General features: G+C 58.6%; 54 protein-coding genes and 1 pseudogene (2 of these 55 cut by a window edge). 32 read left to right on the top strand and 23 right to left on the bottom strand.

What is annotated here, in order from left to right; all coding sequences use genetic code 11:
- A protein-coding gene (gene mnmG / locus CQ009_RS02135; RefSeq protein ID WP_053125290.1) for a tRNA uridine-5-carboxymethylaminomethyl(34) synthesis enzyme MnmG crosses the window boundary here: on the bottom strand, positions 1 to 1333 show its 5' portion. Its footprint begins 566 nt before the window's first position; the window shows 1333 of its 1899 coding nt (coding positions 1–1333); the start codon lies at positions 1331 to 1333; the stop codon falls past the left edge of the window.
- Positions 1334 to 1903: 570 nt separating this feature from the next.
- On the opposite strand from mnmG, the gene CQ009_RS02140 reads away from it, so the two are divergent.
- From CQ009_RS02140 to CQ009_RS02150, 3 genes are all read left to right on the top strand, one after another.
- Positions 1904 to 2410 carry a sigma-70 family RNA polymerase sigma factor gene (locus CQ009_RS02140; RefSeq protein WP_105704744.1) on the top strand — a complete coding sequence of 169 codons (507 nt, stop codon included), beginning with the start codon at positions 1904 to 1906 and terminating at the stop codon, positions 2408 to 2410.
- The gene (locus CQ009_RS02145; protein ID WP_064389676.1) at positions 2410 to 3357 is read left to right on the top strand and encodes a FecR domain-containing protein; all 948 of its coding nucleotides are present in this window, start codon (positions 2410 to 2412) and stop codon (positions 3355 to 3357) included. The genes CQ009_RS02140 and CQ009_RS02145 overlap by 1 nt, the downstream gene beginning before the upstream one ends.
- A 119-nt stretch (positions 3358 to 3476) precedes the next feature.
- On the top strand, positions 3477 to 5912 hold the full coding sequence (locus CQ009_RS02150) for a TonB-dependent siderophore receptor (RefSeq protein ID WP_105704745.1): 2436 nt from the start codon (positions 3477 to 3479) through the stop codon (positions 5910 to 5912).
- A 43-nt stretch (positions 5913 to 5955) separates the two neighbouring features.
- Here the strand turns inward: CQ009_RS02150 and mnmE are convergent, their stop codons facing one another.
- The 5 genes from mnmE to rpmH all read right to left on the bottom strand — a co-directional run bounded on the left by mnmE (position 5956) and on the right by rpmH (position 9878).
- Positions 5956 to 7326 carry a tRNA uridine-5-carboxymethylaminomethyl(34) synthesis GTPase MnmE gene (mnmE, locus tag CQ009_RS02155; RefSeq protein ID WP_064389678.1) on the bottom strand — a complete coding sequence of 457 codons (1371 nt, stop codon included), beginning with the start codon at positions 7324 to 7326 and terminating at the stop codon, positions 5956 to 5958.
- A 79-nt stretch (positions 7327 to 7405) separates the two neighbouring features.
- Positions 7406 to 9085: a membrane protein insertase YidC gene (yidC, locus tag CQ009_RS02160; protein ID WP_064389679.1), complete on the bottom strand. Its 1680-nt coding sequence runs from the start codon at positions 9083 to 9085 to the stop codon at positions 7406 to 7408.
- A gap of 2 nt (positions 9086 to 9087) precedes the next feature.
- The gene (gene yidD / locus CQ009_RS02165; RefSeq protein ID WP_010465488.1) at positions 9088 to 9333 is read right to left on the bottom strand and encodes a membrane protein insertion efficiency factor YidD; all 246 of its coding nucleotides are present in this window, start codon (positions 9331 to 9333) and stop codon (positions 9088 to 9090) included.
- A complete protein-coding gene (gene rnpA, locus CQ009_RS02170) occupies positions 9326 to 9727 on the bottom strand; it encodes a ribonuclease P protein component (RefSeq protein WP_064389783.1) in 402 nt (133 codons plus the stop codon). The genes yidD and rnpA overlap by 8 nt, the downstream gene beginning before the upstream one ends.
- Before the next feature lie 16 nt (positions 9728 to 9743).
- Positions 9744 to 9878, bottom strand: a complete 135-nt coding sequence (rpmH, locus tag CQ009_RS02175) for a 50S ribosomal protein L34 (protein ID WP_003213577.1) — start codon at positions 9876 to 9878, stop codon at positions 9744 to 9746.
- A gap of 567 nt (positions 9879 to 10445) precedes the next feature.
- On the opposite strand from rpmH, the gene dnaA reads away from it, so the two are divergent.
- Genes dnaA through gyrB form a run of 4 tightly spaced genes read left to right on the top strand, consistent with a single transcriptional unit; the run spans position 10446 to position 16659 of the window.
- A complete protein-coding gene (gene dnaA, locus CQ009_RS02180) occupies positions 10446 to 11975 on the top strand; it encodes a chromosomal replication initiator protein DnaA (protein ID WP_105704746.1) in 1530 nt (509 codons plus the stop codon).
- Between the two features lie 39 nt (positions 11976 to 12014).
- Positions 12015 to 13118, top strand: coding sequence for a DNA polymerase III subunit beta (dnaN, locus tag CQ009_RS02185; protein ID WP_007911887.1), 1104 nt, complete (start codon positions 12015 to 12017; stop codon positions 13116 to 13118).
- A 14-nt stretch (positions 13119 to 13132) separates the two neighbouring features.
- Positions 13133 to 14236: a DNA replication/repair protein RecF gene (gene recF, locus CQ009_RS02190; RefSeq protein WP_102355512.1), complete on the top strand. Its 1104-nt coding sequence runs from the start codon at positions 13133 to 13135 to the stop codon at positions 14234 to 14236.
- 5 nt (positions 14237 to 14241) lie between these two features.
- A complete protein-coding gene (gyrB, locus tag CQ009_RS02195; protein WP_007911885.1) occupies positions 14242 to 16659 on the top strand; it encodes a DNA topoisomerase (ATP-hydrolyzing) subunit B in 2418 nt (805 codons plus the stop codon).
- A 131-nt stretch (positions 16660 to 16790) separates the two neighbouring features.
- Here the strand turns inward: gyrB and CQ009_RS02200 are convergent, their stop codons facing one another.
- Positions 16791 to 17510, bottom strand: a complete 720-nt coding sequence (locus CQ009_RS02200; protein ID WP_105704747.1) for a response regulator transcription factor — start codon at positions 17508 to 17510, stop codon at positions 16791 to 16793.
- Positions 17511 to 17679: 169 nt separating this feature from the next.
- On the opposite strand from CQ009_RS02200, the gene CQ009_RS02205 reads away from it, so the two are divergent.
- Complete coding sequence (locus tag CQ009_RS02205; RefSeq protein ID WP_105704748.1) at positions 17680 to 19212, top strand: HAMP domain-containing sensor histidine kinase; 1533 nt, start codon at positions 17680 to 17682, stop codon at positions 19210 to 19212.
- Between the two features lie 166 nt (positions 19213 to 19378).
- Here CQ009_RS02205 and CQ009_RS02210 read toward each other — a convergent pair whose 3' ends face one another.
- The 4 genes from CQ009_RS02210 to glyQ all read right to left on the bottom strand — a co-directional run bounded on the left by CQ009_RS02210 (position 19379) and on the right by glyQ (position 23790).
- Entirely contained in the window at positions 19379 to 20158 is a 780-nt protein-coding gene (locus CQ009_RS02210; RefSeq protein WP_105704749.1) for a 1-acyl-sn-glycerol-3-phosphate acyltransferase, read from the bottom strand.
- Positions 20159 to 20241: 83 nt separating this feature from the next.
- Positions 20242 to 20781 (bottom strand): D-glycero-beta-D-manno-heptose 1,7-bisphosphate 7-phosphatase, encoded by a 540-nt coding sequence (gmhB, locus tag CQ009_RS02215; RefSeq protein ID WP_163004678.1) that lies wholly within the window; start codon positions 20779 to 20781, stop codon positions 20242 to 20244.
- 4 nt (positions 20782 to 20785) lie between these two features.
- On the bottom strand, positions 20786 to 22840 hold the full coding sequence (gene glyS / locus CQ009_RS02220) for a glycine--tRNA ligase subunit beta (protein WP_105704751.1): 2055 nt from the start codon (positions 22838 to 22840) through the stop codon (positions 20786 to 20788).
- A complete protein-coding gene (gene glyQ / locus CQ009_RS02225) occupies positions 22837 to 23790 on the bottom strand; it encodes a glycine--tRNA ligase subunit alpha (RefSeq protein ID WP_034152298.1) in 954 nt (317 codons plus the stop codon). The genes glyS and glyQ overlap by 4 nt, the downstream gene beginning before the upstream one ends.
- 81 nt (positions 23791 to 23871) lie before the next feature.
- Here glyQ and CQ009_RS02230 point away from each other — a divergent pair, with 81 nt between their 5' ends.
- From CQ009_RS02230 to CQ009_RS02240, 3 genes are all read left to right on the top strand, one after another.
- On the top strand, positions 23872 to 24429 hold the full coding sequence (locus tag CQ009_RS02230; protein ID WP_064389686.1) for a DNA-3-methyladenine glycosylase I: 558 nt from the start codon (positions 23872 to 23874) through the stop codon (positions 24427 to 24429).
- Positions 24430 to 24469: 40 nt separating this feature from the next.
- Positions 24470 to 25357 carry a lysophospholipid acyltransferase gene (locus tag CQ009_RS02235; protein WP_064389687.1) on the top strand — a complete coding sequence of 296 codons (888 nt, stop codon included), beginning with the start codon at positions 24470 to 24472 and terminating at the stop codon, positions 25355 to 25357.
- A 73-nt stretch (positions 25358 to 25430) separates the two neighbouring features.
- Positions 25431 to 25670 carry a PilZ domain-containing protein gene (locus tag CQ009_RS02240; RefSeq protein ID WP_105704752.1) on the top strand — a complete coding sequence of 80 codons (240 nt, stop codon included), beginning with the start codon at positions 25431 to 25433 and terminating at the stop codon, positions 25668 to 25670.
- A 1-nt stretch (position 25671) separates the two neighbouring features.
- Here CQ009_RS02240 and CQ009_RS02245 read toward each other — a convergent pair whose 3' ends face one another.
- The 5 genes from CQ009_RS02245 to def form a co-directional block, all read right to left on the bottom strand.
- Entirely contained in the window at positions 25672 to 25986 is a 315-nt protein-coding gene (locus tag CQ009_RS02245) for a tetratricopeptide repeat protein (RefSeq protein WP_105704753.1), read from the bottom strand.
- A 149-nt stretch (positions 25987 to 26135) separates the two neighbouring features.
- Complete coding sequence (gene trkA / locus CQ009_RS02250) at positions 26136 to 27512, bottom strand: Trk system potassium transporter TrkA (RefSeq protein ID WP_105704754.1); 1377 nt, start codon at positions 27510 to 27512, stop codon at positions 26136 to 26138.
- A 22-nt stretch (positions 27513 to 27534) separates the two neighbouring features.
- The gene (gene rsmB / locus CQ009_RS02255; RefSeq protein WP_105704755.1) at positions 27535 to 28845 is read right to left on the bottom strand and encodes a 16S rRNA (cytosine(967)-C(5))-methyltransferase RsmB; all 1311 of its coding nucleotides are present in this window, start codon (positions 28843 to 28845) and stop codon (positions 27535 to 27537) included.
- Positions 28842 to 29801: a methionyl-tRNA formyltransferase gene (fmt, locus tag CQ009_RS02260; RefSeq protein WP_105704756.1), complete on the bottom strand. Its 960-nt coding sequence runs from the start codon at positions 29799 to 29801 to the stop codon at positions 28842 to 28844. Before fmt ends, rsmB begins: the two co-directional genes overlap by 4 nt.
- 58 nt (positions 29802 to 29859) lie before the next feature.
- Positions 29860 to 30366, bottom strand: a complete 507-nt coding sequence (def, locus tag CQ009_RS02265; RefSeq protein ID WP_038359594.1) for a peptide deformylase — start codon at positions 30364 to 30366, stop codon at positions 29860 to 29862.
- A 160-nt stretch (positions 30367 to 30526) separates the two neighbouring features.
- On the opposite strand from def, the gene CQ009_RS02270 reads away from it, so the two are divergent.
- The 8 genes from CQ009_RS02270 (at position 30527) to CQ009_RS02305 (ending at position 38714) form a co-directional block, all read left to right on the top strand.
- A complete protein-coding gene (locus CQ009_RS02270; RefSeq protein WP_064389692.1) occupies positions 30527 to 31552 on the top strand; it encodes a LysM peptidoglycan-binding domain-containing protein in 1026 nt (341 codons plus the stop codon).
- Positions 31553 to 31632: 80 nt separating this feature from the next.
- Positions 31633 to 32733 carry a DNA-processing protein DprA gene (gene dprA / locus CQ009_RS02275; RefSeq protein WP_064389693.1) on the top strand — a complete coding sequence of 367 codons (1101 nt, stop codon included), beginning with the start codon at positions 31633 to 31635 and terminating at the stop codon, positions 32731 to 32733.
- Positions 32734 to 32788: 55 nt separating this feature from the next.
- Complete coding sequence (locus tag CQ009_RS02280; RefSeq protein WP_064389694.1) at positions 32789 to 33346, top strand: L-threonylcarbamoyladenylate synthase; 558 nt, start codon at positions 32789 to 32791, stop codon at positions 33344 to 33346.
- Between the two features lie 273 nt (positions 33347 to 33619).
- A complete protein-coding gene (locus CQ009_RS02285; RefSeq protein WP_105704757.1) occupies positions 33620 to 34288 on the top strand; it encodes a hypothetical protein in 669 nt (222 codons plus the stop codon).
- Positions 34266 to 35000 (top strand): iron-containing redox enzyme family protein, encoded by a 735-nt coding sequence (locus CQ009_RS02290; RefSeq protein ID WP_105704758.1) that lies wholly within the window; start codon positions 34266 to 34268, stop codon positions 34998 to 35000. Before CQ009_RS02285 ends, CQ009_RS02290 begins: the two co-directional genes overlap by 23 nt.
- Positions 35001 to 35042: 42 nt before the next feature.
- On the top strand, positions 35043 to 36137 hold the full coding sequence (locus CQ009_RS02295) for a DUF3419 family protein (RefSeq protein ID WP_177430971.1): 1095 nt from the start codon (positions 35043 to 35045) through the stop codon (positions 36135 to 36137).
- Entirely contained in the window at positions 36134 to 37402 is a 1269-nt protein-coding gene (locus CQ009_RS02300) for an aminotransferase class I/II-fold pyridoxal phosphate-dependent enzyme (protein WP_105704760.1), read from the top strand. The genes CQ009_RS02295 and CQ009_RS02300 overlap by 4 nt, the downstream gene beginning before the upstream one ends.
- Complete coding sequence (locus CQ009_RS02305) at positions 37392 to 38714, top strand: phenylacetate--CoA ligase family protein (RefSeq protein WP_256585363.1); 1323 nt, start codon at positions 37392 to 37394, stop codon at positions 38712 to 38714. The genes CQ009_RS02300 and CQ009_RS02305 overlap by 11 nt, the downstream gene beginning before the upstream one ends.
- A gap of 35 nt (positions 38715 to 38749) precedes the next feature.
- On the opposite strand, the gene CQ009_RS02310 is transcribed toward CQ009_RS02305, so the two are convergent.
- Positions 38750 to 39727: an NADPH:quinone reductase gene (locus CQ009_RS02310; protein WP_105704761.1), complete on the bottom strand. Its 978-nt coding sequence runs from the start codon at positions 39725 to 39727 to the stop codon at positions 38750 to 38752.
- Positions 39728 to 39876: 149 nt separating this feature from the next.
- Between CQ009_RS02310 and hemF the strand changes: the two genes are divergently transcribed.
- Complete coding sequence (gene hemF / locus CQ009_RS02315; RefSeq protein WP_064389700.1) at positions 39877 to 40791, top strand: oxygen-dependent coproporphyrinogen oxidase; 915 nt, start codon at positions 39877 to 39879, stop codon at positions 40789 to 40791.
- A gap of 9 nt (positions 40792 to 40800) precedes the next feature.
- Entirely contained in the window at positions 40801 to 41622 is an 822-nt protein-coding gene (aroE, locus tag CQ009_RS02320; RefSeq protein WP_105704762.1) for a shikimate dehydrogenase, read from the top strand.
- A 115-nt stretch (positions 41623 to 41737) separates the two neighbouring features.
- On the opposite strand, the gene CQ009_RS02330 is transcribed toward aroE, so the two are convergent.
- The 3 genes from CQ009_RS02330 to betC form a co-directional block, all read right to left on the bottom strand.
- Entirely contained in the window at positions 41738 to 43306 is a 1569-nt protein-coding gene (locus tag CQ009_RS02330; protein ID WP_105704763.1) for a SulP family inorganic anion transporter, read from the bottom strand.
- Between the two features lie 269 nt (positions 43307 to 43575).
- Positions 43576 to 44496: a choline ABC transporter substrate-binding protein gene (gene choX / locus CQ009_RS02335; protein ID WP_105704764.1), complete on the bottom strand. Its 921-nt coding sequence runs from the start codon at positions 44494 to 44496 to the stop codon at positions 43576 to 43578.
- A 16-nt stretch (positions 44497 to 44512) separates the two neighbouring features.
- The gene (betC, locus tag CQ009_RS02340) at positions 44513 to 46027 is read right to left on the bottom strand and encodes a choline-sulfatase (RefSeq protein ID WP_105704765.1); all 1515 of its coding nucleotides are present in this window, start codon (positions 46025 to 46027) and stop codon (positions 44513 to 44515) included.
- Positions 46028 to 46141: 114 nt separating this feature from the next.
- Between betC and CQ009_RS02345 the strand changes: the two genes are divergently transcribed.
- Positions 46142 to 47092 carry a LysR family transcriptional regulator gene (locus CQ009_RS02345; RefSeq protein WP_105704766.1) on the top strand — a complete coding sequence of 317 codons (951 nt, stop codon included), beginning with the start codon at positions 46142 to 46144 and terminating at the stop codon, positions 47090 to 47092.
- 72 nt (positions 47093 to 47164) lie between these two features.
- On the opposite strand, the gene CQ009_RS02350 is transcribed toward CQ009_RS02345, so the two are convergent.
- Positions 47165 to 47830, bottom strand: coding sequence for an NAD(P)-dependent oxidoreductase (locus tag CQ009_RS02350; protein ID WP_064389706.1), 666 nt, complete (start codon positions 47828 to 47830; stop codon positions 47165 to 47167).
- An 83-nt stretch (positions 47831 to 47913) separates the two neighbouring features.
- Here CQ009_RS02350 and CQ009_RS02355 point away from each other — a divergent pair, with 83 nt between their 5' ends.
- Positions 47914 to 48240, top strand: a complete 327-nt coding sequence (locus CQ009_RS02355; RefSeq protein WP_064389707.1) for a DOPA 4,5-dioxygenase family protein — start codon at positions 47914 to 47916, stop codon at positions 48238 to 48240.
- Here the strand turns inward: CQ009_RS02355 and CQ009_RS02360 are convergent, their stop codons facing one another.
- Entirely contained in the window at positions 48241 to 48642 is a 402-nt protein-coding gene (locus tag CQ009_RS02360) for a GFA family protein (protein WP_064389708.1), read from the bottom strand.
- 322 nt (positions 48643 to 48964) lie between these two features.
- Here CQ009_RS02360 and CQ009_RS02365 point away from each other — a divergent pair, with 322 nt between their 5' ends.
- Together CQ009_RS02365 and CQ009_RS02370 are read left to right on the top strand one after the other, a co-directional pair.
- A complete protein-coding gene (locus CQ009_RS02365) occupies positions 48965 to 50272 on the top strand; it encodes a CitMHS family transporter (RefSeq protein WP_064389709.1) in 1308 nt (435 codons plus the stop codon).
- 85 nt (positions 50273 to 50357) lie between these two features.
- On the top strand, positions 50358 to 51125 hold the full coding sequence (locus tag CQ009_RS02370) for a TerC family protein (RefSeq protein WP_034152222.1): 768 nt from the start codon (positions 50358 to 50360) through the stop codon (positions 51123 to 51125).
- Between the two features lie 133 nt (positions 51126 to 51258).
- Here the strand turns inward: CQ009_RS02370 and CQ009_RS02380 are convergent, their stop codons facing one another.
- The gene (locus tag CQ009_RS02380; RefSeq protein WP_064389710.1) at positions 51259 to 51624 is read right to left on the bottom strand and encodes a DUF6124 family protein; all 366 of its coding nucleotides are present in this window, start codon (positions 51622 to 51624) and stop codon (positions 51259 to 51261) included.
- 599 nt (positions 51625 to 52223) lie between these two features.
- On the opposite strand from CQ009_RS02380, the pseudogene CQ009_RS02385 reads away from it, so the two are divergent.
- The 7 genes and pseudogenes from CQ009_RS02385 to CQ009_RS02415 form a co-directional block, all read left to right on the top strand.
- Positions 52224 to 52418, top strand: a pseudogene (locus CQ009_RS02385) (PAAR domain-containing protein); the annotation flags it as partial.
- 5 nt (positions 52419 to 52423) lie between these two features.
- The gene (locus CQ009_RS02390; protein WP_256585364.1) at positions 52424 to 53056 is read left to right on the top strand and encodes a hypothetical protein; all 633 of its coding nucleotides are present in this window, start codon (positions 52424 to 52426) and stop codon (positions 53054 to 53056) included.
- Positions 53053 to 53694 carry a hypothetical protein gene (locus CQ009_RS02395; RefSeq protein ID WP_256585365.1) on the top strand — a complete coding sequence of 214 codons (642 nt, stop codon included), beginning with the start codon at positions 53053 to 53055 and terminating at the stop codon, positions 53692 to 53694. Before CQ009_RS02390 ends, CQ009_RS02395 begins: the two co-directional genes overlap by 4 nt.
- A complete protein-coding gene (locus tag CQ009_RS02400; RefSeq protein ID WP_256585368.1) occupies positions 53672 to 54373 on the top strand; it encodes a hypothetical protein in 702 nt (233 codons plus the stop codon). The genes CQ009_RS02395 and CQ009_RS02400 overlap by 23 nt, the downstream gene beginning before the upstream one ends.
- Complete coding sequence (locus tag CQ009_RS02405; protein ID WP_256585366.1) at positions 54370 to 55011, top strand: hypothetical protein; 642 nt, start codon at positions 54370 to 54372, stop codon at positions 55009 to 55011. The genes CQ009_RS02400 and CQ009_RS02405 overlap by 4 nt, the downstream gene beginning before the upstream one ends.
- A 302-nt stretch (positions 55012 to 55313) precedes the next feature.
- Positions 55314 to 56972, top strand: coding sequence for a Na/Pi cotransporter family protein (locus CQ009_RS02410; protein WP_064389713.1), 1659 nt, complete (start codon positions 55314 to 55316; stop codon positions 56970 to 56972).
- Between the two features lie 169 nt (positions 56973 to 57141).
- A protein-coding gene (locus tag CQ009_RS02415; protein ID WP_105704768.1) for a pitrilysin family protein crosses the window boundary here: on the top strand, positions 57142 to 57311 show its start. Its footprint extends 1222 nt past the window's final position; 170 of the gene's 1392 nt are visible here — the first part of the coding sequence; its start codon is at positions 57142 to 57144; its stop codon lies beyond the right edge, outside the window.

The following is a 57311-nucleotide window of genomic DNA, read 5'->3' on the forward strand; positions in this document are numbered from 1 at the left end:
TGTCCTCGCGCAGGATCAGGCGGTATTCGGCACGGGACGTGAACATGCGGTACGGCTCTTGGGTACCGAGGGTGATCAGGTCGTCGACCAATACACCGATGTACGCTTCATCGCGACGCGGGCACCAGGCTTCTTTGCCCTTGGCACGCAGTGCCGCGTTCGCACCAGCGAGCAAACCTTGGGCGCCGGCTTCTTCGTAACCGGTGGTGCCGTTGATTTGTCCGGCAAAGAACAGACCGCCGATGACTTTGGTCTCGAGGCTGTACTTCAAATCTCGCGGATCGAAGTAGTCGTACTCGATCGCATAACCCGGACGCACGATGTGCGCGTTTTCCATGCCACGGATCGATTGCACGATCTGCAATTGCACGTCGAACGGCAAGCTTGTGGATATCCCGTTCGGATACAGCTCATGGGTGGTCAAACCTTCCGGCTCGATGAACACCTGATGGCTTTCCTTGTCGGCAAAGCGATGGATCTTGTCTTCGATCGACGGGCAATAACGCGGGCCGATGCCTTCGATTTCACCGGCAGCGGAATACATCGGCGAACGATCGAGGTTCGCGGCAATGATTTCGTGGGTGCGGGCGTTGGTGTGAGTAATCCAGCAACTGACCTGGCGTGGATGCTGTTCTTTGTTGCCCATGAACGACATCACCGGGATCGGCGTATCGCCTGGTTGCTCGGTCATCACCGAGAAATCCACAGACTTGCCGTCGATACGTGGTGGTGTACCGGTTTTCAGGCGACCGACACGCAGTGGCATTTCACGCAGACGGTGAGCCAGGGCGATTGACGGCGGATCACCGGCACGGCCGCCGGAAAAATTCTGCAAACCGATGTGGATAAGTCCACCGAGGAACGTACCGGTGGTCAACACCACGGAATCGGCGAAGAACCGCAGACCCATTTGCGTGACAACACCACGGACTTGTTCCTGCTCGACGATCAGGTCGTCAGCAGCCTGTTGAAATATCCACAGGTTGGGCTGGTTTTCCAGAATTTCGCGGACAGCAGCTTTGTACAGAATCCGGTCAGCTTGCGCACGGGTCGCCCGTACCGCTGGGCCTTTGCGGCTATTCAACACGCGAAACTGGATGCCGCCCTTATCGGTAGCCATGGCCATCGCGCCGCCGAGGGCGTCGATTTCCTTGACCAGATGGCTTTTGCCAATGCCACCGATGGCCGGGTTGCAACTCATGGCACCGAGGGTTTCCACGTTATGCGTCAGCAACAGGGTTTTTGCCCCCATACGTGCTGAGGCCAGTGCTGCCTCGGTACCGGCATGACCGCCGCCGATGACGATCACTTCAAAACGGGAAGGGAAATCCACCACGCACCTCGTGCCTGCTTAAGTAGGTAATTCAGGAATAGTTTGAGATCAGGTTTTCGGACCTGGTCGACAAGTATAGGGACTTCGCCCTTCCTAAAGAACCCTTTGCACAAAATTTAACCAGCTGTGGAGAACTCGAGGTTAAAAGAATAAAAAAGAGAGAAATTTATAAAACCTTTGTTTTTATGTTTATTTCTACTGAACCACCTTTCTGTGGATAGATCTCTACAGCCCTTTATATTCAATATGTACAGAGATTCAAAACCCTGTGTTCATGTGCCAATGAGGTCCTTGGATAACTGGTTTAAGCCTGTGGATGAAAGGGGTGGTTATCCACAGAGGGGTTTATATCCAGTTTTCAGGCCCTGTTATCAACTGCCCTTAGTGGCAGTTATTCACAGGGCTTAATCCACAGAAAATCGATAAAACGGCGTTTTCCATACGCAAAAAAATCGCCAACGAGGGTTCGCCGACGACAAAGAAGCCGATGGAGGGAAGTGCGAGGGCTATTGTGAGAGAACGTAACAGAGGCTAATAATAGGCATTATCATTAACTCACCTATTTTCCCCATGTCCCTAACCGCCCACACTGCTGCGATCGAGCAAATCTACGAGCAACACCATTCGTGGCTATACGGTTGGCTCAAGGGAAAATTGCATGACGCCTGCGATGCCGCCGACGTCGCGCATGACACGTTTGTGCGGATTCTGGCGGCGCGCAATGCTGCACAAATACGCGAGCCACGGGATTATCTAGCGACCATTGCACGCGGTCTGGTCATTGATCGTTATAGAAGACACGCCATCGAAGTCGCCTATTTGCAGACTCTGGCGGCTCGACCGGAAGCCACCGCCATCAGCGAGGAAGACAAGGCGCTGATCATCGAAACCCTGGTTGCTGTGGATAAAGCCTTGGCCGGGCTCGGTGCCAGGACCCAACACATCTTCATGCTGTCGCAGATAGATGGCCTGACTTATCAACAGATTGCCCTGCAGTTAAAGGTTTCGCTGACGACAGTGAAGAAGCACATGATCCGCGCCCTGACGGAATGTGCCCTGATCATGGCGCAACGTTGATGGCCATCGCCCCCAATCGCCAGATATTCGAAGCAGCCGCCAGTTGGTACGTGCAGTTTCAGGCAGATCCGCCGACGCTCGCCGAACAGAAGGCCTGGCAGCTGTGGATAGATAGCGACCCGGCGCATCTGGCGGCGTGGAACCAGATGGAACAATTGCAGCGCCACCTCGGCACGCTGCCACAGGATCTGAAACGTCGCGCGCTGAATAACGGCCAGCAACGCCGCCAGGTGCTGAAGTTATTGCTGCTTGCGGCGGGCACGGGGTTCGTGGGCTGGAATGTTCAGCAACACACTTCCTTGGGGAACGTCTGGGCCGACTATAAAACCGGCGTTGGCCAGCGTCGCAATATCACATTGGCGGATGGCAGCCAGATTCAACTCAACACCGACACTGCCATTGATGTGTCTTTCGACCCGGCGCAGCGGCTGATTCGCCTGCGCTCCGGCGAGATCCTCATTCAAACCGGCAAGCTTGGCGATCAACGGCCCTTTTTCGTCGAAACCCGGGATGGCCGGATTCAAGCGCTGGGCACGCGTTTCTCCGTTCACCTGTTATCTGGCTCAACTCGTGTTGGAGTGCTGGGAGATCGGGTCAGTGTTCAGCCCGGTGATACTTCAACGACCGCAAAAATCCTGCAGGCAGGCGAAGGCGCGGATTTTGATCGTCAGCACATAGGGCTCATTCACCCCTTCAAATCCTCCGAAGTGGCGTGGATCAACGGCCAACTGATCGTTCTCGATGCACGCTTGGGCGATGTTATCGAAGAATTGGGCCGTTATCGCAGCGGCGTTTTGCATTGCGACGCGCGTGCCCGGGAGTTGCGGGTATCCGGGACATTCCGCCTCAATTCAACCGACGCAGTCCTGGCGAATCTTCAGGCGTCACTACCGATCAACGTGCGCTATTTCACTCGTTACTGGGTCTCGATCAGCCACAACGTTTGAACGGAATTTCACCTGGGGAAAATAAATCGACAACAGGGTTATCTTTTTTTGCCCTGACCCGGCCCTACAGGTAATCGCGATAAACGCGGCTCTTTGCCACCTTCAGGGCTTATCCACACATGCGTCTTCCCACGTTTCGTCAGCGTTTTTCCTACCACTGCATTGCCTATAGCTTACTGATGACCAGTGCTGCTTCCTGCCTGGTACTGAGCCAAAGCGCCTTCGCTGCGACAACAGCCCAGCGTTACGCCATTGCTGCCGGTCCGCTGGACAATGCGCTGAGCCAGTTCGCCTCCGCCGCCAACGTGATTCTGTCGTTCTCGCCGCAACAGACCAGCCGCTTGCGCAGCGCCGGGCTCAACGGCAATTTCACTGTCGATCAGGGATTCGCTCTACTGCTGCAGGGCTCGGGTTTGCAAGCCGTACCGCAGGCACCGGACAGCTATATTCTGCAGGCGCTACCGAATGGCGACTCACTGGAACTGGCCCCGACCAACATCAACGGGCAGTTGGCCAACCCGATGAACCTCGATTACGCCGCCGATATCGGCTACAAGGCGCAGAACAGTCGGATCGGTACGAAAACCAGTACGCCGTTGTCGGAAACGCCGCGCTCAGTGTCAGTCGTCACCGCCCAACGCATGAAGGATCAGAAATCTCAGACGCTCACCGAAGTGCTCGGCTACGTGCCGGGAATCTTCGCGCCACCCTTTGCCGCCGGCGACAGCCTGGCCGGGGATCTGTTCTACATTCGCGGTTTCAACGCCACCGATTACGGCTACGGTCTATTGCGCGATGGACTACGCGTACAGGGCAACCGCTATGACACCAGCACCGAGCCTTACGGACTGGAGCGCGTCGAGATCTTCCGTGGCCCGTCTTCTCTGCTGTATGGGGAAAACGCTCCGGGTGGTCTGGTCAATCTGGTGAGCAAACGTCCGACTGCCGCCCCCCAAGGCGAAGTGCAATTGGGTTATGGCTCGAACAACCGCCGGCAGATCGGCGTCGATGTCTCCGGTCCACTCAATGACAGCGGCAACGTTCTCGGGCGGGTGGTGATGCTTGGGCGCAAGTCGGACACCCAGACCGATCATGTCCCGGACGACCGGATCTACATCGCGCCATCCCTGACCCTGAATTTCGATGATTTCAACACGCTGACTCTGCTGGCCAACTACCAGAAGGATCACACCAACATGGAACTTGGCCTACCCGCCGCCGGGACGTTGCTGACAAACCCCAACGGCAAATTATCCAAAGGCACCATGCTCGGCGATCCGGACTGGAACACTTTCGAACGGGAAACCTGGAGCACCGGTTACGAATTCAGCCACTCGTTCAACGACGATTGGCAGTTCCGTCAGAACTCGCGCTACATGCAGTCGCGCATTACCCGTCACGAAACCTGGCCTGGCAACCTCAACAACGCCGGGTTTGGCACACGCCTGAACATGACTGCGTACGATCGCTTCAACAAGTCGATGGTGTATTCGCTGGATAACCAACTGGAAGGCAAATTCCAGGTCGGTGGTCTGGAAAACACCGTGTTGTTCGGCGCCAGCTACGACCGCACGTCGTTCAACCAGGACTGGAATGCCGGCATCGTCGGGCCGATCGATGTGTATAACCCGGTTTACCTGCGTGATCCGACCACGCCGATTGCGGTGCAAAACACCTTGCTCGAGCAACAGATGAAAGGCGTTTATGCACAGATCCAGAGCAAGTATGACCACTGGCTGTTCCTGCTGGGTGGCCGTCAGGACTGGGTCGACAGCGATTTCCGCGACAAGGTCGCCCAGTCGAGCAATATCAGTTCCGAGGACAAGAAGTTCACCTATCAGGGTGGGGTGATGTATCAGTTCGACAATGGCATGACGCCGTATGTCAGCTATTCCACTTCGTTCGTCCCGGTGCAGCAGATTTCCAACGCCGGCGCGCCGCTCGACCCGATCACCAGCAGCCAATACGAAGTCGGCCTGAAGTACGAACCGATCGGCTGGGACAGCGCATTCACTGCATCGGTGTATGACCTGCGTAAAAAAGACGACACCTACTTTGACGCCAGCACCTCGAGCTACCGCCAAGTGGGCGAAAGCCGTTCCAAAGGCGTGGAACTTGAGCTCAACAGCAATCTGACCCAAAACCTCAATGTCACTGCGGCTTACACCTACACCGACGCGCGAATCACCAAGGATGCCGCCACCTCGTTGGTCAAAGGCCATCAAATGACCGGCGTACCCCGTAATCAGGCATCGGTCTGGGCGAAATACCGCTTTCTCAATAGCGACTTGAAAGGCCTGTACGTGGGTGGCGGAGTGCGTTACTTCGACAGTGCCTTCGCTTACACCTCACCGTCTCTCTACGGCAGGCTCGATGCCGGCGATGTCACGTTGGTGGATGCGGCGATTGGTTATCAGATCGACACGCATTGGAGCGTCGACTTGAACGCGAGGAACCTGTTCGATAAGGAATATGTGTCGGGATGCAACGATGCTGGCCGTTGCTATTGGGGTGAAGACCGCACCCTGCTCGGTACGGTCTCGTACAACTGGTAAACGAAATAGGGGCTGTGGATAAATTGTCCACAGCCCCCTTTTTTCATTTGCCGATACAGAAACTGGAAAAGATCCTTCCCAGCAGATCATCAGAGCTGAAGGCTCCGGTGATTTCCCCTAGAGAATGCTGGGCCTGACGCAAATCTTCGGCAAGCAATTCACCGGCACCCGCCAATGTCAGTTGGGCGCGACCGTGTTCCAGCGCGGCGCTGGCGTGACGTAGAGCCTCCAGATGGCGCCGGCGTGCACTGAAGCTGCTTTCCGAGGTTTGCTCATAACCCATGCAAGCCTTGAGATGGTCGCGCAGCAAGTCCAGTCCTTCACCGGCCGATTTTGCGCTCAAACTGATCGTCACGTGGCCGTCTTCGCTGGTTTCCAAGGTGATCTTTTCCCCGGTCAGATCGGCTTTGTTGCGGATCAGAGTGACTTTCGCAGGGTCCGGTCGGGTTTCGAGGAATTCCGGCCACAGGGCAAACGGATCCAGCGCTTCCGGCGCAGTGGCGTCGACCACCAGCAACACCCGATCAGCTTCGCCAATGGCTTTCAAAGCGCGCTCGACACCGATCTTTTCCACATGATCATCGGTATCCCGCAGCCCCGCCGTATCGACAACGTGCAGCGGCATGCCGTCGATGTGGATATGTTCGCGCAGGATATCCCGCGTGGTGCCGGCAATCTCGGTCACGATGGCCGCTTCCCGTCCAGCCAACGCATTCAACAAGCTCGACTTGCCAGCATTCGGCCTACCGGCAATCACCACGGTCATGCCATCGCGCAACAACGCGCCCTGCCCGGCTTCGCGCAGCACTGTGGATAATTCATCGCGGACTTTGTCGAGCATGTTCAGCACGTGGCCATCGGCGAGGAAGTCGATTTCTTCTTCCGGGAAATCGATGGCGGCTTCAACGTAGATGCGCAGCCCGATCAGTTGTTCGGTCAAGTTATGCACACGCTGGGAAAACGCACCCTGCAAGGAACGCAGGGCATTGCGCGCCGCCTGTGCAGAACTGGCCTCGATCAAATCGGCAATTGCCTCTGCCTGGGCCAAGTCGAGTTTGTCGTTAAGGAAGGCACGCTCACTGAATTCACCCGGACGGGCCAAACGGCAACCCAACTCCAGGCAGCGCTTGAGCAACATATCCAGAACGATCGGGCCGCCGTGGCCCTGCAACTCCAGCACATCTTCGCCGGTGAACGAGTTTGGCCCCGGGAAATACAGTGCCAGGCCTTCGTCCAGCACTTGCTGGTCGTCACTGAAAAACGGACCGTAATGGGCGTAACGCGGTTTCAATTCGCGGCCGCTGATGGCTTTCGCCGCCACGCTGGCCAGCGGCCCGGAAATACGGACGATGCCGACACCACCGCGACCTTGAGCGGTGGCGACAGCGGCGATGGTTTCACGAGGTACGCTCATTAACCGGAATCCAGACAAAAATGACAGATAGCAAAACGCCCCACTAGGGGGCGTTTTGAGTGGTTATCCACAGTGTAAATCAAGCGGCTGCTTTGGTAGCCCGTTCGATCTTACGCGTGATGTACCACTGTTGGGTGATGGACAGGCAGTTGTTCACAACCCAGTACAGCACCAGACCAGCCGGGAACCACAGGAAGAAGAAGGTGAAGATGATTGGCATCATTTTCATGACCTTCGCCTGCATCGGATCCGGAGGAGTCGGGTTCAGCTGCTGCTGGATAAACATGGTTGCGCCCATGATGATCGGCAGAATGAAGAACGGATCCTTGATCGACAGGTCCGTGATCCACAGCATGAACGGCGCCTGGCGCATTTCCACGCTTTCCAGCAGAACCCAGTACAGCGAAAGGAAAACCGGCATCTGCACGAGGATTGGCAAGCAACCACCCAGCGGATTGATCTTCTCTTTCTTGTACAGCTCCATCATGGCTTGCGACATTTTCTGCCGGTCATCGCCATGTTGCTCTTTCAGAGCAGCCAGTTTCGGCGCAACGGCACGCATGCGCGCCATCGATTTGTAGCTGGCGGCCGACAGAGGGAAGAAAAGACCCTTGATCAGCATGGTCAGGAAGATGATCGACCAGCCCCAGTTACCGACAATGGCGTGGATGTGTTGCAGCAGCCAGAAGATTGGCTGGGCAATGAACCACAGAATGCCGTAGTCGACGGTCAGTTCCAGACCTGGGGACAACTCTTTCAGCACAGCCTGGCTTTTCGGACCGGCGTACAGCACAGCGCTGGTTTCAACTTTGGCACCCGGTGCAGCGGTCAATGTAGGACCGGTGTAACCGATGATGTAGTTGCCTTTGCTGTCTTTACGGGTCTGGACGATGTTGTTTTCGCCCTTGGCCGGAATCCACGCGGTCACGAAGTAGTGTTGCAGCCAGGCTACCCAACCACCGGTGACGGTTTCTTTCAGTTGTGCCTTGTCCATGTCCTTCATGGACACTTTTTTGTACGGCTCCGAACTTGTCCACAGGGCGGCGCCCAGGTAAGTCGCGGTGCCAGTAGCAGTAGTGGACGAAGGATCAGCGCTGTTATCACGCTTCAACTGAGCAAACATTGCGCCGTTCCAGGGCTGAGCGCTCTGGTTATCCACAATGTAGGAAACGGCTACGTCATACAGGCCGCGTTTCAGGGTGAAACGCTTGATGTAATTGACGCCGTCCTTGCTGAACTTCAGGTCTACGACCAATTGGTCCTGACCGTCAGCCAGTTGATAAGTCTTCTTCTCCGAGGAGTAGACCGGGCGACCGGCCGGATTTGCGTCCGGGCCATTGGTGCCGATCAGACCGCTTTGGGCCAGATAAACACGTTCGCCGCCGTTATCGAACAGCTGGAACGGAACATCAGGACGATCCTGACGACGTGGATACAAAGGCAAAGTCAGTTGAGCAACATCGCCACCTTGTGGATCGATCGCGAGATCGAGCACGTCGGTTTTGATCTGGATCAGATCCTTGCTGGCGGCTACCGGCGTTTCGGCTGGTGCGCTGGTATCGCTAGCGGCGCGCGGAATATCGTCACTGGCGGCAGCATTATTGCCAGTGGCGGTGTCCGGCAAACCGGATGTAGTCGTACTGGAAGCAACATTCTGAGTCGGCAAGGCAGCCTGACCGTAGTCCTGGTTCCATTTAAGGACCATAACGTAGGCCACGATTGCCAGGGCGACGATCAGGATCGTGCGTTTGATATCCATGATTACTCGGCCATCGAAGAAGAACGGGAGGTAGGGATAGGTGGAACCGGGTCATAACCACCGGGATTCCACGGATGACAGCGACCTAAACGACGAAAGGTCAGCCAGCCACCGCGCAGAAGGCCATGATTTTCGATGGCTTCATACGCGTAGCAGGAACAACTGGGGTAGAAACGACAGTGGCTGGCCATCAAAGGACTAATGGCATAGCGATAAAACTGGATCGGAACGAGGGCCAGTTTACGCATCGGTACTGTCTACCCCTACAGTTTCGGTTTTGACTTCTGGAACTGGCTTGCTGCGTGCCAGACGCTTCCAGAGCTTGCCGAAATGCTGAATCAATTCGGGGTTTTCTACATCGCCCAGACCTTTGCGCGCGACGATAACGATATCCCAGCCGACCAGTGATTCCTGGTGCAGACGGAACGATTCGCGCATCAAACGTTTGAGGCGATTGCGCTCAACGGAGAGCTTTACGCTCTTTTTCCCGATAACCAGCCCGAGACGGGGGTGATCAAGATCGTTGTTGCGTGCAAGGAGCAGGAGATTTTTCCCCGGAACCTTGCCGGTAGGGGAGTCAAAGACTGCCTTGAAATGCCGGGGGGTAAGCAGACGCTTTTCCCGACTGAAGTCCTGACTCACCTCCAGTACCGGATTATCAAACTGCCAGACGCGCACGACCTTTGGCGCGGCGACGCGACAGGACTGCACGGCCGTTCTTGGTAGCCATGCGAGCACGGAAACCGTGAGTACGGGCGCGTTTGATAGTGCTTGGTTGGAAAGTACGTTTCATTGTCGTGTTACCTGGTTCGTCCACAACGGGCCGGAATGGCCCCCGTTTTAAGAGACCGGGGATTCTAGAGAAAGCAAGCCTTCAGGTCAATTTCCAACCAGCGTTTCCTTATAAATAGATCTCGAGGTGTTCTTTGCCTGATCACCAGCTCGCCATACATAAAAATAAAGAAGGGAATTATTTAAAGCTTTTCTGTAAAGCTTATAAAAGCTAGGCACGCCTTCTTCTGTGGATAAGTGACACCAGGCCATGTTTTACCTGATGTACAGAGAATGACAACTACAGTGGAAAACCGTGTTCAGCCTGTGCTGCGCCATCGGATAACCTGTGCGTGGAATGGGCTGTTATCCACAGGCGAGTTATCCACCGAGTTCAACCCCCAGTTGTCCAGTGCCCTTAGAGGCGGTTATCCACAGAGCTTATTCACACACCGTTGGTCGCTTTGTTAACGGTTTACGCATTGATAAATCATGGTCACCGGGCAACCTGCATGTGGATAAGTGGACGGCTCGCCGCTACAATGGCCGCTTGTTTTTGCCTCACCGGCTTTCAACTTAGGGGATATCCGTGTCAGTGGAACTTTGGCAGCAATGCGTGGAGCTTTTGCGCGAGGAGCTGCCTGCCCAACAATTCAACACCTGGATCCGTCCACTACAGGTCGAAGCCGAAGGCGACGAGTTGCGCGTCTACGCACCGAACCGTTTTGTGCTGGACTGGGTCAACGAAAAGTACCTCGGTCGCGTCCTTGAACTGCTGGATGAGCATGGCAACGGCATGGCGCCTGCGCTTTCCTTGTTAATAGGCAGCAAACGCAGTTCCGCTCCGCGTGCCGCACCGAACGCGCCGCTTGCAGCCGCGCAGGTTTCCCAGCAGGCCCAGGCAAATGCCACGCCTGTGAATACGCCGGCACCCACGCAGACGCCAGCGCCGGCAGCCAAGCGTTCGACGCAGAAAAGCCCTGAAGTCAGCGATGAACCGTCTCGCGACAGTTTCGATCCGATGTCCGGTGCCGCTTCGCAGCAAGCCCCGGTCCGCGCCGAACAGCGCACCGTGCAGGTCGAAGGTGCGCTCAAGCACACCAGTTACCTGAACCGCACCTTCACTTTCGAAAACTTCGTCGAAGGTAAGTCCAACCAGCTCGCCCGAGCGGCGGCCTGGCAAGTGGCGGATAACCCGAAGCACGGCTACAACCCACTGTTCCTTTATGGTGGCGTTGGCCTGGGTAAAACTCACTTGATGCACGCGGTGGGTAACCATCTATTAAAGAAGAACCCGAATGCCAAGGTCGTGTACCTGCATTCCGAGCGTTTCGTGGCCGACATGGTCAAGGCGCTGCAGCTGAACGCGATCAACGAGTTCAAGCGTTTCTACCGTTCGGTGGATGCTTTGCTGATCGACGACATTCAGTTCTTCGCCCGTAAAGAACGTTCGCAGGAAGAGTTTTTCCACACCTTCAACGCCCTGCTTGAAGGTGGCCAGCAGGTCATTCTGACCAGTGACCGCTATCCGAAAGAAATCGAAGGCCTTGAAGAGCGCCTCAAATCCCGCTTCGGCTGGGGCCTGACGGTAGCCGTCGAGCCGCCGGAACTGGAAACCCGAGTCGCGATCTTGATGAAGAAGGCCGACCAGGCCAAAGTCGACTTGCCGCACGACGCCGCGTTCTTCATTGCCCAGCGTATTCGCTCCAACGTCCGTGAGTTGGAAGGCGCGCTGAAACGCGTGATCGCCCACTCGCACTTCATGGGCCGCGACATCACCATCGAGTTGATTCGCGAATCCCTGAAAGACCTGTTGGCGTTGCAGGATAAATTGGTCTCTGTGGATAACATTCAGCGCACTGTCGCCGAGTACTACAAGATCAAGATTTCCGACTTGTTGTCCAAGCGCCGTTCGCGCTCGGTCGCTCGTCCGCGTCAGGTAGCCATGGCGTTGTCCAAGGAACTGACCAACCACAGCCTGCCGGAAATCGGCGATGTGTTTGGCGGCCGCGATCACACCACCGTGTTGCACGCCTGCCGCAAGATCAACGAACTTAAGGAATCCGACGCGGACATCCGCGAGGACTACAAGAACCTGCTGCGTACACTGACCACTTGATGAACACCAGCGCAGCTTATTAAGGCAAGGGACTAGACCATGCATTTCACCATTCAACGCGAAGCCCTGTTGAAACCCCTGCAACTGGTCGCAGGCGTCGTCGAGCGTCGACAGACCTTGCCGGTACTGTCCAACGTGCTGTTGGTAGTCGAAGGCCAGCAACTGTCGCTGACCGGTACCGACCTTGAGGTCGAGCTGGTCGGTCGTGTGCAACTTGAAGAGCCGGCTGAAACAGGCTCCATCACCGTGCCTGCGCGCAAGCTGATGGACATCTGCAAAAGCCTGCCCAACGATGCGCTGATCGACATCAAGGTCGACGAGCAGAAGCTGGTGGTAAAAGCCGGCCGTAGCCGTTTCACCCTGTCGACCTTGCCGGCCAACGATTTCCCGACGGTTGAAGAAGGCCCGGGTTCGCTGACCTGCAGCCTTGAGCAGAGCAAACTGCGTCGTTTGATCGAACGCACCAGCTTCGCCATGGCTCAGCAGGACGTGCGCTACTACCTCAACGGCATGCTGCTGGAAGTGTCCGAAGGCATCATCCGCGCCGTGGCCACCGACGGTCACCGTCTGGCCATGTGCTCGATGAAAGCCGATATCGGCCAGCCTGATCGCCACCAGGTGATCGTGCCGCGCAAAGGTATTCTCGAACTGGCGCGTCTGCTCACCGAGCCGGACGGCAACGTCAGTATCGTATTGGGCCAGCACCACATCCGCGCGACCACCGGCGAATTCACCTTCACCTCGAAACTGGTCGACGGCAAATTCCCGGACTACGAGCGCGTGCTGCCTAAGGGTGGCGACAAGCTGGTATTGGGCGATCGTCAGGCGCTGCGCGAAGCGTTCAGCCGTACCGCGATTCTGTCCAACGAGAAGTACCGTGGTATCCGTCTGCAACTGGCCAGCGGTCAGTTGAAGATCCAGGCCAACAACCCGGAGCAGGAAGAAGCGGAAGAAGAAGTGGGCGTTGAATACAACGGCGGCTCCCTGGAAATCGGCTTCAACGTGAGCTACCTGCTCGACGTGCTGGGCGTGATGACCACCGAGCAGGTTCGCCTGATCCTGTCCGACTCCAACAGCAGTGCGCTGGTGCAAGAGTCCGACAACGACGATTCGGCTTACGTTGTCATGCCAATGCGTCTGTAATCAGCTGACCCTGGATGTCCTTAAGTCGTGTTTCGGTCACCGCGGTGCGCAATCTGCACCCGGTGACCTTCTCCCCCTCCCCCCGCATCAACATTCTTTACGGCGCCAACGGCAGCGGCAAAACCAGTGTTCTGGAAGCCATTCATCTGCTGGGGCTTGCCCGTTCGTTTCGTAGCACGCGGCTTTTGCCGGTCATCCAGTACGAACAGCTCGCTTGTACCGTGTTCGGTCAGGTCGAATTGGCCGAGGGTGGGCACAGCGCTTTGGGCATTTCCCGTGATCGCCAGGGCGAGTTCCAGATCCGCATCGACGGCCAGAACGCCCGCAGCGCTGCGCAACTGGCGGAGATCCTGCCGCTGCAGTTGATCAACCCCGACAGCTTCCGTCTGCTCGAAGGCGCGCCGAAGATTCGCCGGCAGTTTCTCGACTGGGGCGTGTTCCACGTCGAGCCACGGTTCATGGCCACCTGGCAGCGTTTGCAGAAGGCCTTGCGCCAGAGAAACTCATGGCTGCGGCATGGTACACTTGACGCCGTTTCGCAAGCGGTTTGGGACAGGGAACTGTGCCAGGCCAGCGCTGAAATCGATGAATACCGCCGCGCTTACATCAAAGCCTTGAAACCAGTCTTTGAACAAACCTTGAGCGAACTGGTTGAGCTCGAAGGTTTGACGCTCAGCTATTACCGAGGCTGGGACAAAGACCGGGAATTGAGCGCCGTATTGGCTGGTTCCGTGCAACGGGACCAGCAAATGGGTCATACCCAGGCCGGACCGCAACGGGCTGATTTGCGTCTTAGATTGGGCGCACACAACGCCGCGGACATTTTGTCCCGGGGTCAGCAGAAGTTGGTGGTCTGTGCACTGCGGATTGCCCAAGGGCATCTGGTCAGCCAGGCCCGACGCGGTCAGTGTATTTATCTGGTGGATGACCTGCCGTCCGAACTGGACGAGAACCACCGCCGCGCGCTGTGCCGCTTGCTGGAAGACTTACGCTGCCAGGTGTTCATCACCTGTGTAGATCACGAATTATTGAGGGAAGGCTGGCAGACGGAAACGCCAGTCGCTCTGTTCCACGTGGAACAGGGCCGTATCACCCAGACCCACGACCATCGGGAGTGAAGGCATTGAGCGAAGAAAATACGTACGACTCAACGAGCATTAAAGTGCTGAAAGGCCTGGATGCCGTACGCAAACGTCCCGGTATGTACATTGGTGACACCGACGATGGCAGCGGTCTGCACCACATGGTGTTCGAGGTGGTCGACAACTCGATCGACGAAGCCCTCGCCGGCCACTGCGACGACATCAGCATCATCATCCACCCGGATGAGTCCATCACCGTTAAAGACAACGGCCGTGGCATCCCGGTAGACGTGCATAAAGAGGAAGGCGTTTCCGCCGCCGAGGTCATCATGACCGTCCTCCACGCTGGCGGTAAGTTCGACGACAACTCCTACAAAGTATCCGGCGGTCTGCACGGTGTAGGTGTGTCGGTAGTGAACGCCCTGTCCGAAGAGCTGGTACTGACTGTTCGCCGCAGCGGCAAGATCTGGGAACAGACCTACGTCCACGGCGTACCTCAGGCACCGATGGCCATCGTTGGCGACAGCGAAACCACCGGTACCCAGATCCACTTCAAGGCTTCCAGCGAAACCTTCAAGAACATTCACTTCAGCTGGGACATCCTCGCCAAGCGCATTCGTGAGCTGTCCTTCCTCAACTCCGGTGTCGGCATCGTCCTCAAGGATGAGCGCAGCGGCAAGGAAGAGCTGTTCAAGTACGAAGGCGGCCTGCGTGCGTTCGTTGAATACCTGAACACCAACAAGACTGCGGTCAACCAGGTGTTCCACTTCAACATCCAGCGTGAAGACGGCATCGGCGTGGAAATCGCCCTGCAGTGGAACGACAGCTTCAACGAGAACCTGTTGTGCTTCACCAACAATATTCCGCAGCGCGACGGCGGTACTCACCTGGTGGGCTTCCGTTCGGCACTGACGCGTAACCTGAACAACTACATCGAGCAGGAAGGTCTGGCGAAGAAGCACAAAGTCGCGACCACCGGTGACGATGCCCGTGAAGGCCTGACTGCGATCATTTCGGTGAAAGTGCCGGATCCGAAGTTCAGCTCGCAGACCAAAGACAAGCTGGTCTCCTCCGAAGTGAAGACCGCGGTCGAACAGGAAATGGGCAAGTACTTCTCCGACTTCCTCCTGGAAAACCCGAACGAAGCCAAGCTGGTCGTCGGCAAGATGATCGACGCTGCGCGTGCCCGTGAAGCGGCGCGTAAAGCCCGTGAGATGACCCGCCGCAAAGGTGCGCTGGACATCGCCGGCCTGCCAGGCAAGCTCGCTGACTGCCAGGAAAAAGACCCGGCACTCTCCGAACTGTACCTGGTGGAAGGTGACTCCGCGGGCGGCTCTGCCAAGCAGGGACGTAACCGCAAGACCCAGGCGATCCTGCCGTTGAAGGGCAAGATCCTCAACGTCGAGAAAGCGCGTTTCGACAAGATGATCTCGTCCCAGGAAGTGGGCACCCTGATCACCGCACTGGGCTGCGGTATCGGTCGCGACGAATACAACATCGACAAGCTGCGCTATCACAACATCATCATCATGACCGATGCTGACGTCGACGGTTCGCACATCCGTACCCTGCTGCTGACCTTCTTCTTCCGTCAGTTGCCGGAGCTGATCGAGCGTGGCTATATCTACATCGCTCAGCCGCCGCTGTACAAGGTCAAGAAAGGCAAGCAAGAGCAATACATCAAAGACGACGACGCCATGGAAGAGTACATGACGCAGTCGGCCCTGGAAGATGCGAGCCTGCACCTGAACGAAGAAGCCCCGGGCATTTCCGGTGAAGCGCTCGAGCGTCTGGTGAACGACTTCCGCATGGTGATGAAGACCCTCAAGCGTCTGTCGCGCCTGTACCCACAGGAACTGACTGAGCACTTCATCTACCTGCCGGCCGTGAGCCTGGAAAAGCTCGGCGACCACGCAGCGATGCAAGAGTGGCTGGCCCAGTACGAAGCGCGTCTGCGCACCGTCGAGAAGTCCGGTCTGGTCTACAAGGCCAGCCTGCGTGAAGATCGTGAACGTGGCGTGTGGCTGCCAGAGGTCGAACTGATCTCCCACGGCCTGTCGAACTACGTCACCTTCAACCGCGACTTCTTCGGCAGCAACGACTACAAAACCGTCGTCACCCTTGGCGCTCAACTGAGCACCCTGCTCGACGAAGGCGCGTACATCCAGCGTGGCGAGCGCAAGAAAGCGGTCACCGAGTTCAAGGAAGCACTGGACTGGCTGATGGCTGAAAGCACCAAGCGTCACACCATTCAGCGATACAAAGGTCTGGGCGAAATGAACCCGGATCAACTGTGGGAAACCACCATGGACCCAAGCGTGCGCCGCATGCTGAAAGTCACCATCGAAGACGCCATTGGCGCAGACCAGATCTTCAACACCCTGATGGGTGATGCGGTCGAACCTCGTCGTGACTTTATCGAGAGCAATGCGTTGGCGGTTTCGAACCTGGACTTCTGATCCCGGTTTGCGTCAAAAAAGGCCAACGCATTGCGTTGGCCTTTTTATTGGCGGATCAAAAGATCGCAGCCTGCGGCAGCTCCTACGGAGATAGGTGTAGGAGCTGCCGTAGGCTGCGATCTTTTGATCTTTTACTCGGATGCTGCAGACACACTCTCCAACCGATACCCATACCCATAAATCGTCAACAACTGCCAACCCCGATCCGCCGTCAGCCCAAGCTTGTTCCGCAGCCGATAAATATGCGTATCCAATGGCCGCGACGACGCCATCTCCTCATGCGGCCAAAACCGCTCATACAGATAATCCCGCGACAACGGCCGGCCCAGGTTGCTGAACAGACACCGCGCCAGTCGATACTCGCGCTCGGTCATGACGATGGGTTTTCCCTCGCGGGTAACAGTCAGTTCAGCGTCATCGAAGGTCAGGTCGTTGAAGCTCAGCACTTCGCTCGCGGCGGTGCGTTGTTGGGCATGCCGCCGCAGCACCGCAGCCACCCGCGCCTTCAACTCATTCGGTCGAAACGGCTTGCTCACATAATCATCAGCCCCCGCATTCAACGCCTGCACGATGTCACTTTCACCATCGCGACTGGTCAGCATGATCGCCGCGGGTGGCGCTTCCATATGCTCGCGAGTCCAGCGCAGCAGGGCCAGGCCGGTGAGGTCGGGCAGTTGCCAGTCGAGGATCAGCAGGTCGAAGGTTTCCCGGCGTAGCTGTCGCAACAAGTCTTCGCCTCGCTCGAAGCTGTGCAGTGACCACGGCTGTTCGCCGGCATCGGCCATCTGCTGCAGGGTTTGCTCGACCCGGCGCAGTTCGGCGGGTTCGTCGTCCAGTATCGCAACGCGCATACGCGGTGGTTCCTTGTTGCTTGGGCAGTTGGGCGTCAACCATAGTCGCTTGGTCATCACCTTGAAAGTAAGCGGCCCGCCGTTGGTCGACGTCCGCTATGATTCTTCGAGTCTACGTCTCAGACCTGTGACCTATGAAAGCATTCACCCTGTCCTGCCCTTTTTCCCCATGAACAATCAGCGCCGGCGCGAAAGCCGTGAGCCGAGTCAGGTGCAGCGACTGTTTCGACAGTTGGTTCGCGAATGGTTGTGGATAAGTCTAGTGCTGTTGCCGCTGACTGCACTGCTGTCTTATCGCGCGCAGATCAGCTTGCACGATGCGACGCCGCCAGCGGGCGCTTTGTTGTCGGTGGTGCTGGTTGCCGGGATTCTCGGGCTGCTGCTCTGGCGCCCGCGCTGGGCGCTGTGGATTACGTTGATCGGCATGGCCTGCGCGCTGCTGGTCAGTGCCGGGCTGGCGGAGATGCGCCAATGGTGGTCGCCGACGCCGGCGGTGCTGGGCATGTTGTTCGGTTATCTGATCTGGAACTGGCGGCGCTTGAGTGTGGTGCTGACCTATTTCGGTTGGGAGCTGGCACGGCTCGACAGCGAACCGAAGGTGTTCCCCGAACGCCGTCGCTCGCAATTCACCGGCGCTGATCGCTTGCAGGGCCAGATCATGGCGCTCGAGCAGGCCATGAGCCGTACCCGTGATACTCGGCGTTTCATCGCCGATGGTCTGGAGTACCTGCCTGTCGCCACGCTGATCAGTGACCCCAAAGGCCAGATCCTGCTGGGTAACCGCAAGGCTCGCGCGCTGTTCGATGATCCTCTGGTGGGCGACGATGTGCTTGGTCAACTCGCCCGTCTCGGCTATCCGGAATTATCCACAGAGCAGCGCCCGCCACTGTCGGCCCTGCCGCTATTGGAGTTTCGTGATTACAAGGAGCGCAGTCTGCGTCTGGAACGTGCTGCGCTGCTGCCGGTGGACGGTGACACGCCGATTGGCTGGCTGTTGAGCCTGACCGACCTCAGCGCTGAACGTGCGGCCGAGGAGCAACGCAGCGTGTTGCTGCGCTTTCTCTCTCATGATTTGCGTGCACCGCACTCGGCAATCCTCGCTTTGCTCGATGTGCATCGGCATCAGGCGGGCGCCGACGCACCGCTGTTCGAACAGATCGAACGGCAGGTACGCCGCGCGCTGGATCTGACCGATGGGTTTGTTCTGCTGGCGCGGGCCGAATCCGAGACTTATCAATTTCAACCGACGCTGTTCGCGATGCTGGTGCTGGACGTGTTGGATCAGGCGTTGCCCATTGCCCAGCAAAAACGCATCGAGCTGTCGCATGACATGGACGAGCAATCCCAGGAGCGCCTGATCAATGCTGACCAAGGCTTGCTGACCCGCGCCCTGTTCAACCTTCTGGAAAACGCGATCAAGTACAGCCCGGCCGACACCACGATCACCCTGCGCGTCCGTTGCCGTGAGGAATGGTTGCACTGTGAATTGATCGATCAAGGCAAGGGCATTGCCGCCGATGAATTGCCCGACCTGTTCAGCCAATACCGACGTTTTTCTTCCGCGCAGGGCATCGACGGCGTGGGCCTCGGCTTGTCGATGGTCAAAGCGGTGGTCGACCACCATGGCGGTAAAATCGAATGTCATAGCGTGGTCGATCAAGGCACCACGTTCCTGCTCGAATTACCGCTGATCCCAGAATGAACAGGCACAAAAAAACCGGCTATATCAGCCGGTTTTTTTACATCCGAAAAACTTATGCACGTTTTATGGTGTTTTATGAGCTTGAGAAATATATAAGTAAATCAATCGCTTATTACCAATATTCAAGCGGTTTCAACAAAACCGTACACAGGTTATCCACAAAATCTCAGACAGCGATCTGATCATTTGAGGCCGGCGCTTGTGGGGCCGGTGGCAGCGAGCCCATCTCGCGCTGAGTTTTCTCATTCCAGGCTTGCACTCGGTCGTTCAGCTCGGCGATGGCGCGCGGGCCTGTCCCCTCGGCGTACATCGGTTCGCCGATGACCACGGTGATCACCCCGGACTTCTTGCCCCAGCCGACTTTCGGCCAGAACTTGCCGGCATTGTGTGCAATCGGCAGTACCGGAAGCGCCGCATTCACCGCCAAAGCGCTGCCACTGCGGGAGAACTTGCCGACAGTGCCAAACGGCACGCGTGTGCCTTCCGGAAAGATCAGCACCCAAACGTTGTCCTTGAGCAATTCGTCACCCTTGGCCGCGACTTGTTTCAAAGCCGCTTTCGGGTTGTCGCGATCAATCGCGATCGGCCGCAGCATGGCCATCGCCCAGCCGAAGAACGGCACGTACAGCAGTTCGCGTTTGAGCACTTGGCTCAACGGCGAGAAATAAGCAGAGAGAAAGAACGTCTCCCAGGTGCTCTGGTGGTTCGATTGAATCACGCAGGGCCGGTCAGGCACGTTTTCCGCGCCTTTGATTTCGTAACGGATACCGAGAAACACCTGGGTCAACCACAAGGCGCAACGGCACCAGTACACGTTGATAAAACGATAACGCGCCTTGAACGGCAAAAACGGCGCGATAAAAAAACTCAAGCTGCACCACAGCAGGGAGGTGGTGCCCAGCAGCAGGTAAAAGAGAAAAATTCTGATGGCCCGCAGTATCGACATAGTGACGTTTACCGTTACGGGGCAATGCCCGAGTGTTCAAGCGCACTCCCGATCAATCCCTGGTCAGGAACTTCAGAAGTACTCTAGTTGTGGATAAGTTCTGCGGCAATCGCCGCCAGATCGTCAAAAATCAGAGTGCCAACCGGCAGGGTTTTGCCCTGAGTCTTTGCGCCTTTTCCGGTCTTTACCAAAACTGGCTGTGAATCGACGGCTTTGGCGGCCTCCAGGTCACCAAGGCTGTCGCCGACGAACCAGACGTTGGCCAGCTCGACGTTGTAATGCGCTGCGATGGTTTTCAACATTCCCGGTTTCGGCTTGCGGCAATCGCAGCCTTCGTCCGGACCATGCGGGCAATACACGATCAGCCCGACTTCACCGCCCTGCTCCGCCACCAGCTCGCGCAATCGCGCGTGCATGGCATCCAAGGTGGCGAGGTCGTAATAGCCGCGAGCAATGCCCGACTGGTTGGTGGCCACCGCCACCGTCCAGCCGGCCTTGCTCAACTGCGCAATCGCCTCGATCGAGCCGGGCAACGGAATCCACTCCGCCACTGACTTGATGTAAGCGTCGGAGTCGTAATTGATCACTCCGTCCCGATCGAGAATCAGCAGTTTCAACAGCAGTCCCTCAACCCAGCAGCGAAATGTCGGCAACGCCGAGGAACAGGCCACGCAGACGCGCCAGCAGCGCGTAACGGTTGGCCCGCACATTGGCGTCGTCAGCATTGACCATTACCGCGTCGAAGAACGCATCGACTGGCTCACGCAGTGCAGCCAGGCGTGCCAGCGATTCGTTGTACTGACGCGCCGCGGCCATTGGCTGCACCGCCTGATCCGCTTGCTGGATCGCCGAGTACAGCGAGAACTCGTTGGCGTTGTCGAAATACTTGGCTTGCACCTCGGTCGGCACCGCGCCTTCGACTTTGCTCAACAGGTTCGATACTCGCTTGTTCACCGCCGCCAGCGCTGCCGCTTCCGGCAGTTTGCGGAAGGCCTGCACCGCTTGCACACGCTGATCGAAGTCCAGCGCCGAACCCGGCTTCAGAGCACGGACCGACAGGTAAGTGGCGACTTCGACGCCTTCGTCTTCGTAACGCGCACGCAGACGATCGAAGATGAATTCCAGCACGGACTCGTTGAGACCGGCAGCCTTGACCTTGGCACCGAATGCGGCCACGGCGAAAGCCACTGCATCGTTCAGGTCCAGATCGAGTTTTTTCTCGATCAGGATGCGCAGCACGCCGAGTGCCGCGCGGCGCAGGGCATACGGGTCTTTGCTGCCGGTTGGCAGCATGCCGATACCGAAGATACCGACCAGGGTGTCGAGCTTGTCAGCGATAGCAACGGCTGCACCGGTCAGGGTCGCTGGCAGTTCAGCACCGGCACCGCGAGGCATGTACTGCTCGTTGAGCGCCAGCGCGACGTCTTCCGGCTCGCCGTCATTGAGGGCGTAGTAGTAACCGGCGACACCTTGCATCTCCGGGAACTCGCCGACCATTTCAGTGGCCAGGTCGCACTTCGACAGCAGGCCTGCGCGAGCAGCCCAAGAAGCGTTGCCACCGATGCGTGCGGCGATGTACGCGGCCAGTTTGGAAACGCGTTCGGCCTTGTCGTAGACGCTGCCGAGTTTTTCCTGGAACACCACGTTCTTCAGGCGATCATTGAAAGCTTCGAGTTTCTGCTTCTTGTCTTGCTTGAAGAAGAACTCGGCGTCGGTCAGACGTGGACGAACCACTTTCTCGTTACCGGCGATGATCTGCTGCGGGTCTTTGCTTTCGATGTTGGCCACAGTGATGAAACGTGGCAGCAACTTGCCGTCGGCATCCAGCAGGCAGAAGTACTTCTGGTTGTCCTGCATGGTGGTGATCAGCGCTTCTTGCGGCACGTCGAGGAAACGTTCCTCGAACGAGCACACCAGCGGCACCGGCCATTCAACCAGCGCGGTCACTTCGTCCAGCAGCGCCGACGGAACGATTGCCGTGCCTTCCTGACGGGTGGCCAGCTCTTCGGTGCGCTTGCTGATGATTTCGCGACGCTCGTTGGCGTCGGCCAGCACGTAAGCGGCGCGCAGGTCGGCGAGGTAGCTCGACGGCGAACCGATGCGCACGCTTTGCGGGTGGTGGAAACGGTGACCACGGGAGTCACGGCCAGCCTTCTGCGCGAGGATGGTGCAATCGATGACCTGGTCACCGAGCAGCATCACCAGCCACTGGGTCGGACGCACGAACTCTTCCTTGCGCGCACCCCAACGCATGCGTTTCGGGATCGGCAGGTCGTTCAGCGAATCTTCGACGATGGTCGGCAGCAGGCTCGCGGTCGGCTTGCCGGCGATGCTCTGGCTGTAACGCAGTTTCGGGCCGCTCTGATCGATCTCGCTCAGATCGACGCCGCATTTCTTGGCGAAACCCAGGGCTGCCTGCGTCGGGTTGCCGTCAGCGTCGAACGCCGCCTGACGTGGCGGGCCGTCGAGGTTGATGCTGCGATCCGGCTGTTGAGTGGCCAGCGCGGTGATCAGCACAGCCAGACGACGCGGCGCGGCGTAGACGGTTTTAGTCTCGTAGCTCAGGCCTGCGGCTTGCAGGCCCTTGTCGATACCGGCGAGGAACGCCTCAGCCAAGGTGTTCAGGGCTTTTGGCGGGAGTTCTTCGGTGCCCAGTTCAACCAGAAAATCTTGCGCACTCATTGTGCAGCCTCCAGCTTGGCCAGTACTTCGTCACGCAGGTCCGGGGTCGCCATCGGGAAGCCCAGCTTGGCGCGTGCCAGCAGGTAGGCTTGCGCAACGGAACGCGCCAGGGTGCGTACGCGCAGAATGTATTGCTGACGCGCGGTCACCGAGATCGCCCGGCGCGCATCCAGCAGGTTGAAGGTGTGCGACGCCTTCAACACCATTTCGTAGCTCGGCAACGGCAGCGGCTGGTCGAGCTCGATCAGGCGCTTGGCTTCGCCTTCATAGAAGTCGAACAGTTCGAACAGTTTGTCGACGTTGGCGTGTTCGAAGTTGTAAGTGGACTGTTCCACTTCGTTCTGGTGGAACACGTCGCCGTAGGTCACTTTGCCCATCGGGCCGTCAGCCCAGACCAGGTCGTAGACCGAATCCACGCCTTGCAGATACATGGCCAAACGCTCGAGACCGTAAGTGATCTCGCCGGTTACCGGGTAGCACTCGATGCCGCCAGCCTGCTGGAAGTAAGTGAACTGGGTCACTTCCATACCGTTCAGCCAGACTTCCCAGCCCAGACCCCAGGCGCCGAGGGTCGGCGATTCCCAGTTGTCTTCGACGAAGCGAATGTCGTGAACCAGTGGGTCCAGGCCGACATGCTTGAGCGAGCCCAGGTACAGTTCCTGGAAGTTGTCCGGGTTCGGTTTCAGGACGACCTGGAACTGATAGTAGTGCTGCAGACGGTTAGGGTTTTCGCCGTAACGGCCGTCAGTCGGACGGCGGCTTGGCTGCACGTAGGCGGCGTTCCAGGTTTCCGGGCCGATGGCGCGCAGGAAGGTCGCGGTGTGGAAAGTGCCGGCGCCTACTTCCATATCGTAGGGCTGAAGTACCACGCAACCTTGCTCGGCCCAGTATTGCTGGAGCGCGAGGATCAAGTCTTGGAAGGTACGCACGGCTGGCGTAGGCTGGCTCACGAAATTCACCTGTTTCTTGGGCTGCGATTTAAAGAGCGGGAGTATACCCGATTCATTGCTGCGCACGCCCCCTGGAGCCTTATGCCACGCTGCTTTTGGTGTACCGAAGATCCGCTGTACATGGCTTATCACGACCAGGAGTGGGGCACGCCGCTACGCGATGCGCAGGGTTTGTTCGAGTTGCTTTTGCTCGAAGGGTTCCAGGCCGGGCTGTCGTGGATCACCGTGTTGCGCAAACGCGAGCGTTATCGCGAGGTGTTGTTCGGCTTCGACGTGCAGCGTGTGGCGCAGATGAGCGACGCTGAAATCGACGAGTTGATGCTTGATCCGGGGATCATCCGCAACCGCCTCAAACTCAATGCCGCCCGCCGTAATGCCCAGGCCTGGCTGGCGCTGGAGGATCCGGTGGGGTTCTTATGGTCGTTTGTTAACGACCAACCGATCATCAATCATTTCAAGGATCGCAGCGAAGTCCCGGCGATCACCCCCGAAGCGCTGGCGATGAGCAAAGGCCTGAAAAAGGCCGGGTTCACGTTCGTCGGCCCGACCATTTGCTACGCATTGATGCAGGCTTCGGGCATGGTCATGGACCACACTCAGGACTGCGACCGCTACGCGCAGCTCGTCAACGGCGGTTAGAATGGCCGCCTCGCGCACCGCACAAGATCAGGAGTGACCTGTGGAAAAGTTTAAAGGCGCCTTGCTGGTAGGCGCTCTGCGGCTGTTTGCCCTGCTGCCATGGCGGGCCGTGCAAGCCGTGGGTTCGGCGATCGGCTGGATCATGTGGAAAACCCCCAACCGCTCCCGCGACGTGGTGCGGATCAACCTCGCCAAATGTTTTCCACAGATGGACCCTGCCGAACGTGAACGTCTGGTCGGGCAGAGCCTGAAAGACATCGGCAAGTCGCTGACCGAAAGCGCCTGCGCGTGGATCTGGCCGGCGCAGCGTTCGATCGATCTGGTGCGCGAAGTCGAGGGCCTCGACATCCTCAAGGATGCATTGGCCTCGGGCAAAGGCGTGGTCGGCATCACCAGCCACCTGGGTAACTGGGAAGTGCTCAATCACTTCTATTGCAGCCAGTGCAAACCAATCATTTTCTACCGTCCGCCCAAGCTCAAGGCGGTGGATGAATTGCTGCGCAAACAGCGCGTGCAACTCGGCAACAAGGTCGCCGCTTCTACCAAGGAAGGCATCCTTAGCGTCATCAAGGAAGTGCGCAAAGGTGGTGCAGTGGGCATTCCCGCTGACCCGGAACCGGCCGAATCCGCCGGGATCTTCGTGCCGTTCTTCGCGACTCAAGCGCTGACCAGCAAATTCGTGCCGAACATGCTCGCTGGTGGCAAAGCCGTCGGCGTGTTCCTGCATGCGCTGCGCCTGCCCGACGGTTCTGGCTACAAAGTGATCCTCGAAGCGGCGCCCGAAGCCATGTACAGCACCGATACTGCCGAATCCTGCGCAGCGATGAGCAAAGTCGTCGAGCGTTATGTCGCGGCGTATCCGAGCCAATATATGTGGAGCATGAAGCGCTTCAAAAAGCGTCCGCCGGGCGAAGAGCGCTGGTATTGAGCTGATTGGCATGATCTGTGGATAACCTCTCTGGCGAGGTTATCCACAACCGTTCATCAAAGGGCGCAACAAGATGTCCGAACAACGTAAATCCTTCCGCATCAAGATCACCCACGACAGCTTTGGCGAATGCCTCGGGCAGACGCGCAACCTGTCGCCTACCGGGGTGTTTGTGCAGCATCCGGTTTTGGCTTCTTTGCCCAAAGGTGCAGTGGTTTACGGCCAGGTGCAGGGGTTACCCACAGGCGCGCCGCGGGTGCGGATGGAAGTGGTCACGGTGGATGCCGACGGTATCGGTCTTCGCTACCTCTGACCTATTGCGCCTGACGATCGAGCTTCTTCAGAAACACCGTCATTTCCTTCTCGGCCTGCTTGTCGCCATGGGCGCGGGCCGCTTCCAGACCGTGCTCCCAGGCCTGACGTGCGGCGGCGATATCGCCTAGCGCCAGTTGCGCCTTGCCCAACAATTTCCAAGCGGCCGAATACTTCGGGTCAAAACCGACACAGCGCTGGAAATGCTCGGCAGCCCTGGCGTTTTCGCCGAGATCCAGATAGCCCTTGCCCAGGCCGAAGCGCAGCAGGGAGTTATCCACACCCTTGGCGAGCATTTTTTCCAGGGATTCGAGCATGGGAGATTCCTTGAAGGAGGTGTGTCAGGATGAGTCTTGCTTAGGGATATCCCCATCGCGAGCAGGCTCACTCCTACAGGGGAACGCATTCCAAATGTAGGAGTGAGCCTGCTCGCGATGGCGCCAGTCTGATCACCCAAAAATCCGGATCAGAAGAAGCTCAACCCGACATGAAACAGCTTCTCCACATCGCGAATATGCTTTTTATCCACGAGGAACAGAATCACATGGTCGCCCGCCTCGATCACCGTGTCGTCGTGGGCGATGATCACTTGTTCATTGCGGATCACCGCGCCAATCGTGGTGCCCGGCGGCAGGCCGATCTTTTCGATAGGCTTGCCGATGACCTTGCTCGACTTCGCATCACCGTGGGCAATCGCCTCGATGGCTTCCGCCGCACCGCGACGCAGTGAGTGCACGCTGACGATATCGCCACGACGGACGTGGGCCAGCAGCGTGCCGATGGTCGCTAGTTGCGGGCTGATGGCGATGTCGATGTCGCCGCCCTGAATCAGGTCGACATACGCCGGGTTGTTGATGATGGTCATGACCTTCTTCGCCCCCAGCCGTTTCGCCAGCAGCGACGACATGATGTTGGCTTCGTCGTCGTTGGTCAGCGCAAGGAAGATGTCGGCGTCGGCGATGTTCTCTTCCAGCAGCAGGTCGCGATCAGACGCGCTGCCCTGCAACACCACGGTACTGTCGAGGGTGTCGGAGAGATAGCGGCAGCGCGCCGGATTCATCTCGATGATCTTCACCTGATAACGGCTTTCGATGGCCTCGGCCAGACGTTCACCGATCTGCCCGCCGCCAGCGATGACGATGCGTTTGTAGGTTTCGTCGAGACGGCGCATTTCGCTCATCACCGCGCGAATATTCTCACGGGCAGCGATGAAAAAGACTTCGTCATCGGCTTCGATCACTGTGTCGCCCTGCGGCAGGATCGGCCGGTCACGGCGGAAAATCGCTGCCACGCGGGTTTCGACATTCGGCATGTGTGCGCGCAATTGGCGCAGTTGCTGACCCACCAACGGCCCGCCGTAATAAGCGCGCACCGCCACCAGTTGCGCCGCGCCTTCAGCGAAGTCGATCACCTGCAACGCACCGGGATGCTGAATCAGGCGTTTGATGTAATTGGTCACCACTTGCTCGGGGCTGATCAGCACATCGACCGGAATCGCTTCGTTCTGGAACAGCTGTTCCTCGCGATTGAGGTAGGACGCTTCGCGCACCCGGGCGATCTTGGTCGGGGTGTGGAACAGTGTGTGGGCGACCTGGCAGGCGACCATGTTGGTTTCGTCGCTGTTGGTCACCGCGACCAGCATGTCGGCGTCGTCGGCACCGGCCTGACGCAACACCGAGGGCAGCGAGCCACGGCCCTGCACGGTACGAATATCGAGGCGGTCGCCGAGGTCGCGCAGGCGTTCGCCGTCGGTGTCGACCACCGTAATGTCGTTGGCTTCACTGGCCAAATGCTCGGCCAGCGAACCGCCGACCTGTCCCGCACCGAGGATGATGATTTTCATCCAGTCACTCCGTTGAATCCGTTTAGCCGCGCGCGGCAGCGATCTTGATCAGCTTGGCGTAGTAGAACCCGTCATGCCCGCCCTGCTGGGCCAGCAATTGGCGACCATGGGGCTGTTTGATCCCGGCGCTGGTGGCCAGATCCAGCTCGCGGGCACTGGGGGTGCGCTCAAGGAACGCGGCGATGACTTCGGTGTTCTCGGTCGGCAGGGTCGAGCAGGTGGCGTACAGCAGGATGCCGCCGACCTCGAGGGTTTTCCACATGGCGTCGAGCAGTTCGCCTTGCAGTTGCGCGAGGGCGACGATGTCGTCCGGCTGACGGGTCAGCTTGATGTCTGGATGACGGCGAATCACACCGGTGGCCGAGCACGGTGCGTCGAGCAGGATGCGCTGGAAGGGTTTGCCGTCCCACCATTTCTCGGTGTCGCGACCGTCGGCGGCGATCAGTTCGGCATCCAGACCCAAGCGCTCAAGGTTCTCTTTGACCCGCACCAGACGCTTGGCTTCCAGATCCACCGCGACTACGCCGGCCAGTGCCGGTTCGGCTTCGAGGATGTGACAGGTCTTGCCACCCGGCGCGCAGCAGGCGTCGAGCACGCGTTGGCCTGGCGCCAGATCGAGCAGGTCGGCAGCCAGTTGCGCCGCTTCGTCCTGCACGCTGATCCAGCCTTCAGCGAAACCCGGCAGGCTGCGCACGTCGGCAGCGGTTTCGAGGATGATGCCGTCGCGGCTGTACACGCATGGCGTTGCAGCAATGCCGGCTTCAGTCAGCAGACCGAGGTAGGCGTCGCGGTTGTGATGGCGACGGTTGACCCGCAGGATCATCGGCGGATGCGCGTTGTTTGCTTCGCAGATGGCTTCCCACTGCTCCGGCCAGAACGCCTTCAGGGATTTTTGCAGCCAGCGCGGGTGAGCGGTGCGCACCACCGGGTCACGTTCCAGCTCGGCGAAAATCGTTTCGCTTTCGCGCTGGGCATTGCGCAACACGGCATTGAGCAGGCCTTTGGCCCACGGCTTTTTCAGCTTGTCGGCGCAACCGACGGTTTCGCCGATGGCGGCGTGGGCCGGCACGCGGGTGTAGAGCAATTGGTAGAGACCGACCAGCAGCAGCGCCTCGACATCGGCGTCGGCCGTTTTGAACGGCTTCTGCAGGAGTTTTTCCGCCAGCGCCGACAGGCGTGGCTGCCAGCGCGCGGTGCCGAACGCCAGATCCTGGGTGAAACCGCGATCGCGATCCTCGACCTTGTCCAGTTGTGTCGGCAGAGAGCTGTTCAGTGAGGCTTTGCCGCTGAGCACGGCGGCGAGTGCCTTGGCGGCGGCCAGACGCGGATTCATTGCGCGTCCACCGCTGCGCCGAGCACGGTGCCGACGGCGAATTTCTCGCGACGGCTGTTGAACAGGTCGCTGAAGTTCAGCGCCTTGCCGCCGGGCAATTGCAGGCGGGTCAGGCACAGCGCCTGCTCACCGCAGGCGACGACCAAACCGTCCTTGCTGGCGCTGAGGATTTCACCCGGTGCGCCTTTACCGTCGGCGAGTGTCGCCGCCAGCACTTTCAGTGCTTCACCGTTAAGGGTGCTGTGGGTGATCGGCCATGGATTGAAGGCGCGTACCAGTCGCTCCAGCTCAACCGCTGGACGGCTCCAGTCGATGCGTGCTTCGTCTTTGTTCAGCTTGTGCGCATAAGTGGCGAGCTCATCGTTCTGCACTTCGCCTTCCAGCGTGCCTGCGGCCAGACCGGCAATCGCCTGCACCACGGCTGGCGGGCCCATTTCGGCGAGGCGGTCGTGCAGCGTGCCGCCAGTGTCTTCACCGGTGATCGGCGTGACGACCTTGAGCAGCATCGGCCCGGTGTCGAGGCCGGCTTCCATGCGCATCACGGTCACACCGCTTTCGGCATCACCATGTTCCACGGCGCGCTGGATCGGCGCCGCACCGCGCCAGCGTGGCAGCAAGGATGCGTGACTGTTGATGCAACCCAGGCGCGGAATATCCAGCACCACTTGCGGCAGGATCAGGCCGTAGGCAACCACCACCAGCAAATCCGGTTTCAGTGCGGCCAACTCGGCTTGAGCGTCGGCGTTGCGCAAAGTCGGCGGCTGCAACACCTGGATATTATTTTCCAGCGCGAGCTGTTTGACCGGGCTCGGCATCAGTTTTTGCCCGCGACCGGCCGGACGATCCGGTTGGGTGTAAACCGCAACGATCTCGTAGGGGCTGTTCAGCAGGGCCTTGAGGTGTTCGGCAGCGAATTCCGGGGTGCCGGCAAAAACGATGCGCAGTGGCTCAGTCATGAAGGGCGTCTCATAAAAAGAAAAAGGCTTGCCGCAGCAAGCCTTTGAAGGAGGGGCATCAAGCGTTCTGGCGGTGCTGCTTTTCCAGTTTCTTCTTGATCCGGTCGCGTTTGAGCGTGGACAGGTAATCGACGAACAATTTGCCGTTGAGGTGGTCGCATTCGTGCTGGATGCACACCGCGAGCAGGCCTTCGGCGATCAGCTCATAGGGCTTGCCGTCGCGGTCCAGCGCCTTGATTTTGACCTTCTGCGGGCGGTCGACGTTTTCGTAGAAACCCGGTACCGACAGGCAGCCTTCCTGGTATTGGTCCATTTCTTCGGTCAGCGATTCGAACTCGGGGTTGATGAACACCCGGGGTTCGGTGCGGTCTTCGGAAAGGTCCATCACGACGATACGTTTGTGCACGTTGACCTGGGTCGCGGCAAGGCCGATGCCCGGCGCTTCATACATTGTTTCAAACATGTCATCGACCAACTGACGCACTTCGTCGTCCACTACAGCCACAGGCTTGGCGATAGTGCGCAGACGCGGGTCCGGGAATTCGAGGATGTTTAAAATGGCCATAGGCTTTGATTGCTGCACACGTTGAGTAAAGTCGGGCGATGGCCTGGCAGGTCCGAAGATGCAGGCTACCGTTGTGAAGCGTAGCTTGTGCATTTTGCACAAGCGAGCCACGGGGGCTCTGACGGTTCACGCGAATGCACATGATAAAGGGATTCACTGCATGAGGAAAACACTACTCGCCCTGCTGCTGTTGGCTTCGGCTGGCGTGGCGCAAGGGCAAGTGCAACTCAGGGAAGGTTTTCCACAGCAATACACGGTGGTTTCGGGGGACACACTCTGGGACATATCCGGCAAATACCTGCGCGAGCCCTGGCAGTGGCCACAGCTGTGGCGGGCCAATCCGCAAATCGAAAACCCCAACCTGATCTATCCCGGCGACACGCTGACGCTCAGTTATGTCGACGGCCAGCCGCGTCTGACCCTGAATCGCGGCGAGTCGCGTGGGACCATCAAGCTCTCGCCACGAATCCGCACCAGCCCTATGGCCGAGGCGATTCCGAGCATTCCGCTGAAATCCATCAACAGTTTTCTGCTGAGCAACCGCATCGTCGACAAGGCTGAAGACTTCGACAAGGCGCCATACATTGTCGCTGGCGATGCCGAACGTGTGCTCAGCGGCACCGGCGACCGCATTTTCGCCCGCGGCCATTTCGACCCGAATCAACCGGTCTACGGGATCTTCCGTCAGGGCAAGGTCTACACCGATCCTGAGACCAAGGAGTTTCTCGGGATCAACGCCGACGACATTGGAGGCGGTGAAATTGTCGCCACCGAGGGTGACGTCGCCACCCTGGCGCTGCAACGTACCACCCAGGAAGTGCGCCTCGGTGACCGCTTGTTCAGCGGCGAAGAGCGTTCGATCAACTCGACCTTCATGCCCAGCGCACCGACCAGCAAGATCAACGGCGTAATCATCGACGTGCCGCGTGGCGTCACCCAGATCGGCGTGATGGATGTGGTCACCCTGAACAAGGGCAAGCGCGACGGTCTGGCTGAAGGCAACGTGCTGGTGGTGATGAAAACCGGCGAAACCGTGCGCGACCGTATCACTGGCCAGCCGCTGAAAATTCCCGATGAACGCGCCGGTTTGCTGATGGTATTCCGCACCTACGACAAGCTCAGTTACGGCCTCGTGCTCAACGCATCGCGCTCGCTGGCGGTGCTCGACAAGGTGCGAAATCCGTAAGCAGGCTTCACAAGTTACCAACAGAGTTATCCACAGCTTGTTCCGAATGGTTCGGGGCTTATAACGATCAAGGATGATCCATGATGATGTCTGCCTGCACACCAGTTTCCCCTGCGGAACTGGAAGCGCGCCTGCGCCTGCACCGCTTGCCGGAAATCGGCCCCAAGCGTTTTAGCAAATTGCTCGAAGCCTTTGGCTCGGCGTCGAAAGCCATCAGCGCCCCGGCCAGCGCCTGGCGATCCCTGGGCATGCCGGCGTCGAGTGCCGACGCGCGGCGTTGCCCTGACGTGCGTGACGGTGCCAGCCACGCAATGCGCTGGCTAGAGCGCCCGGGGCATCATTTGTTGATGTGGGATCAGGCGGATTACCCGGCGCTGCTGGCGCAGATTCCCGATCCGCCGCCGTTGCTGTTTGTCGCTGGCGATCCGCTGATTCTGGAAAATCCGCAACTGGCGATGGTCGGTAGCCGCCGCGCCTCGCGTCCGGGAATGGACACGGCGACCGCGTTTTCCCGCAGCCTCGCCGGAGCGGGTTTTGTGATTAACAGTGGTTTGGCGCTGGGCATTGATGCCGCCGCGCATCAAGCCGCGTTGGATGTCGGCGGGTTGACCATCGGTGTGCTGGGCACCGGGCTGGAAAACTTTTATCCACAGCGTAATCGGCGCTTGGCAGACGCGATGATCGCCTCGGGCAGCGCGGTGGTTTCAGAGTTTCCGCTGGACGCCGGGCCGACGCCGAGCAACTTCCCACGGCGTAACCGGATCATCAGCGGTTTGTCCCTCGGCGTGCTGGTAGTCGAGGCCAGCGTCGCCAGTGGTTCATTGATTACCGCGCGCCTGGCGGCGGAACAGGGACGCGAGGTGTATGCGATTCCAGGCTCCATCCATCACCCCGGCGCGCGAGGCTGCCACCAGTTGATCCGTGACGGCGCGGTGTTGGTGGAAACCATCGAGCACATCCTCGAAGCGTTGCGTGGCTGGCAGCATTTACCGTTGTCCACAGACACACCAAAAGCCGATCACCCCTTGCTCGCCCTGCTCCACGCCGCGCCGCACACCAGCGAAGCCTTGGCCGGCAGCAGCGGCTGGGGGCTACCCAAAGTGCTGGCGGCGCTCACCGAACTGGAAATGGATGGTCGCGCCGTGTGCGAAAACGGTCGCTGGTTGGCCAGGACGAGCTAGGTTTTACAAGGAAGATCGGTAAACTGCGCGAAACCTGTTTGCGGAGAGTTTTTTCATGGTCAACAGTTGGCGTGTGCAACAAGCCGCACGAGAGATTCGCGCCGGGGCGGTGATTGCCTATCCAACCGAAGCCGTCTGGGGGCTGGGTTGCGACCCGTGGAATGAAGAAGCGGTGGATCGGCTGCTGGCGATCAAGAATCGTTCGGTGGTCAAAGGCCTGATTCTGGTCGCCGACAACATTCGCCAGTTCGACTTCCTGTTCGAGGACTTCCCGCAAGAGTGGATCGACCGCATGGCCAGCACCTGGCCGGGGCCGAACACCTGGCTGGTGCCGCATCAGGGCTTGTTGCCGGAATGGGTCACCGGCATGCACGACACCGTAGCGCTGCGCGTCAGTGATCACCCGCAGGTGCGCGACTTGTGTTCGATGGTCGGGCCGTTGATTTCAACCTCGGCCAACCCACAGGGACGCCCGGCGGCGCGTACGCGTTTACGGGTTGAGCAATATTTCCGTGGGCAGGTTGATCTGGTGCTGGGCGGTAGCCTCGGCGGACGGAAAAACCCTAGCGTCATACGTGATCTTGCAACCGGTAAGGTCATTCGTCCCGACTGACCCGATTTCTACCTGATGGGCTTGCGAACTCCTCGACTGCATAGACGAGGAGTTTTTCGTCCGCCTGCGATTTATCCCTGGATCTGTCGCGCAAGTTAAACAATATGTTGTTTATATTGGTTCTTCGTGTGTCAGATAAAATCTATAAACAAGAAGTTTCAGTAACTTTTCCCACGTCATTATCAGAAGTCGCGCAGTGGCGATATTTCCAAAAGCATCCATTATTTCAATGCGCTCAGGAAACTTCGATAAGTTAACGTCTGCGGAGAAGGAATGGACACTACGAATTTACAACTCAAGGACTATCTGCAGGGGCTTCAGGAAACGCTGAACAAGCAACATGCTGATTATCGAATCGCTATTCTCGATACGGGAGCAGACATCAGCGAGTTTGAACGATTCATCGGCCGCCAGTTTCGTCTGCGGTTAAAGCATTACATGCTGACTTCCAGAGCCAGGGCACTTGAAACGAAGCTGGCGATTTCATCGCGCAGCACGCATTTTCTGTTGTACCAGCGCGATCAACTGACGGCGGTATTAAGAGTGACCCCCTCGCCGTTCGAATGGGCATCGCTGGCCCATCAGTATGTCTCGCCGACCGTGGCGCTGGCGCGTCATGTCGAGTTCAGTCGCCTGATTACCCATTCGCAGCAACACCGGCCGGTACCGATCAATGCGCTGCTGGCTGCCGCCACCGAATGGGCGATCGATCGCGGGTATCAAGGCGTTACCGCTTTGTGCAGACCACCTCAACGACGTCTGTTCCAGCGTTTCGGCCTGACGCCGCTCACCTCAAGCTCAGTGCATATCGAACAACGCGCTCGTGGTGATTACTGGCTGTTGTCTGCCGAATGGCGGCAAATCCTTACCGCGCTTCAACAGCCCTGCCCCATTAACGCCAATTACCCGGAGACTCACAATGAATGCGTCCGTCAGTTTTGAACAACAGTTGATTGTGCTTGATCAACGAATTGAAAAGGCTTGGGCCGATATTCTGGATAATTCCCGGCTGGTCAAGGCCATCCGCGAAGCCAGTGTCTCCAAAGCGTTATATGCGATCTATATGATCGAGACGTTTCATTACACCGCGCACAATGCACGAAACCAGGGCCTTGTCGGAGTGCGACATGCTGATAATCCGGTGTATGCAAAGTTCTGTTTTGAACATGCGGCGCAAGAAGTCGGTCATGAAAAAATGGCTCTGCATGATGTTATGAGTCTGGGTTTGAAAAATGAAAGCTTTGATATACCGTCGGCACTTCCTGAAACTGAGGTACTGATTGCGTATTTGTACTGGATTTCTTTTACCGGTAATCCGTTACAGCGGCTTGGATACAGTTACTGGGCGGAAAACGCCTATCACTTCATTACTCCGCTGATCGACAAACTGAGTGAAACACTGGCTCTGAAGCCAGCACAGCTGACGTTCTTCATTGCTCACTCAGATATCGATGTCGAGCATTTCAACGAGATCAAATTGATCCTGCAACGCACCTGCAAGCACCAGGCTGACTGGGATGCCATTGCCACCGTGATGGAAACCAGTCTGCGCCTGACCGGCAACATGCTTGAGGCGGTTTACAAGCAGTATGAGGCCTGGCAAAACGGCCGCGCGCCGCAGTATGAATTCCTTCATGCCCTGGATAAATCATGACGCCCTCAAGTGCGTTCCCGGGATGGGTACGTGGAGGTCGTGATGGCTGAATACTTCAAGCGATTGAACTACGCGCTGGGGGATGAAGACACGGCGCTCGAATACTCCATTCTGCCCGAGCATGCCCGGCACGTGGCGGGCGTTGCCGGTTGTGGTGGTCGCGTTCTGCCGTTGCTGGCCCGCAGTCCGGCCCGCATGACTTGCGTGGATATCAGTGCGCCACAACTGGCCTTTACCCGCTTGCGTTTTGCCTTGCTGGCGCAGACCGATCACGATTCATTCATGGACTTCATGGGTTACCGATCGGGGACTTCGGCGATAAGGCGCCAGTCCATTTTTCAGCAACTGGACCTGCCCTCGGCGGATCGTCACTGGCTGGCGGACCTGTTTCAATCCCGTCATTGGCAGGCACCGGTTTACATGGGGGCCTTCGAGCAGACCCTGCAGCGATTGGCAAAGATCAACGGACTGTTCACCGGTAAGGCCGGCCGAGCGATTTTCCAGTGCGACGACCTGGGCGAGCAAGCGGCGTATTACTCAAGCCATTTCCCTCTCAAACGCTGGAAGGCTGTGGTCGCCTTGTTGGGAAATGCAGCGGTGCTGAATTCGCTGCTGTACCGCGGGGCATTTCCTCGCAACAACCTGGGTGTCAGTTCCCGCGAGGTGTATCTGGGTATTTTCCATACCTTGTTTACCACGCAGGTCGTGCGCGAAAGCTTTTTCCTGCAAATGCTGTTTTTCGGTGAACTGCGATATCCGCAAGGCTTGCCGCTTGAGTGTGATCCGCAGGTTTTCCGACAGGCTCGCAAGGCACTTCAGGTGTGCGAGTTGAGCGTGGTGCAGGGGGATATTTTCGACTGCGTTGCCAGGTGCAGGGATGTCGATTTTGTCTCGCTTTCCGACGTGACTTCATTCTTGCCCCCAGCCGACAGCAGCCGTGTCCTGCAGCGAATCCAGCCTGCCTTGAGCACGCATGCGCTGACGGTCATTCGCGGCCATCTGCATGTGGTCAGGCCCGATAGCAAAGGCTTCTGCGACGTTACCATGCAATATCAGGACGCCATCGCACGCGAAAAAACCCAACTCTGGCGAGTACAGGTGTACCGCCATACCTCATCTGTGCAGGTATCTCGATGAATACACCTCATCCGACCGTCAATTGGGTCAAGAACCGCGTTCGTCAGGCGCGTGACGATCAGCAGCAACTGTTCGATGCCGGGCTCAATGGCCTGCAGCTGGTGAAGCGCGAGGGCAAGGTCATAGAGTTGGGCAATGGCGAACAGTTGACCGAGTTTCTTTCATGCTCCTATCTGGGCCTGGAGAGCGATCCCCGTCTGATTCAAGGCGCAGTGCAAGCCGTCGAGTCTTTCGGTGTGCAGTTCGCGGCCGCCCGGACCCGAGCGCTGCTGCCGCCGATGCGTGAACTCGATGAGCAGTTGAACCGCATATTCCAGGGGCATACGGTGACGTTCAACTCGGTGGGCAGTGCTCATCTGGGTTGTCTGCCACTGCTGGGCTCCGGCGAGTTGCCATCGTATCCCTTGCGGCGCGGCCCAGGCTGGATCGTTGACCGCGCCGCCCATGCCTCGATGCAAGTGCTGCAAGGCATCCTGTGGCAGTTCGGCCCGGTCCAGCGCTGCGATTGCAGTGATCTTCAGCAAGTCGAAGACGCCTGCTCCATCGCTGTCGCTGCAGGCAATACGCCCATCATCCTGACTGACAGCATTGGCTCGATGCGCGGGCTCTATCCCGTTAATCGATTGCTGCAACTGGCTGAGCGCTTTGAGGGTTACCTCTATGCGGATGACGCTCACGGCACGTCGATCCATGGCGAGGCCGGAGGCGGCTATGCCCTTGTTGCTGCCACTGAGCCGTTGCGCGCTCGTTTGATCCTGCTGTCGTCGTTGTCCAAGGCCTTCGGTGCAACCGGCGGTGCGATCACTGTGCTGACCGCGGCGGATGCCGAGCTGATTCGGCGCCATGCCTCGACTTATACCTTCGGTGGGCCCCTGTCCATGGGCGGTGTCGGCGCGGCCGTCGCCTCGGCCAATATTCATCTTTCTGCACAACTAGGCCGGTTGCAGGCCTCGCTATGGCGAAATGTGGCGGTAATTGATGACCTGCTCGGGCCGGTGCTGGGCAATCACCAGATTGCTTCACCCATACGTTTTGTCCGGGTCGGCGCCGAGCGTGACGCCATCAACCTGGCGTTGCACCTGCGTCGGCACGCCATCGCGGTCACCACTGCCTTGTTTCCGGTGGTAGCCAAGGGTGAAGCCATACTGCGGCTGGCCATCAGTGCGAATCACAGCCACGCCCAGTTGGAACATCTGGCCAGTGTCGTCAACGACGGGTTCGCCGAACTGGGCATTCGTCAGGGAGAGCCGCGGCATGCGCAGTGATCCTATGAGGCAGGCCAGTTCGAAGGCCATTCACGCGGCAGCGACAGAAGCCTTCACGAGAAAGTTGGCCCATGCGCGATCCCTGCCATGGTTCTGCACGTTGTATCCGCAGATTCGGCACGTACAGACCGCAGAGGATCTGCATCGGCTTCCGATCCTGGCTGTGGAGGACGAACAGGGTGGCTTGCTGTTTACCCAACTCGGCGAAGCGTCACACCGTGCACCGGGTGGCGGGCTGACCCTGACCTCGGGTGGCAGCACCGGTAACCGCAAGCACATTACCCATTCCTGGGCATTCAACGAAAGCATCGTGCCCCTTGGGGCGCGGATGTTCGCTGCGACCGATGAGCATCCCCGTGTCGTCATTAATTGCCTCACGCCCGGTGAAATGCAGGGTGCCTTTCAATACGCGGCGGCCATCGTCCAGCACATCGGCGCGCGCCTGCTGCCTGCAGGCGCACTGATGGGCGTTCAGCGCATAGCCGGGTTGATTCAGTCACAAGCGGCCGATGCACTGATCTGCACCCCCTCTTTTGCGGCGGCACTGTTCAATCATGCCGATGTCGATAAGGCGCAGTTGAGCAGTCTGAGATGGCTCTACTACATTGGCGAACCCTGCCGTCAGCCCCTGCGTGACCAACTGGCCCGGGACTGGCCGGCCTTGAGCATACGGTCGTTGGGCTATAGCTCGACGGAGACCGGGCCGATCGGCTTCCAGTGTGCGCACCTCGAACATGGTTTCTACCATCTGCACGCGGATGCGATGCTGCTGGAAGTGGTTGATCCCGTCAGCCTGCGAGCGCTGGCCGACGGTGAAACCGGCGAGTTTCTGCTGACCCCTTTGCTGCCCGATCAGGTGCCGTTGCTGCGGTACCGCATTGGCGACCGTGGCGGACTCCTGGGCAGGCAATCGAACTGTGCCTGTGGCAGCGCTCTGCCAATACTGGAGCTGGAGGGGCGAGTCGAGAGCTCGATCAAGCTGGGCGGTGCGCTCATCACTCAGAAACAGGTTCTGAGCGTGCTCGCAGAGGCGTTGCCCGAACTGCATGCTTCGGATGTGCAGGTGCAAATCGATCGACAGGCCGACGGCGCGCACATGTGGCTGCTCATCGCGCAGGAGCGATTGCCGGCCGGTGCAGAACGCATTATCGAAGGGGCTTTGCGCAACGAGGCGCAAGCGAGCGCATTGCTCGGACTGCCAGGTGTGCTGGGCTTGCAGGTGCGGCGTCTGGCTCGGGGTGATTTTGAAACCACCGTGGCCGGCAAAACGCCGTTCTTCGTTGAGTTGCGAGGCGCCTCGGGCGAGTCATGACGACTCGTCCGGGGGCTTCGTTGGCTGGCTACGTGTCAGGGCAGCAGGACGGTGGAGCCGGTGGTGCGCCGTGCCGACAATTCGGTTTGCGCCTTCGCCGCATCAGCCAGTGGGTAACGCTGGCTGATGTCCACCTTCAACTTGCCGCTGATGATCATCTCGAACAATTCATCGGCCATCCGCTGCAGATTCTCGGCATTGTTGGCATAAGTCGCCAGGGTCGGCCGGGTCACGTAGAGCGAACCCTTGGCGGCCAGAATACCCAGGTTCACGCCGTCCACCGCACCCGAGGCATTGCCGAAGCTCACCACCAGGCCGCGCGGCGAAACGCTGTCGAGGGAAGTCAGCCAAGTGTCCTTGCCAACACCGTCATAGACCACCGGGACTTTCTTGCCATCGGTCAATTCCAGCACGCGCTGCGCAACGTTTTCGCGGCTGTAATCGATCGTCGCCCACGCCCCGTTGGCCTTGGCCAGTTCGGCTTTCTCTTTGGAACTTACGGTGCCGATCAGCTTCACGCCCAGTGCCTTGGCCCATTGGCAGGCCAGTGAACCGACACCCCCGGCAGCGGCATGAAACAGAATGGTTTCGCCACCCTTGAGCTCATAGGTCTGGCGCAGCAGATATTGCACGGTCAGGCCTTTGAGCATGACCCCGGCAGCCGTTTCGAAACTGATTTCGTCGGGCAGGTGCACCAGATTGTCTTGGGGCAAAACGTGCAACTCGCTGTAAGCGCCCAATGGGCCGCTGCCATAGGCGACGCGATCACCGACTTTGAACCGGGTGACGTCGCTGCCCACGGCATCGACGATGCCCGCACCTTCAGCACCCAGGCCGGACGGCAAGGCTGGCGGCGCGTAAAGGCCGCTGCGGTAATAGGTATCAATGAAGTTCAGGCCGATGGCCTTGTTGGCCACACGCACCTGATTCGGGCCGGGGGTAGCGGGTTCGTAGTCAACATATTCGAGCACTTCGGGGCCGCCGTGGGCGCGGAACTGGATACGCTTTGCCATCTGCCTGCTCTCCTTGGGTCTTTCGTGAGCCCCCTATCCAACTCCCATGCTTGATCTTCGTCAACTGCGGCGCGTTAGTCTGCGGTGGTATGCTACGCGCCCATTTGCGTCGCCCGCCCGCGGGGCGCCGCCCGATTCAAGGTGAAGCCATGACGACCCGCACCGACGCCGTAAAGGCCTATCTGCTCGACCTGCAAGACCGCATCTGCGCCGCACTCGAACTCGAAGACGGCGGCACGCGCTTCGTCGAAGACGCCTGGACCCGGCCCGCTGGCGGTGGCGGTCGCACCCGCGTGATCGAGAACGGCACGCTGATCGAAAAGGGCGGCGTCAACTTCTCCCACGTCTTCGGCAGCGGTCTGCCACCGTCCGCGAGCGCCCATCGCCCGGAATTGGCCGGTCGCGGTTTTGAAGCCCTCGGCGTGTCGCTGGTGATTCACCCGCACAACCCGCATGTGCCGACGTCCCACGCCAACGTGCGCTTTTTCATCGCCGAGAAAGAAGGTGAAGAACCGGTCTGGTGGTTCGGCGGCGGCTTCGACCTGACCCCGTATTACGGCAACGAAGCAGACTGCATCCACTGGCACCGCGTCGCCGAACAGGCCTGCGCGCCGTTCGGCGCGGACGTCTACCCGCGCTACAAAGCCTGGTGCGACACCTACTTCCACATCAAGCATCGCCACGAACCGCGCGGCATCGGCGGTCTGTTTTTCGATGACCTGAACGAGTGGGACTTCGATACCAGCTTCGCTTTCATGCGCGCCATCGGTGACGCTTACATCGACGCTTATCTGCCGATCGTGCAACGACGCAAAAACGATGCGTTCAGCGCTCAACAGCGTGAATTCCAGGAATTTCGCCGTGGCCGCTACGTCGAATTCAACCTGGTCTACGACCGCGGCACGCTGTTCGGTCTGCAATCGGGCGGGCGTACCGAATCGATTCTGATGTCGCTGCCGCCGCAAGTGCGGTGGGGCTATGACTGGAAGGCTGAGCCGGGCAGCGAAGAAGCGCGCCTGACCGAATATTTCCTGCAAGATCGCGACTGGCTGGCCGAGGCCTGAGGATTGCTGATGGATCGTTACGTCGTTTTCGGTAACCCGATTGGCCACAGCAAATCGCCGATGATTCACAAGCTGTTCGCTGAACAGACCGGCCAGAGTCTCGACTACAGCACGCTGCTGGCGCCGCTCGACGACTTCTCCGCCTGCGCCACGGCGTTTTTCCAGAAAGGTCGCGGCGCCAACGTCACCGTGCCGTTCAAGGAAGATGCTTACCGTCTGGCCAACAGCCTGACGGCTCGCGCGCAACGGGCCGGCGCGGTGAACACCCTGAGCAAACTGGCCGACGGCTCGCTGCTCGGCGACAACACCGACGGCGCCGGACTGGTGCGTGATCTGACGGTGAATGCCGGGTTCAGCCTGACCGGCAAACGCATCCTGTTGCTGGGTGCTGGCGGTGCAGTGCGTGGGGCGCTGGAGCCGTTGCTGGCGGAGAAGCCGGCCTCGGTGATCATTGCCAATCGCACGGTGGACAAGGCTGAGCTGCTGGCCGAGTTGTTCTGCGATCTGGGGCCGGTGTCGGCCAGTGGTTTCGACTGGTTGCGCGAGCCGGTGGACGTGATCATCAATGCCACGTCGGCGAGCCTCACCGGTGATGTACCGCCGATTGCGCCTAGCTTGATCGAGCCGGGCAAGACCCTGTGCTACGACATGATGTACGGCAAAGAGCCGACGGCGTTTTGCCGCTGGGCCAGCGAGCAGGGTGCGGCGTTGGTGATGGATGGGTTGGGGATGTTGGCGGAGCAGGCCGCTGAGGCGTTCTTTTTGTGGCGGGGCGTCCGACCCGACACGGCGCCAGTGCTGGCCGAACTCCGCCGCCAACTGGCCCAGTAATCCTTGTAGGAGTGAGCCTGCTCGCGATAGCGGAGTATCAGTTGAAACATGTGTATCTGACACTCCGCTATCGCGAGCAGGCTCACTCCTACAGGGGTATGCTGTTATTGTTGGATCAATCCTCAAACCGGATCGGACATTTCTCCGACCCTTCCAGCTTGCGCAACTCTTCCACCACCTGCGGCCGCGCCCCGCGCAGCGTCAAACTGCGATTCTGACTCAACAACCGCCGCGCCTCCTGATGCAGCATCTCCACCCCCGAATAGTCGATGAAGTTGATCTGCTGCGCCTCGATCACCACCCGCGCGCCGTGCATGCGTTGCAATCTCACCTGCAGATAATGGCTGGCGCCGAAAAAGATCGAGCCGCCGACGCGTAAAACATCGTCCTCACCGTCGCGCCAATGCTGCACACGCGGTTGCGAAGTGCGCTTGAGGTAGAAAAACAGTGAGGCCAGCACGCCGGCATAAATCGCCGTTTGCAGTTCCAGCAGCAAGGTCGCGAGGCACGTCAGCGCCATCACCACGAATTCCGCACGGCTGACCCGCAGCAACGCACGAATCCCGCGATGATCGACCAAGCCCCAGGCGATCAACAGAATGCTTCCGGCCATGGCGGGAATCGGAATATGCGAAATCAGCCCCGCGCCGAAAATCGCAAACAACGCCACCCAGATCGCCGAAAAGATCCCGGCCAGCGGCGAGCAGGCGCCCGCCTCGTAGCTCAAGCCCGAACGGGTAAACGATCCCGCCGACAACGACCCGGAAAAGAACGCGCCGACAATATTCGATAGACCCTGCGCGCGGACTTCCTGATTGGCATCAAGCAACTGTTGCGACCGCGCCGAAATCGAGCGGGCGATCGACAGGCTGGTGACCAGCCCGAGCATGCCCACCGCCACGGCGCTCGGTAGCAACCGCAGAATCAAATCCAGATCCAGCGGCAACGCACTGAACGGTGGCAACCGCCCAACGAATGCGCTGACCAAATGCACGTGGCCGAACATCGCCGGCCACAGCCATACCAGCAGGCTGGCCAATACGAGGGTTATCAATAGCGTCGGCCAGCGCGGCAGCAATTGTTTCAACACCACACCGACGACCACTGTCGCCACACCGAGCAGCAGCGACGGTTTATCCACAGACCGGAAGTGTTGCAGCAGATCCATCAGACTCGCCAGCGCCGTAGCCTGCGCCGGCAGTTCCAGCCCCAGCAGGTTCGGCAATTGCCCGATGGCAATCACCACCGCGGCGCCGAGGGTGAATCCCAGCACCACCGAGTGCGAGACGAAATTCACCAGCGCGCCGAAGCGCAGCAAACCGAGCAACCACTGGAAAACTCCGGCCAGGAAAGTCAGCAGCAGGATCAGGGTGATGTAGTCCTGCGACGCCGGCACCGCTAAAGGGCTGACGCTGGCGTACAGCACAATCGAAATCGCTGCGGTCGGACCACAGATCAAATGCCACGATGAGCCCCACAGACAGGCGATCAACACCGGGATGATCGCGGCGTAGAGACCGTATTCAGGTGGCAGGCCGGCGATCAGCGCGTAGGCAATCGACTGGGGTAACGCGAGAATCGCACCGCTGAGGCCGACGATCAGATCCCGTCCGACGCTGGCGCGGGTCTGTCGCGGTAGCCAGGTGAGGAAGGGGAAGAGAGAGTGGCGGCTGGGGAAGGCCATGGATCCTCGCGGTTGGGGTTTTGTTCAAGGTTATCAGGGTGACAGGGAAAGGGCCCTCACCCTAGCCCTCCCGAAACGTCGGACCGCCCGGAGGGAGAGGGGACTGACCGAGGTGTTTGGTGGAGATGCACCGACCTGCAATTTCGGAGTTGAGCGTAAGTTTAGAATCCAACAACGATCGGCTCCCTTTCCCCTCGCCCCCTTGGGGGAGAGGGCTGGGGTGAGGGGGCAAAAATCTCAAGCCGATCACTCATCCAGCCACCCCACAATCAAAGCTTCGCCTTAACCGCCGCCAACGCATCCTTCCCGTCTACCGTCTTCACCCCATCCAGCCACTTATCCAACACCGCCGGATTCGCCTTGATCCACGCCTTCGCCGCCTCGGCATTGCTGACCTTCTTGTTCACCACCTCAGCCATGATGCTGTTCTCCATCTCCTGAGTGAACGACAGATTGGTCAGCAATTTACCCACATTCGGACACGCCTCGGCGTAGCCCTTGCGCGTCAACGTAAACACGCTGCCGGTGTCGCCAAAGTACTTCTCGCCACCCTTGAGATAATGCATTTTCAACTGCACGTTCATCGGGTGCGGGGTCCAGCCGAGGAAGGTGACGAATTTCTGCTTCTTCACCGCTCGCGACACTTCCGCCAGCATCGCCTGTTCACTGGATTCGATGAGCTTCCACTGACCCATGTCGAAGTCATTCTTCTTGATGATTTCCTGCAGCGAGATATTCGCCGGCGCGCCCGAACCGATGCCGTAAATTTTGCGCTCGAACTTGTCCGCGTATTTGTTCAGGTCGGCAAAGTTATGCACACCCGCATCCCACACGTAGTCCGGCACGGCCAGGGTGAACTCGGTGCCGTCGAGGTTCTTCGCCAATTGCGTGACATCGCCAGTGGCGACGAACTTGTCGTAGAAACCCTGCTGCGCCGGCATCCAGTTGCCGAGGAACACATCCACTTGGCCGTCCTTCAACCCGCCAAAGGTGATCGGCACCGCGAGGGTGTCGACTTTGGCCTTGTAGCCCATGCCGTCCAGCAGAAACCCGGTGATCGCGTTGGTCGCGGCAATGTCGCTCCAACCCGGATCGGCCATTTTCACCGTGTCGCAGCTCTGCTCGGCGAATGCCGAGGCGCTGCTCAGGGCGAGCAGGCCAACCGTCACTACTGTGGATAACTTACGCATGGACTTCCCCTTAACATTATTGGTTTTGGCAGGGTTGTGGATAACGTGCTTTGCGTTCCAGATCATCGAGGTCGATGTGGTTGCGCATGTATTGCTGACTGGCGTCCACCAGCGGCTGGTGATCCCAGCTCTTCAGCTTGCCGATGGTTAACGCGTCGGCAACAAATCGGCGGCGGCGCTGGCTGGCCAGCACTTCCCGGTGGATCGCCGGAATGTCCCACTTGGCCCGCGCTTCGGCGAGAAAATCGTCGAACAGTTGGCGATGTTGCGGCGATTGACTGAGTTCTTCCAGTTCGCGCGGGTCGTTGCTTACATCGAAGAGTAGGCAAGGGTCGCTTTCACTGTAGATAAATTTGTAGGCGCCGCGACGGATCATCATCAACGGGCTGACGGTGCCTTCGGCCATGTATTCGCCAAACACTTCGTCATGACCGCCCTGCCCTTGCAAGTGCGAGACCAAGGAGCGGCCATCCAGCGGCAGACCCGGTTCAAGCGTGCCGCCCGCCAGTTCAACGAAAGTCGGCAGCAGGTCTGCAGTCGACACGGCAGCGCTGACCCGGCCTGCCTCGAACTGGCCCGGCGCACTGATCAACAGCGGCACGCGGGCGGCCATTTCGTACCAGTGCATTTTGTACCAGAGGCCTTTCTCGCCAAGCATGTCGCCGTGGTCCCCAGAGAACACAATGATGGTGTCCTCGATCAGCCCGGTTTCTTCGAGGGTTTGCAGAAGTTTGCCAACATTGGCGTCGATATAGCTGCACGCCCCGAAGTACGCCCGACGCGCATCGCGAATCTTATCCACAGGCAGCGGCTTATCCCACAGGTCATAAACCTTGAGCAGACGTTGTGAGTGCGGATCGAGTTCGTGTTGATCCGGGGTTGTAGGCAACGGGATATCGGCATCGTCGTACAAATCCCAGAATGCTTTGGGAATGGTGTACGGGTCGTGCGGGTGAGTCATCGACACCGTCAGGCAGAACGGCTGATCGCCATCCTCGCGGATGTGATCGAACAAGTATTGCTGGGCCTTGAACACCACCTCTTCGTCGAAATCGAGTTGGTTGGTGCGCACGCATGGCCCGGCTTGCAATACCGACGACATGTTGTGATACCAGCTCGGCCTTACGTCCGGCTCATCCCAGTTCACTGCCCAGCCGTAATCGGCGGGATAGATGTCGCTGGTCAGGCGTTCTTCGTAGCCGTGCAACTGATCGGGGCCGCAGAAATGCATCTTGCCCGACAGTGCGGTGCGGTAGCCGAGACGGCGCAGGTAATGGGCGTAGGTCGGCACATCGGCGGGGAAATCGGCAGCGTTGTCATAGGCGCCGATCTTGCTCGGCAACTGGCCGCTGACGAGAGTAAACCGCGACGGCGCGCACAAAGGGCTGTTGCAATAAGCGGCATCGAACACCACGCCTTGGGCGGCGAGGCGGGAAAGATTCGGTAGTTTGATCGGCGAAGGGCCGTAGAACGGCAACATTGGCGCGGCCATCTGATCGGCCATGATGAAAAGAATATTCTTGCGCTTCATGTGATCGCGGCATTCCATAGTGAATATTTATGCGACATTGCTGCGATCGAGCATGGAGTCCATGCTGTATCGGGTAAAGCCCGCGCCGGGCAATGACTAGGATAAGCACCGCTTATGTATGAAGCCTTGGGTGATCTGTCCCTCGACCTGTTGCGTGCCTTCGAGGCGGCGGCGCGACATCGTAGTTTTACCGCCGCGTCGGTTGAACTCGGCACCACCCAGCCGGCGATCAGTCAACAGATCAAACGTTTGGAAGAACAACTGGGCACGCGCCTGTTTGATCGCATCTATCGCGGCATTGAACTGACCGAAGTCGGCGCGATCCTGTTCGAGCAGGTAGCCCTCGGTTTGCAAAATATCGACGCAGGATTGAGCGCGATCAGCGCTCAACAGCAACACGAGGTGCTGCAAGTCGCCACCGACTTTGCTTTCGCCGCGTATTGGCTGATGCCGCGCTTGCATCGCTTCCATGAGGCCAACCCCCACGTCGATGTCAGCCTTGTCACCAGTGAGCGAAATCACAATATGCTGCGCACGGATATCGACGTGGCGATCCTGTTTGGCGATGGACGTTTTAAACAGGGTGAAAGCCATTGGCTGTTCAGCGAAGAAGTATTCCCGGTGTGCAGCCCGCAATTGCTCAAGGAACGTCCGGCGCCCCTGCCCGCTCACGCGCTGCTGGATTTGCCGCTGTTGCATTTGCGCGGGGAAAACAGCAGCAACTGGTTTGACTGGAGTGGTCTGTTCCGTGAACTCGGTATCAATACACCGCCGGCGCCGGGGCAATTGCGCTTCGACAATTACACGCTGTTGATTCAAGCGGCGATTGGCGGCCAAGGCGTGGCGATCGGTTGGCGGCACCTTGTGGATAACTTGCTGAGTCAGGGTTTGCTGTGTCGACCCATAGCCGAAACGACCCTGTCGCGCCTCGGTTATTACGTAGTGCTGCCGCAACGCAAACGCCGCGGTGCGTTGATTCAGCAGTTTGTCGATTGGTTGATGGCGGAACAGGCGAGCAGCGCGGAGTCCTTGAGTGGGCTGGCGCTGCCTTCGATTGCGGTTTGAGGATCAAAAGATCGCAGCCTGCGGCAGCCCCTACACCGATCTCATGTAGGAGCTGCCGCAGGCTGCGATCTTTTACGAATCTGAAGCCGCGACAAAATTCACATGCTGGCCCACATGCAGATTCAACCGCAGCTCATCGGCAATCCCCACCGCCACGCGATTCAATCGCTCCAGCGGTTCGGCCAGCCCCGGCTCCAGGTTGCCGCCGACCTGGCTGAAATGCTCAATTGTCAGCCCGGCCACGCCATGCGGCGCATTGACCAACGTCCACTGCAGCGGACTGCTTTGCAGTGCTTCGCGGATTTCCTCAGCGGCGTGACGTTGCAAGCGGTCATCCAGATCCGGCTCGTCGAGCACGGCAAAATCGCCCACCAGAAACAACCGCGACACATTGGCCAATTGCAGACCATCGACCAGCGCATCGACCGCCAGCACCTGTTCAACCGGGCCGAGCACGATGGAGCGTTCGACGTGATCGCTGCTGAACGGCAACCCCGGCGCGTCCAGCAGGCAAATCACCGCCGAGCTTCCCGCTACGCTTTGATTGACCCGCTCGACATCGAACAGATCACCACTTTTAGTGCGCAGACCCGGACGCGGCGCGAGTGCGGTCAAATCGTCGAGAATGGCGATGACTTCATGCTGGCGGCGCAGCAACTCAGCCATCAACGCACCGCCCAGGCTACTCATGGCACCATAGAGCACCACTTTTACCGCCGGGGTTTCGGCATTTTTCATGACTGATCTCTTTTGTTATCCCTTGTATGGCGTGTGACATACGGGCAACGCCGAGGGTTCGAACCGATTTCCGAGGGTTTCAGATGCAAGCGATCAAGGGCTACCACGCCCACGTCTATTTCGACGCCAACTCCATCGATCAGGCGCGCGCGTTGTGTGAACAAGCCGCGCAGTTGTTCCCCTTGAAAATGGGCCGCGTCCACGAACGCCCGGTCGGCCCGCACCCGGACTGGAGCTGCCAATTGGCCTTCGGCCCTGAGCTGATCGGCGATGTGCTGCCGTGGCTGGCGCTCAATCGTCAAGGCCTGGTGGTGTTTCTGCACCCGGACACCGGTGACGATTTGCTCGACCACACCGAACATGCGATCTGGATGGGCGCGATGCGGCCGCTGAACTTGTCTGTTTTTTGATCAGAGCGTTTCTTCGGCTTCGCCCGGCAGATGCTCGTCCAGGTGCAGCCATGGCAACTGGCTGTCCGTCCAGATATGCCGTTCGGCGGTTGCCAGCTCAGGGTGATCAAGGGTGGCGATGGTCACGTCGATACTTTCGGGGCTGAGCAACGTGATCAGTGCCAGTTGCGCGCCGCAGTTCGGACAGAAGAACCGCGCGCAACTCTGCGACGAGTCATAACGCGACGGCGTCCCGGCCAACCATTGAAAGTTCGCTGCGGGAACGGTGATCCACGTCGTGACAATCCCGCCGCTGACCTTGCGGCAAATCGAGCAATGGCAGTGGGCGATGTCGTGCAACGGCCCGTTGAACTGATAACGAATGTGTCCGCAATGGCAGCCACCGCTGTGCAATTGGCTCATGTTCAAAGTCCTCCCGCCCGTAATCATTGACTCTAGTTCGCATCCGACGGCCGGTTGACCGTTCATTCAAAGCTTTCTCCAGCGAAAGGTAGCTGAAAGCTTCCGCGATTAGGATCGCCTCACTTCCGGCAACAGACCGGTTGGCCAATGCGTGTGATGCCTCGCACGAATGGCCCAATTAACAACAACAATGGTGATTCTGATGTCCTCTGTAGCCCGCCTCCTCGCTCTGACTCCGCCCGTACGCCTCGTGCTTCCCGTTCTGCGCTGATCCCGCCCGATCCGCTCACTCAACTAGCCGCGCTACGCCTGGAGTATTCCCATGCTGACTTTCCTTGGCTTCGCCATGGTCATCACGTTCATGTTCCTGATCATGACCAAGCGCCTGTCCGCGCTGATCGCGCTGATCATCATCCCGATCGTCTTCGCCCTGTTCGGCGGTTTCGCCCCGAAGATCGGTCCGATGATGCTCGAAGGCATCACCAAACTGGCGCCGACCGGCGTGATGCTGATGTTTGCCATTCTCTACTTCGCGTTGATGATCGACTCCGGCCTGTTCGACCCGGCCGTGCGCAAGATCCTCAAACTGGTCAAGGGCGACCCGTTGAAGGTGTCGGTCGGCACCGCCGTCCTGGCGCTCGTGGTTTCCCTCGACGGTGACGGCGCGACCACCTACATGATCTGCGTAGCGGCGATGCTGCCGTTGTACAGCCGCATCGGCATGAGCCCGCGGATCATGGCCGGCCTGATCATTCTCGCCGGCGGCGTGATGAACATGACCCCGTGGGGCGGCCCGACCGCGCGTGCCGCAAGTGCGCTGCATGTCGACCCGTCGGACATTTTCGTGCCGATGATCCCGGCCATGGCCGCCGGTGTCGTGGCGATCCTGCTGATTGCCTACTTCTACGGCAAACGTGAGCGTGCGCGCCTCGGTGAGCTGCATCTGGTTGGCGATGATATCGATCACAGCGAAATCAGCGTCTCGCAATTCCCCGATGCCCGCCGTCCGAAGTTGATCTGGTTCAACGGCGCCCTGACCTTCGGCCTGATGTGCACCCTGATCGCCGGCCTGCTGCCGTTGCCGGTGCTGTTCATGGTCGCGTTCAGTATCGCCATGATCGTCAACTACCCTTGCCTGCAGATGCAGAAGGATCGCGTCGCGGCTCACGCCGGCAGCGTGCTGGCAGTGGTCGGGCTGATCTTTGCGGCGGGTATTTTCACCGGTATCCTGTCGGGCACCGGCATGGTCGATGCGATGTCGAAAAGCCTGTTGGCGGTGATTCCGGATTTCCTCGGCCCGTACCTGGCCGTGATCACGGCGCTGGTGAGCATGCCGTTCACCTTCTTCATGTCCAACGACGCGTTCTACTATGGCGTGTTGCCGGTGTTGGCCGAAGCCGCCAGCCACTATGGGATCACCGCAGTGGAAATGGCCCGTGCCTCGATCGTTGGTCAGCCCGTCCACTTGCTGAGCCCGTTGGTGCCATCGACCTACTTGTTGGTGGCCCTGGCCGGCATTGATTTCGGTGACCACCAGCGTTTCACCCTGAAATGGGCGATCCTGGTGTGCATCTGCATTCTGATTGCTGCACTGCTGTTGGGGACTTTCCCGGTGTTCAGCACTCTATAAGCCCAAGACTCACCGTTTCGGGTCCTGGCTTCGCGGTTTGAAGCCCGGACCTTTTTCGGTTTAACAATCGCTCAAAGGAATACACATGGAATGGCTGACCAACCCCGAAATCTGGGTTGCCTTCTTCACCCTGACCGCCCTGGAAATCGTCCTCGGCATCGATAACATCATCATGATTTCGATCCTGGTCAGCCGCATGCCTAAACACATGCAGCAGCGCACCCGGATCTTCGGTCTTGGCCTGGCCATGATCACCCGCATCCTGTTGCTGCTGTCGATCACCTGGGTCATGCGCCTCACCGCCGACCTGTTCGAAGTGTTCGGCCAAGGCATTTCCGGTCGCGACCTGATCCTGTTCTTCGGTGGTCTGTTCCTGCTGTGGAAGAGCTCGCAAGAGATGTACCACGCGCTGGAAGGCGAAGACGAAAGCGACGACACGCCTGGCGGCAAGGGCGGCAACTTCCTCTACACCATCATTCAGATCGCGATCATCGACATCGTCTTCTCGCTGGATTCGGTGATTACGGCGGTGGGCATGGTTTCCCACGTGCCAGTGATGGTCGCGGCGATTGTCGTGGCGGTGCTGGTGATGATGCTGGCGTCGGGCAAGATCAGCGAATTCATCGACAAGCACCCGTCGCTGAAAATGCTCGCGCTGTCGTTCCTGCTGGTGGTCGGTACCGTGCTGATTGCCGAGTCGTTCGACGTGCATGTGCCGAAAGGCTACGTCTACTTCGCCATGGCGTTCTCGCTGGCGGTTGAGGCGATCAACATCAAACTGCGCGGCGCGATGGCCAAAAAGAAACAGCAGCAAGACCCGGTGAAACTGCGCAAGGATATCCCGGGCCAATAATCCGGTAGGCCTGAATTACGCAACATCCCTTGTAGGAGTGAGCCTGCTCGCGATAGCGGTCTGTCAGTCAACATCAATGTTGAAGCTGACGGCCCTATCGCGAGCAGGCTCACTCCTACATTTGTTTCTGCGTTCAGGCAGGGGGAACGAGGTTGTCGAGCACCCGATTCACCGCCAACTCACCCAACATGATCACCTGCGCAATCCCCAGCAACGAACTGCGCTGCGGCCCGTCGATAAACCCGGCCAGATCACTGGCCATGATGCTCGCCGACGCTAGCGATTCGCAGGCATGCACCAACAGGGTTTCGTTATCCACGGCGGGATCGATGAGGAAGATGTTGCTGGGCCTGCGCGTTGCGGCGGGGTCTTGTTTGAGACCGGGACAGAGATAGAAATCGAGAGCGCGGTTGGCGGCTTCTTTCATGCGCTGTGCTTCGGTGATGGGGTCGTGCGGTGCTGGATCGGTGTCCGGGGGATCTGGTGTGATCTTTGTCATTGGCTCTAACCTCTTTGAAGAGTGAGGCTGCAACCAATCCGCTACTAAACAAAGTGGAGGCAGCTATGCGCAGGTTAGTAGACCGATGAGCCACGAAATCGGCGCACCCGAAGGCGCCCTGCGCACAGCCACCATAAAAGTGCAGGAGCGAAAGCCTGACTCATGGAGATTTGTGCGACGTGGTATCAGCGAGCTACTAAACCCGACCACTGATAAGCAGTGGCCAGCAAACGATAGAGACCAGCCCCGAAGCGCACAAGCCGGCGGATTCTGGCGTAGCCGTAGGCAACGGCGCAAGGTTTTGTAGCCTTTCTGACGTAACACCGCGTGTGCTTAAACAGCCCGCAAAACCCGCGTTTAACACCCTCCACGACATCACCACAAAACCTGTGGGAGCTGGCTTGCCAGCGATAGCGGCGTGTCAGGCAGCATCAATGTCGGCAGTGCCGCCGTCATCTCTGGCAAGCCAGCTCCCACAGGGTTTTCAGCCCCCCACAGTGGCACATCGCAACCCTTTGAAACGGTATTCAAAGGTTGACGCCCCCCCGCTCCGCTCGTTAGCTTCCCCGCTCGCCTCAAACGACAAACAAGGAGTGTTCATGTCTGGAAAACCCGCCGCGCGCGTCACCGACCCGACCACCTGCCCCATTCCCGGCCACGGCACCAACCCGATTGCCAGCGGCTCCGGCGACGTCTTCATCAACGGCCTCGCCGCCGCCCGCCTCGGCGACACCTGCACCTGCGGCCAAGCCCTCAATGGCGCGTTCTCCGCCACGGTGTTCATCAACGGACTCCAGTGATGCAGTTGTCGAAAAAGCGAGTCTGGATAATTCTCGCGGCTGCGTTGGCTGCTGCGGCAATCGCGTATTCCAACTGGAGTACGGATACTTTGCGAGTTCATATCGGAAAGACTTACGACGAGACGGTTGCCGACTCAACGTTTGGCGTGCCAGCCCACACTGTGATTTACCCCGGAAATCCTCCCCACCCCAGCTCAGCCTGGATTTCCACACCGGTCATTATTCATTTCGATGACCCCGAGCACGGTTTCACGCTGCCTGTTACCAAGTTCGGTTCAATCGGATTTGACGAGGGGAAGGTCTCGAACATGACCACCTCTCCAATGCTCGAAACGTTGCCCTTCGACCAATTGGTGGTCGTGCTTGATCAACTTCAGAGCCAATTAAAAAACGCCGGTTGGGCAGAGTGGAACACTGAGACGAATCCTTGGGTGAACACGGCTGATGAGGCCAGTCGAAAGACGCTTCAGGCCGAGTTGTTTGATCACGTCATGGTGACGGTGCTATTGATCCCCCATAAGTACAGTCTCGCGCTCAACGTCAAATGCTACGCCCGGTGCGACGAGCGTGATCCGAAAACGGCGGAATATCTGATCGATGTCAGCGTAGGAAAGGATTACTACAGCGAATGAGGATCCGCTATTCGACTCGTCGGAGCTTTTGGAAGAGGCCGCTGTTTTTTGCGCTGCTTCTCTGCATCACATCGTTTCATTATCCGATGGGCATCTTGCGTGTCCACATCGGCAAGCCTTACGAAAGCGTTGTGCAAGACTCGACGTTTCCTGTGACATGGAAAACAGCTGTTTACCCAAGTGACCCACCTCACCCAAGTTCGACTTGGATCACTAGCCCAGTGATCATCACGTTCGATGACGAACAACATGGGTTCACGTTGCCCGTCACAAAATTCGGTGCGATTGGCTGGTCTGACTTCAAAGCGATCACCCTTTCTACGTCACCAATGCTGGAGACGGTGCCGTTCGAGCAAGCAGTGAATCTGCTGGGAGAGCTGCAGCAGATGTTCAAAAAGGCAGGTTGGTCGCCAGAAGCTGTTGAAGGGAATGATTGGCTCAAGACTGAAACCCAAGAGGACAAGGTGCGTCTTCAGACCAAGCTTTTTGATCAAATGGACGGTGTCATTCTGTTGATCCCACACAAATACAGCCTGTTCCTCCACATCAAGTGCTATGCACGGTGCGATGAGCGGAATCCGGAGACGGCGAAATATTTGATTGATGTAGGTTTTGGTGAAGATCATTTCAGTGATTGATCGTTTTAAACCGTCTCGGAGGAAATCAACGACCTTGGCAGGTAAGCATTGGGTGTCGATGGGCGCCGCTACGATTTTGCTGGCTGGAGTTATGGCGTGGCCATTGGGTGCCAAGACCCTATCCGTTCATATCGGCAAACCCTACGAACGGGTCATCAAAGACTCAAGCTTCCCGGTCGAGGATAAAACGACGATCTATCCTGGTGATCCCAATGACCCGAAGGATCCCGCGCGTCCTGGCTCTACATGGATTAGCAGCCCTACCCTCATTGAGTTTGATGATCCTGTTTATGGCTTCAAACTGCCCCCGACTGTGTTTGGTGCTGTTACGTATGTCAGCCAGAAAGTCTCGACACTGACGACCTCGCCAATGACAGAAACTTTGCCGTTCGCAGAAGCTCTGGATCGATTGGTTGTTACTCAGAGCAATCTCAAATCGCGAGGATGGAAGCTTGAGCCTTTGGAAAAAAACGACTGGTTCAATCTTGACTCCGTTCCGGAACGTGAGCGGCTAAGGGCAAAACTCTTTGATCAAGCTGTTGGCATTGATTTGTACGTACCGGGAAAGTACAGCTTGCTGCTGTTGATCAAGTGCTACGCAAGCTGTGACAAGCAAGATCAGACGACTGCGAAATACTTGATCGATATCAGTGTGGGTCGGGATCGAAGCGGAGCATGAGTAATCGGTACAAGTGGCGCAGTCGATACTGGCGGGGAGCAGCGTTTTTCGCGCTGTACGTAACCCTGACGTCTTTCCACTATCCGATGGATTTTCTGGTCGTTCGCATCGGCAAGCCATATGCCGAAGTCGTCAAAGACTCCAGTTTTCCTGTTGAGCGGAAAACAGCCGTGTACCCAAGTGACCCGCCCAAGGTCGACTCGACCTGGATTAGCAGCCCGGTCGTGATCACTTTTGATGACCCTGAGCATGGCTTCACTTTGCCCAAAACCATCTACGGGGCGGTGGGCTACACCAAAGGGAAAGTAGACGGCATAACAACGTCTCCAATGGTTGAAACACTTCCCTTCGACCAGACGGTGAAACTTTTGAGTGAGCTGCAAGCGATGTTCAGGGACGCCAACTGGATTCCTGAACCCGTTGAGGGAAATGATTGGATCAAAGTGCAAAGCGATGATGAAAAGCGACAGCTACAAGCGAAGCTTTTTGATCAGGCGGATGGGGTCATTCTGCTGGTTCCGCACAAATACAGCCTGTTGATGCACATCAAGTGCTATGCGCGTTGCGATGAGAGGAATGTGGATACGGCCAGGTATTTAATCGACGTTGGCCTGAGCAGGGATCATTTCAGCGATTGATTCAGCCACACCCGCAAACCCTGTGGGAGCTGGCTTGCCAGCGATGGCGGCGTGTCAGGCAACATCAATGTCGGCAGTGCCGCCCTCATCGCTGGCAAGCCAGCTCCAACAGGGATTTGTGGTGATTGTGGAAGGGGGTGGATGAAGTGCTTTTCATGACACTTTTGTTTCAATCCACACTTTAGCTGTGCAATGCTGGCGCCCAGTCCGTTAGCCAACTACAGCTTAAGTATCAAAAACGTAGAAACCGCGCGGTACCGTCCACTTGCCCCTCTGGGGCGCTGCTATTACAGGGGGTTTGCATGCTCACCCTGCTCAATCTGCTTTCCGCCGTGGCCTTGCTGATATGGGGCACGCACATCGTTCGAACCGGCATCCTGCGGGTTTACGGCACCAATCTGCGCCATGTGATCGGCCAGAACATGTCCAAGCGCTGGCTCGCGTTCGTTGCCGGCATCGTCGTCACCGCGATGGTGCAGAGCAGCAACGCCACGGCCATGCTTGTCACTTCCTTCGTCGGCCAGGGCCTGATGGCGCTGACGCCGGCGCTGGCGACCATGCTTGGCGCCGACGTCGGTACGGCGCTGATGGCGCGGGTGCTGACGTTTGACTTGTCGTGGCTGTCGCCGCTACTGATTTTCCTTGGGGTGATTTTCTTTCTGTCGCGCAAACAGACGCGGCTCGGGCAGATGGGCCGGGTCTCCATCGGGCTCGGGCTGATCATTCTCGCGCTGCAATTGATCGTCGAGGCCGCTGCGCCGATCACCCACGCACAAGGGGTGAAGGTGATTTTCGCCTCGCTGACCGGCGACATCCTCCTCGATGCCTTGGTCGGCGCGTTGTTCGCGATGATTTCCTACTCCAGCCTCGCCGCCGTGCTGCTCACCGCGACCCTCGCCGGCGCCAGTGTGATCAGCCTGCCGGTGGCGATCGGTCTGGTGATTGGCGCCAACATCGGCAGCGGCATTCTTGCGTTCATGAGTACCAGCATGCAGAACGCTGCCGGCCGGCAAGTGGCGCTGGGCAGTCTGTTGTACAAACTGATCGGCCTGCTGCTGATCATTCCGGTGCTCGACCCGCTGGTGCACTGGATCGACAGCCTCGATTTCAGCCCGCAGGAAATGGTCATCGGCTTCCACCTGCTCTACAACACTGCACGCTGCCTGATCCTGCTGCCAAGCGTTGGGCCGATGGCGCGGCTGTGTGCGTGGCTGCTGCCGGAACGCCCGGAGGCCAATGGCACCGCCAAGCCACGGCATCTCGACGCCACCGCGCTGGTCACGCCGAGTCTGGCACTGGCCAACGCCGCGCGGGAAACCCTGCGCATGGGCGATCTGCTGGAAAACATGCTCGACGCCACCCTCGATGTGTTGCGCGGCAAGCAGACCGCCGTCACTCAGGAAATACGTCGGCTGACTGACGACGTCGAAGCGCTGTACAGCGCGATCAAACTGTATCTTGCGCAGATGCCCCGCGAGGATCTCGGCGAGCAGGACAGTCGGCGCTGGGCCGAGATCATCGAGCTGGCGATCAACCTCAAATTGGCCGCAGACCTGATCGAACGCATGCTGCGCAAGATCCAGCAGCAGAAAACCTCGCAGCGCCGCTCGTTTTCCGAGGAAGGCCTGGAGGATCTGGCCGGACTGCAGCAGCAATTGATTTCCAATCTGCGTTTAGGTCTATCCGTATTCCTGAGCGGCGACCGGGAAAGCGCTCGGCAGTTGCTGCGTGAGAAACGCCGTTTTCGCGCACAGGAGCGGCGTCTGGCCCATGCGCATGTCAGCCGTTTGCAACGCAAGATCGTGCAGAGTATCGAGACCAGTTCGCTGCATCTGGAGTTGATTGCCGACATGAAGCGGCTCAATTCGCTGTTTTGCGGCAGTGCCTATGTGGTGCTGGAAACGGCGGACACCGGCGCGCTGCCGGCGGACGATATTGCCGACATTACGCATTCGCCTTGAACGTTTTACGGCTGGGTTTAGTCAGTTACTTTGATTCAGCCTTCAGGCCGCTATCGCGAGCAGGCTCACTCCTACAGGGGGACGCATTCCAAATGTAGGAGTGAGCCTGCTCGCGATGGGGCCCTGACTGACGACACGGATCTCCAAATCAGCCGTATGGAAGCCTGTTATGCGTTGCCTGTTGTTCGCCTGTCTGTTGCTCGGTTCCCTGCCCGCCTTTGCCCTGGATCGCTTTCAGGTCGAAGGCTATGCGCTGCCCAACGGTTTGCAGTTGCTGCTCAAACCCGGCACCGAGCGTGGGCATGTGGCGATCCGCTTGGTGGTCGGCGTTGGCCTCGA

The organism is Pseudomonas sp. MYb2 (assembly GCF_002979955.1).
In the GTDB taxonomy this organism is placed as follows: domain Bacteria; phylum Pseudomonadota; class Gammaproteobacteria; order Pseudomonadales; family Pseudomonadaceae; genus Aquipseudomonas.

Coding starts and splice junctions, on each gene's coding strand:
- CQ009_RS02390 (WP_256585364.1), top strand. CDS start 52,424: ATGCAGTTGTCGAAAAAGCGAGTCTGGATAATTCTCGCGGCTGCGTTG.
- mnmE (WP_064389678.1), bottom strand. CDS start 7,326: ATGAGCGTACCTCGTGAAACCATCGCCGCTGTCGCCACCGCTCAAGGT.
- CQ009_RS02145 (WP_064389676.1), top strand. CDS start 2,410: ATGGCCATCGCCCCCAATCGCCAGATATTCGAAGCAGCCGCCAGTTGG.
- betC (WP_105704765.1), bottom strand. CDS start 46,027: ATGAAGCGCAAGAATATTCTTTTCATCATGGCCGATCAGATGGCCGCG.
- aroE (WP_105704762.1), top strand. CDS start 40,801: ATGGATCGTTACGTCGTTTTCGGTAACCCGATTGGCCACAGCAAATCG.
- CQ009_RS02300 (WP_105704760.1), top strand. CDS start 36,134: ATGAATACACCTCATCCGACCGTCAATTGGGTCAAGAACCGCGTTCGT.
- rpmH (WP_003213577.1), bottom strand. CDS start 9,878: ATGAAACGTACTTTCCAACCAAGCACTATCAAACGCGCCCGTACTCAC.
- CQ009_RS02305 (WP_256585363.1), top strand. CDS start 37,392: ATGCGCAGTGATCCTATGAGGCAGGCCAGTTCGAAGGCCATTCACGCG.
- CQ009_RS02140 (WP_105704744.1), top strand. CDS start 1,904: ATGTCCCTAACCGCCCACACTGCTGCGATCGAGCAAATCTACGAGCAA.
- CQ009_RS02240 (WP_105704752.1), top strand. CDS start 25,431: ATGTCCGAACAACGTAAATCCTTCCGCATCAAGATCACCCACGACAGC.
- dnaN (WP_007911887.1), top strand. CDS start 12,015: ATGCATTTCACCATTCAACGCGAAGCCCTGTTGAAACCCCTGCAACTG.
- CQ009_RS02310 (WP_105704761.1), bottom strand. CDS start 39,727: ATGGCAAAGCGTATCCAGTTCCGCGCCCACGGCGGCCCCGAAGTGCTC.
- CQ009_RS02290 (WP_105704758.1), top strand. CDS start 34,266: ATGAATGCGTCCGTCAGTTTTGAACAACAGTTGATTGTGCTTGATCAA.
- trkA (WP_105704754.1), bottom strand. CDS start 27,512: ATGAAAATCATCATCCTCGGTGCGGGACAGGTCGGCGGTTCGCTGGCC.
- fmt (WP_105704756.1), bottom strand. CDS start 29,801: ATGACTGAGCCACTGCGCATCGTTTTTGCCGGCACCCCGGAATTCGCT.
- CQ009_RS02380 (WP_064389710.1), bottom strand. CDS start 51,624: ATGACAAAGATCACACCAGATCCCCCGGACACCGATCCAGCACCGCAC.
- CQ009_RS02210 (WP_105704749.1), bottom strand. CDS start 20,158: ATGTCGATACTGCGGGCCATCAGAATTTTTCTCTTTTACCTGCTGCTG.
- CQ009_RS02360 (WP_064389708.1), bottom strand. CDS start 48,642: ATGAGCCAATTGCACAGCGGTGGCTGCCATTGCGGACACATTCGTTAT.
- yidD (WP_010465488.1), bottom strand. CDS start 9,333: ATGCGTAAACTGGCCCTCGTTCCGATCCAGTTTTATCGCTATGCCATT.
- CQ009_RS02410 (WP_064389713.1), top strand. CDS start 55,314: ATGCTCACCCTGCTCAATCTGCTTTCCGCCGTGGCCTTGCTGATATGG.
- hemF (WP_064389700.1), top strand. CDS start 39,877: ATGACGACCCGCACCGACGCCGTAAAGGCCTATCTGCTCGACCTGCAA.
- CQ009_RS02205 (WP_105704748.1), top strand. CDS start 17,680: ATGAACAATCAGCGCCGGCGCGAAAGCCGTGAGCCGAGTCAGGTGCAG.
- CQ009_RS02230 (WP_064389686.1), top strand. CDS start 23,872: ATGCCACGCTGCTTTTGGTGTACCGAAGATCCGCTGTACATGGCTTAT.
- CQ009_RS02150 (WP_105704745.1), top strand. CDS start 3,477: ATGCGTCTTCCCACGTTTCGTCAGCGTTTTTCCTACCACTGCATTGCC.
- CQ009_RS02395 (WP_256585365.1), top strand. CDS start 53,053: ATGAGGATCCGCTATTCGACTCGTCGGAGCTTTTGGAAGAGGCCGCTG.
- CQ009_RS02350 (WP_064389706.1), bottom strand. CDS start 47,830: ATGAAAAATGCCGAAACCCCGGCGGTAAAAGTGGTGCTCTATGGTGCC.
- CQ009_RS02345 (WP_105704766.1), top strand. CDS start 46,142: ATGTATGAAGCCTTGGGTGATCTGTCCCTCGACCTGTTGCGTGCCTTC.
- CQ009_RS02365 (WP_064389709.1), top strand. CDS start 48,965: ATGCTGACTTTCCTTGGCTTCGCCATGGTCATCACGTTCATGTTCCTG.
- def (WP_038359594.1), bottom strand. CDS start 30,366: ATGGCCATTTTAAACATCCTCGAATTCCCGGACCCGCGTCTGCGCACT.
- CQ009_RS02355 (WP_064389707.1), top strand. CDS start 47,914: ATGCAAGCGATCAAGGGCTACCACGCCCACGTCTATTTCGACGCCAAC.
- CQ009_RS02405 (WP_256585366.1), top strand. CDS start 54,370: ATGAGTAATCGGTACAAGTGGCGCAGTCGATACTGGCGGGGAGCAGCG.
- CQ009_RS02245 (WP_105704753.1), bottom strand. CDS start 25,986: ATGCTCGAATCCCTGGAAAAAATGCTCGCCAAGGGTGTGGATAACTCC.
- CQ009_RS02270 (WP_064389692.1), top strand. CDS start 30,527: ATGAGGAAAACACTACTCGCCCTGCTGCTGTTGGCTTCGGCTGGCGTG.
- CQ009_RS02285 (WP_105704757.1), top strand. CDS start 33,620: ATGGACACTACGAATTTACAACTCAAGGACTATCTGCAGGGGCTTCAG.
- CQ009_RS02200 (WP_105704747.1), bottom strand. CDS start 17,510: ATGCGCGTTGCGATACTGGACGACGAACCCGCCGAACTGCGCCGGGTC.
- CQ009_RS02295 (WP_177430971.1), top strand. CDS start 35,043: ATGGCTGAATACTTCAAGCGATTGAACTACGCGCTGGGGGATGAAGAC.
- CQ009_RS02330 (WP_105704763.1), bottom strand. CDS start 43,306: ATGGCCTTCCCCAGCCGCCACTCTCTCTTCCCCTTCCTCACCTGGCTA.
- recF (WP_102355512.1), top strand. CDS start 13,133: ATGTCCTTAAGTCGTGTTTCGGTCACCGCGGTGCGCAATCTGCACCCG.
- yidC (WP_064389679.1), bottom strand. CDS start 9,085: ATGGATATCAAACGCACGATCCTGATCGTCGCCCTGGCAATCGTGGCC.
- glyS (WP_105704751.1), bottom strand. CDS start 22,840: ATGAGTGCGCAAGATTTTCTGGTTGAACTGGGCACCGAAGAACTCCCG.
- rsmB (WP_105704755.1), bottom strand. CDS start 28,845: ATGAATCCGCGTCTGGCCGCCGCCAAGGCACTCGCCGCCGTGCTCAGC.
- CQ009_RS02280 (WP_064389694.1), top strand. CDS start 32,789: ATGGTCAACAGTTGGCGTGTGCAACAAGCCGCACGAGAGATTCGCGCC.
- choX (WP_105704764.1), bottom strand. CDS start 44,496: ATGCGTAAGTTATCCACAGTAGTGACGGTTGGCCTGCTCGCCCTGAGC.
- dprA (WP_064389693.1), top strand. CDS start 31,633: ATGATGATGTCTGCCTGCACACCAGTTTCCCCTGCGGAACTGGAAGCG.
- CQ009_RS02370 (WP_034152222.1), top strand. CDS start 50,358: ATGGAATGGCTGACCAACCCCGAAATCTGGGTTGCCTTCTTCACCCTG.